Source organism: Streptomyces sp. ISL-99 (assembly GCF_018614005.1).
In the GTDB taxonomy this organism is placed as follows: Bacteria; Actinomycetota; Actinomycetes; order Streptomycetales; family Streptomycetaceae; genus Streptomyces; species Streptomyces flavidovirens.
This window is the reverse complement of the sequence record NZ_JAGGPC010000012.1, coordinates 115,344-170,219: the sequence shown is the minus strand read 5'-3', so window position 1 is coordinate 170,219 and position 54,876 is coordinate 115,344. Positions and strand designations below refer to the sequence as shown.

The following is a 54,876-nucleotide window of genomic DNA, read 5'->3' as shown; positions in this document are numbered from 1 at the left end:
CCCAAGATCGCGGTCTGGGCGCAGCCGAGGGAGCTGCGGGCGGGGTACGCGGAGGGCGGGCGGTGGACGCCGGAGCGCATCGCGGACTTCCTGCCGGGGACGGTCGGGACGGACCCGATGCCGATGCTGGCGCAGCTGGAGGCGATGGCCGAGGCGGCGGCGCGGAAGGCGCGGCCGAATGGTTGAGGACCGCTGTCTGGGCATATCCAGCCCGTCCGGCGTTTGAGGACACGCTCGTAGGGCGTCCGGCCCCGGCCACGTCCGACCCCCGACACCTGTCCGCACGTATGCGCAACGAACAGGAGACCCCGTGGACTTCGCCTTCGGCCCCGACGACGACGCGTTCAGGAGCGACGCGCGGGCCTGGCTCGGCGCGCATCAAGGGGGTACCCAGGGAAGGGCATGGGAGCGGGAACTCGGCAGCGGCGGGTGGATCGGGATCGGGTGGGAGGACGGCGGGGCGTACGGCGGCCGGCGGGCCGGTCTGACCCAGCAGGTCGTCTGGGCCGAGGAGTACGCCCGAGCCCGCGCCCCCGCCAGAGCCGGGCACATCGGGGAGAACCTGCTCGCGCCCACCCTCATCGCCTACGGGAGCGAGGCGCAGAAGCAGCGGTACCTGCCCGCGATCGCGCGCGGCGAGGAGTTCTGGTGCCAGGGGTACAGCGAGCCCGGCGCCGGTTCCGACCTGGCCGCGGTGCGCACCGTCGCCGTACGGGACGGGCGCGCGTACCGCGTCACCGGGCAGAAGATCTGGACCTCCCTCGCCCGGGACGCCGACTGGTGCTTCGTCCTGGCCAGGACCGGGCAGCCGCAGGCCGGCGCGCGGCGCCACCACGGGCTGTCGTTCCTGCTGGTGCCGATGGACCAGCCGGGGCGTATCGACGTACGGCCCATCCGGCAGCTCACCGGGACCAGCGAGTTCAACGAGGTGTTCTTCGACGGGGCCGTCGCCGAGGACGTCGTCGGCGGCGAAGGCAACGGCTGGCGCGTCGCCATGGGCCTGCTCGCCCTGGAGCGCGGCGTGTCCACTCTCGTGCAGCAGATCGGGTTCGCGGAGGAACTGAGGGAGATCGTGCGCGTCGCCGTCGAGGCGGGAGGCGGAGGCGGAGGGGAAGGGGGGAGTGGCGCGGGCGCGGGAGGCGCCGGGGATCCCGTCGTACGCGCCCGCCTCGTCCGGCTGTGGGCCGAGCTGCACACCATGCGCGCCAACGCCCTTCGGACCCTCGGCACTTCGGAAACCGGCCCCGGCGCCCCCAGCGTCGCCAAGCTCCTCTGGGGCGGCTGGCACCGGCGGCTCGGCGAGCTGGCCGTGCAGGTGCGGGGCGCGGCCGCGACGGTCGGACCGTACGACTGGGACCAGGAGCGGCCGTACGAACTCGATCCGCTCCAGCGGCTGTTCCTCTTCAGCCGGGCCGACACCATCTACGGCGGCTCCGACGAGATCCAGCGGAACATCATCGCCGAGCGCGTGCTCGGCCTACCCAGGGAGTCCGGATGAGAGGCGGCGGCATGCGGGGTGTGGTCTTCGACGGGAAGGCGGTCCAGGTCGTCGATGACCTTGAGATACGGGACCCGGGTCCCGGCGAGGTCATGGTGGCCGTCGGCGCGGCCGGGCTGTGCCACAGCGATCTGTCGGTCATCGACGGGACCATCTCCTTCCCGGCCCCCGTCGTCCTCGGGCACGAAGGCGCGGGTGTGGTCGAGGCCGTCGGCGTCGGGGTGACGCATGTCGCGCCCGGTGATCACGTGGCACTGTCGACCATCGCCAACTGCGGGGCGTGCGCGGAGTGCGGCCGCGGCCGGCCGACGATGTGCCGCCAGGCGATCGGGAAACCCGGGCAGCCCTTCTCGCGCCGCGGCGAACCGCTGTACCAGTTCGCGTCGAACTCCTCCTTCGCCGAGCGCACCCTCGTGAAAGCCGTCCAGGCCGTCCGGGTTCCGCACGATCTCCCGCTGACCTCGGCGGCGCTCATCGGCTGCGGTGTCGTCACGGGCGTAGGTGCCGCGCTGAACCGGGCGAAGGTCGGCCACGGCGACACCGTCCTCGTCATCGGGACAGGCGGAATCGGGCTGAACGTCATCCAGGGCGCCCGTATCGCCGGGGCGTCGACGATCGTCGCCGTCGATTCCAATCCGGCCAAGGAGGCGGTCGCGCGGCAGTTCGGTGCGACGCACTTCCTTCCGTCGGCCGACGGGGACGCGGTACGGGAGGTCCTGCCGACCGGCGCCGACCACGCCTTCGAGTGCGTCGGCAAGACCACGCTCGTCCGGCAGGCGATCGACCTGCTCGACCGGCACGGACAGGCGGTGCTGCTCGGCGTACCGGATGCCACGGCCGAGGCGTCGTTCCTCGTCTCGTCGATGTACCTGGACAAGTCGATCCTCGGCTGCCGGTACGGTTCTTCGCGCCCGCAGCGGGACATCGCGCTGTACGCCGAGCTGTACCGGGAGGGCCGGCTGCTGCTCGACGAGCTGGTGACGAAGACGTACCCGGTCGAGGACTTCGCGAAGGCGGCGGACGACGCGCACCACGGGCGGGTGGCGCGCGGAGTGCTCACCTTCTGATCGGTTGGGTGATACGGGCTACGGGCCTCACGTCACGGCCGGCGCCGTGTGCCGCCCGCGGCCGGCACGCTCCACGCGCTGCTGGGTCAGCCACTGTCCGGGGCTGATCCCGGCCTCCTCGCGGAACCGGCGCGTGAACGTCCGTACCGACATCGACTCCTGCTCGGCCATGTCGCGCAGCTGGATCGGCTCGTGGAGCCGGCCGAGTGCCCATGCCCGCGCGGTGGTCGTCGTCGCGAGCTGGGGCTCCGGGACCGGGCGGTGGACGTACTGGGCCTGGCCGCCGTCCCGGTGCGGCGGTACGACGCTGCGGCGGGCAACAGCGTTGGCGACCCCGCTGCCGTGGTCGCGCCGCACGATGTGCAGGCAGAGGTCGAGCCCGGCGGCGACCCCGGCGGAGGTCAGGACGTCGCCGTCGTCGATGAACAGGACGTCCGCGTCGACCTTGACCGACGGGAACAGCCGCTGGAAGTGCTCGGCCGCCGACCAGTGGGTGGTGGCGGGCCGGCCGTCGAGGTAGCCCGCCGCGGCCAGGACGTAGCCGCCGGTGCAGATGGAGACCATGCGGGTGCCGGGGCGTACGAAGGCGAAGGCGGCCTTGAGCTCCTCGGTCAGCACGCCCTCGTCGTAGACGCGTCCCAGCTCGTACGAGGCGGGGATCACGACCGTCTCGGCGGTGGCCAGCGCCTCGGGGCCGTGCTCGACGGCGATGGCGAAGTCCGCGTCGGTACGGACCGGGCCCGGCGGCCGGACGGAACACGTCACGATCTCGTAGAGCGGGCTGCCCGCGGCATCCGTCGCAAGGCCGAAGATGCGGTGCGCGATGCCGAGTTCGAAGGGGAGCAGTCCGTCGAGCGCGAGGACGACGACGCGGTGCGGCGCGGCGCAGTACTCCTTGTGCTCCTTCTCCACTGGCTCTCCTCGCCGTCTTATTCGCTGGCTGGTATAGACCTCCAGCTGGTACATGTCTCGGCTGTGACGGACAAGCGCGCAGCAGCCCAGGACATTCCCGAGACGGCACGAACGTCGCAAGCGGCGGCCTCCCCAGGCCTCTGGAACCGTAACTTCCGGCTCTTCTTCGTGGCCCGCACGGTCGCCGTCTTCGGCGACGGCATGGTCCCCGTCGCGCTCGCGGCGGGCCTGCTCGGCGCGGGCCGGCCCGGTTCGTCCGTCGGCTACGCCCTCGCCGCGTGGATCGGCCCCTTCGCGGTGCTGGTCCTCTTCGGCGGCGTACTCGCGGACCGCTTCACGCCCCGCCGGATGATGATCCTCGCGGACGGGCTGCGGCTGGCCGGCGCCTCGGTGCTCGCACTGTCCTTCGCGGCCGGTGCCCCGTCGGTGTGGGTGGTGTACGGGCTGAGCGCGGTCAGCGGCGTGGGCGCGGCGCTCTTCCAGCCCGGAGTCGCTTCGACCGTGCCGCGCATCGCTCAGGACGTACAGCGGGCGAACGCGGTCCTGCGCGTCTGCGAGGCGCTCATGACCATGGCCGGGCCGGCCTTCGCGGGGATCGTGGTCGGTCTTTCGGGCGGTGCGGGGGCGGTCTTCGCCGCGAACGCCGCGACCTTCGGGGTGAGCGGACTCTGCCTGTTCCTGCTGCGGCTGCCGCCCGCCGGAGACCCGGTCGAGCGCGGCTCGCTGCTGGCCGAACTGGTCGACGGGTGGCACGAGTTCACTTCACGCAGCTGGCTGTGGGGTGTGATCGCGATCTGGACGGTGTACGGGCTGACCGTGGCCGGTCCGATGCTGCCGCTGACGGCGGTCCTGGTGACCGAGGCGCACGGCTCGGGTACGTACGGCGCTCTGATGGCGGTCAACGGTGCGGGCAGCGTCGCGGGCGGCCTGCTGGCGCTGCGCCTGCGGCCGGTGCGTCCGCTGGCGGCGGGGGCGGTGGCGCTGCTGGGAGTCGTGGTGAACCTGCTGGTGCTGGGGCTGAACATGTCCGTACTCGCCCTGGCCGTCGGCCAGTTCGTCGGCGGTGCGGCTTTCGCGTTCTGGCTGGTGATGTGGTCCACGACGGTCCAGACGCACGTCCCGCCCGACGCGCTGAACCGGCTGCACGCGTACGACGTGTCCGGATCGCTGCTGATGATGGCGGCGGGGCGGGCGCTGGCGGGCCCGGTGGCGGAGACGGTGGGCGCGGAGAGGGTGCTGCTGGCGGGTGTGGTGGTGATGCTGGGGGCGGTCGGGGTGCTGTTGGGAGCCCGGCCGATACGAGAGCTGAGGCGGGTGGGGTGAGGGGCGTGGGGTGAGGTGCGTGCGGTGGGGCGGGTGGGGTGAAGCGCGTGGAGGACCTCGTGACCGACCGTCGCCCCCCTAGTCCCCCCTCGTCCCCTCGCGTCCACCTCGTGCCCCGATCCTTGCGAACCATGGCCCCCCGGCCACTCGTCCGTGATCTCGACCGGCCCGAAGCTGAGTGGCGTGACCCAGACAACCGAAGCCGCCGCGCACGCCGACCCCGAGGCCCCCGGCCCCCGCCCGCCGTGGAGCCGCAGGATGTCACCGCACCGGGCGTGGTTCGTGGCGGCGGTGGCCTTTGTGTCGCCGCCGGCGCCCTGCTGAGCGTCTGGATGACGGCGAGCTGGCAGCTGATGCTCTACTGGGGCCTGCTCGTCGGCCTCGGCACCGGCTCGATGGCGATGGCCTTCTCCGCGACGGTCACCAACCGCTGGTTCGTCGCCCGCCGGGGCCTGGTGACCGGTGTCCTGACGGCCGCGGGCGCGTCCGGTCAGCTGGTTTTCCTCCCGCTCTGCGCCTGGATCGTCGAGAACCACGGCTGGCGGCCCGCCTCCGTCACGGTCGCGCTCGCCGCACTGGTCGTCGTCCCGTTCGTGTGGCTGCTGCTGCGCGACCATCCGGCGGACGTGGGACTGGCCCCGTACGGCGGGAAGTTCGTCCCGAAGCCGGAGCCCCGGACGGGCGCGGCGAAGCGGACGGTCGCGGTCCTCTTCGCGGCGGCCAGGACCGGGCCCTTCTGGCTGCTGGCCGGCACCTTCGCCATCTGCGGCGCGTCGACGAACGGCCTCATCCGTACCCACTTCGTACCCTCGGCCCACGATCACGGCATGCCGATCACCGCGGCCGCGTCACTGCTCGCCGTCATAGGTATCTTCGACGTCGTCGGCACGATCGCCTCCGGCTGGCTGACCGACCGCTTCGAGGCGCGCCGCCTGCTGGCCGTGTACTACGCGCTGCGCGGCGTCTCGCTGCCCTTCCTGCCGATGCTGATGGCCCCGGCCGTCCACCCGCCGATGATCTTCTTCATCGTCTTCTACGGCCTGGACTGGGTGGCCACGGTTCCGCCGACCCTCGCCCTGTGCCGTGAGCAGTACGGCGACGACTCCGCGATCGTCTTCGGCTGGGTGCTCGCATCGCACCAGGTGGGCGCGGCGGTGGTCGCCTTCGCGGGCGGTGTGGCGCGGGATGTGTTCGGTTCGTACGACGTGGTCTGGTACGCGGCCGGAGCGCTGTGCGCGGCGGCGGCGCTGATGTCTCTGGTGATCCGCCGGAAGCCCGCGCCGGTCGGTGAACCTACGCGATGAACCGGCCGAACCTGCCCCGGTGGAACAGCAGGGGCTCCCCGTCGTCGGACCCGCCGAGCGCCTCCACCCGGCCGACGACGATCAGGTGGTCACCGCCCGTGTGCACGGCCTGGACGCGGCAGTCGATCCAGGCCGGTACGGAGTCGAGCAGCGGCGACCGGGTGACGGGCGCCGCCCGGTAACCGACGCCCGCGAACTTGTTCGCCCCGCTCACCGCGAAGCCCCGGCACAGCTCGCCCTGGTCCGCGCCGAGGATGTTGACGCAGAAGACGCCGGCGCGGGCTATGCGTGGCCAGGTTGTCGACGTACGGGCGACCATGAAGGTGACCAGGGGCGGGTCGAGGGAGAGGGAGGCGAAGGACTGGCAGGCGAAGCCGGCGGGGGCCGTCTCGTCGTCCTCGTCGGCGCCGCCGGGGGCGGTGACGACGGTTACTCCGCTGGCGAAGTGGCCGAGTACGGAACGGAATTCGGCCGGATCGACCGGTAGCCGCTCGTCCGCGCCGACGGCCCGCAGGTCGGGGCGCGGGAGCGCGTCGTAGGGTTCGGCGCCCGTGGGGGCGCCGACCGACCTGAGGTATCGGACGGCGGTGGCCGCCATCCCCGCGTGTCCCATCACACCAGCCATTGAACCTGACGATCCGTCAGGTTGGAAGGGCCTGCGGCCTCACAGGCCCCGGTACTTGGGGGTGCGCCGCTCCACGAAGCTGGCCACTCCCTCGGTCGCGTCCGCCGTCGTCATGTTGATCTCCTGGGCGGCGGCCTCGGCGGCGAAGGCGGTGGCCCGGTCGACGTCGAGGGAGGCGTTGACGAGCTGCTTGGCGAGGGTGATCGACCGGGTCGGGCCGCCTGCGAGCCGCTCGGCCCAGGCGCGGGCGGTCCCGGTCAGTTCGTCGTCCGACACGACGCGGTTGACCAGGCCGAGCCGCTCGGCCTCGGCGGCCGGGACCGAGTCCCCGAAGAACATCAGCTCCTTCGCGCGCTGGGGCCCGATGAGCCGGGGCAGGAGGTACGCTCCGCCGCCGTCGGGGACCAGTCCGCGCCGTACGAAGACTTCGATGAACTTGGCGGACTCGGCGGCCAGTACGAGATCACAGGCGAACGCGAGGTGGGCGCCGATCCCGGCGGCGGTGCCGTTGACGGCGGCGATCACGGGCTTCTCGCAGTCCAGTACCGCACTGATGAGCCGCTGCGCGCCGAGCCGGATCGTACGGGCGACATCGCCCGCCACCCGGTCCCCGCTGCTCGCCGGGGCCCCGCGCAGATCGGCTCCCGCGCAGAAGCCCTTGCCGGTGGCGGTGATGACGACGGCGCGGACGGTGGGGTCGGCGGAGGCGGCGGTGAGGAGCGAGATGAGGTGGTCGCGTTGGTGGGGGGTGAGGGCGTTCAGGGCGGCGGGGCGGTTGAGCGTGATCCAGGAGACGTTGTTGTCGGTGGCGTGCCGGATCGATGCGTCGGATGCGTCGGATGCGTCGAGGGGGGAATCGGTCGTCATGGGCTCGCTCCTGGTGGTGGGGGGGCGTGTGGCGGGTGCGGTGCGGGTTGCCTGCGGCGCTGTTCCCCTACCCGGGAAAGCCCCGCGCAGCGGCACCGCACCTCCGCCCGGCCCGCGCCCCCGCGCGGCCGTACCGCTCCCGCGTCGGGCCGCGCCCGCGCAGCGGCACCGTTTCGCCCGCGCCGGGGTTGCCGGGCCTCCCCCGACGGGGGCACCGGGCGCGCACCCAGCAGCCGCCCAGCACCACCCGCACCCCCGCCCCCCTCACCGGCACACCGCCAACGCATCCAGCGCCACCGCCCCCTGCCCGCGCGGCAGGACCATCAGGGGGTTGATGTCCAGCTCCGAGAGGTCGTCGCCCAGTTCCAGGGCCATCCGCTGGACCCGCAGCACGACCTCCACCAACGCGTCCACATCGGCCGGCGGCGCCCCCCGTACGCCCTCCAGCAGCACGTGCCCGCGCAGTTCGCCGAGCATGGCCCGCGCCTGGTCCTCGCCGAACGGGGGCACACGTACCGACGCGTCGCGGAGTACCTCCACCAGCACGCCTCCGAGCCCCACCGTCACCGTCGGCCCGAAGAGCGCGTCCTGTGTCACGCCGACCATCATCTCGACGCCCCGGTCCACCATCTGGCACACCAGGACGCCGTCCAGCCCGATCCCCTCGTACCGCGCGATGTCCGTCAGCTCGCGGTACGCGTCGCGGATCTGGCTGGCGGAGGTGAGTCCCACCTTCACCAGGCCCAGCTCGCTCTTGTGCGCGAGCTGCGGCCCGGACGCCTTCATCACCACCGGGTAGCCGACGAGCCCCGCCGCCCGGACGGCCGCCGCCGCGCTGGTCACCAGTTGCTCGCGCGGCACGCGGATGCCGTACGCCCGCAGCAGTTGCTTCGCCGCGTGTTCGCTCAGCTGCTCGCCGGGGCGCATCAGTGCCTGGGCCTTGCGGAAGGAGGGGGAGGGGGTGCGTGGCGCGTCGTCGAAGGGGGAGCGGTAGGAGGAGGTGAAGCGGTGGTGGGCCAGGTAGGCGCGTACCGCCGAGATGCAGTTGCCGAAGGTACGGAAGGTGGCGACGCGCGACGACCCGAGCAGCGTCTCGCGGTACGCCGCCTCCGTGCCGACCGGCGAGCCCCACACCACGCACACCAGCTTGTCCGTCGCCTCGGCCGCGTCGGCCAGGTCCTGGGCCAGCTTGTCGCTCATGGGAGGGAAGGGACCCGTGATCGGGCAGATCAGGACCCCCACCGCCGGGTCGGCCAGGATCGCGTCGATGATCTTGCGGCCGCGCCAGTCGCCGACCGGATGGCCGCCGTTGTCGACGGGGTTCGCCACGCTCAGATACTCCGGTATCCATTCGTGCAGCTCGGCCTGCTTGGCCGCCGAGAGCTCCGGCAGCCGCAGGCCCGCCGCCGTCGCCAGGTCCGCGAAGTGCGCGCCCGTACCGCCCGAGATCGAGTAGACGACGACACCGTCGGCCACCGGCTTCCGCGCCCGCGCCAAAAGGGCTGCCGTGTCCTGGAGTTCGTCGAGCCCGTCCACGCGGATCACGCCGAACTGCCGCATCGCCGCGTCCACCACCTCGTCCGCGCCGGTCAGCTTGCCGGTGTGCGAGGCGGCCGTACGGGCGCCTGCCTCCGTACGCCCCACCTTGACCGCGACGACCGGCACCCCCTCCCGCGCGGCCCGGTCGGCGGCGAGCAGGAAGGAGCGGCCGTCCTTGAGGCCCTCGACGTAGCAGGCGATCGCGCCGACCTCCGGCCGCTGGGCGAAGTACGAGATGAAGTCGGCGGTCTCCAGGTCCGCCTCGTTGCCGGTGGGCGCCCAGTGGGAGAGGCGTATGCCGAGCTCCTGGAGGGCGTGGACGGGGCGGCCCTGGTGGCCGGACTGGGTGATCAGAGCGATGGCGGGGCCTTCGAGGTCGTCGCGGAACCTCTCGAAGGCGTTGAGGTTGGTGTTCGGCCCGAGCAGCCGTACGCCGGACCGCTCGACCGCGGCCGCCAGCCGCGTCTGGGCGGCGGCGCCGGCCTCGCCCGTCTCGGCGAAGCCGGACGCGAAGGCGACGGCGAACTTCACCTTGGCCTCGGACAGTTCCCCGATCACCGGGACCGGGTCACCGACCAGCAGCACGGCCAGGTCGACCTGCTCGGGCAGGTCACGGACGGAGGAGACGCAGGGCAGTCCGAAGACGGACTCGCGTGTGGGATGGACGGGGTGCAGCCGGGCGCCGACCCGCTCGGCCCAGGCGATCAGCTGCCGGGTGATCCCGGCGTTCGGCCTGCCCTCGGCGTCGGACGCGCCGACGACGGCCACCGACTCGGGCCGGAAGAACCGGTCGAGGTCGGGGACGCAGGCGTACAGCGGCCGGCCGCTGACATCGAGGTCGCCGGCCGCGACGGCGGTGGGGCTCGCCGTGTCGTGGACGGCGGCGTGCGGACTCTCCCCGCAGGCCACAACGCGGGCGCGGAGATCGGTGGTGAGGGTGCCGTGGGTAGATCCAAGCATCGTTTCAGCCCGCTCCTGCTCGTCGGCCGACGTAACTGACGCCTTGTCAGGTTACGCAACTGACGGTCCGTCAGGAATACTGCGACGGGCAAAGCCTGGGGCCGGGCGCGCGCGATACGCGCCACCCGCCCGGCCGCTGTGGGCCCAAGACTGCCCTCCGTACCCGTCAGTCGTCGAGGGCCGGAAGGTCGAGCCGACTGAGGCGCGTGCTGTCGGCGAGGATGTTGATCTCGACGACCTTCCCGTCGGTGATGCTGATGGTGAAGGCCGCGACCGACACCGGCTTCCCGTCCACCGTCGCGACGAGCCCGAGCGCCCCGTTGACGAGGGCCGGGCGCGCGTACGGCGCGAACCGGGAGAACATGAGCGCACGCTCGACCACGGCCCGAGCGCCCTGAACGACCACCGACGCGCCCGGCGTCAGAGCGCCGGCATCGGCCCGCAGGACGACGTCCGGGTCGAGGAGAGCGAGGAGCGCGTCGAAGTCACCGCCGCGCGACGCGGCGAGGAAGGCGTCCACCACCTGCCGCTGCCGGCCGAGGTCTGCTTCCGGCGGCGGTGACCCCTGAACGCGTCGCCGGGCCCGGCTGGCGAGCTGCCGGGTCGCGGCCGGGGTGCGTTCGACGATGGGAGCGATGTCGTCGAAGGGCACGGCGAACATGTCGTGCAGTACGAACGCGAGCCGTTCGGCGGGCGGCAGCGTCTCCAGCACGACGAGGAGCGCGAGGCCCACGGCGTCGGTAAGCAGGGCCTGGTGCTCGGGGTCGGCGCTGTCCGCCCGGCTGACCACGGGATCCGGCACATGTGCGTGCTCGTGCCCGTCGAACGGGTCCAGGTCCTCGCGCCGTGACGTGCGCGAGCGCAGCATGTCCAGGCACACCCGCCCGACGACGGTCGTCAGCCAGCCGCCCAGGTTCTCGACCTCACTTGAGTCGGAGCGGCCGAGCTTCAGCCAGGCCTCCTGAACGGCGTCCTCCGCCTCGCTCAGCGAGCCCAGCATCCGGTAGGCGACGGCGCGCAGGTGCCCGCGGTGGGCCTCGAAGCGCTGCGCCAGAAATTCGTTGTCGTCCATCGGTCACATTCCCCCGGCCGGTTCCGTCAGTGCGGTAACGAACGAAATAGCGAACAGACATGAAGGAGAACAATCATGCAGGCACGGATGCCGAACCCCGCCGTGGTCATCCCCGAGGCCATGCCCGCCATCCTCAGCGTGCTCAAGGCCGCGAAGAAGGGCGGCGTACCGGAGAAGACGCTGGAGCTGGTGCACCTGCGCGCGAGCCAGATCAACGGCTGCGGGGTGTGCGTCGACGGCGGCGCGCGCAGCGCGAAGAAGGCGGGCGAGAGCGACGAACGCCTCCACGCGGTGGCGGCCTGGCGGGAGACGCCCCACTTCACCGACGCCGAACGCGCGGCGCTGGCCCTGTCCGAGGCCGCCACCCGGCTGAGCGACCGGGCCGAGCCGGTGCCGGACGACATCTGGGACGAGGCCGCCAAGCACTACGACGAGAAGCAGCTCGCCGGCCTCGTGCTGTACATCGGCATAACCAATTTCTTCAACCGCCTGAACGTCACCACGAAGCAGGTGGCGGGGGCGGGCTGGTAGAGGCAGCGGCATCCGGCCGCCTCTGAGCGCGCAAGCGCTCAGCAGGTGGCCCGGTGCGCAGCCGCGACCTTCTTGGCGACCTCCTTCGCGATCTTCGTCGCGTCGATGGCCAGTTCGCGGAACATGCCGCTGATGGGGTTGGTGAACCCCGTGAAGTACAGGCCCGGGGCCGTCGGTGGTGTGCGCGCGCCGTGCACCACCGGGCGGCCACGGTCGTCCAGTACGCCGAGGTGGCCCACCAGACCGTCCAGCGCCCGCCGGTAGCCGGTCGCCGCGATCACCGCCTGTGGCGAGATCCGGGTGCCGTCCGCCAGTACGACCTTGTCCCCGTTGAAGGACTCGACCGCCGCCACCGGCTTCACCGCCCCCCGCTTCACCGCGTCGACGAGCCCCACGTCCTGCACCGGAATGGCGCCCTCCTTGACCCGGGAGTAGAGCCCGGTGGCGGGCCGCGGCAGGCCGCGCGCCGAGAGGTCGGGGACCGAGAGCCGGCACATCAGGGCACCGGCCCGGTCCACCAGGGCGACCGGCAGGCGGCGTACGAGAATTCCGGTGGCCTGCGCCGGCCAGCCGGCCGTCGAGCGGCGCACGATGTGCGGGACGGTGCGCACGGCCAGGCGTACGCGCGCCGCTCCGCCCTCCACCAGGTCCACCGCGATCTCCGCCCCCGTGTTGCCCGTACCGACGACCAGAACGTCCTTGCCTTCGTACGGGCGCGGGTTGCGGTACTGCCGGGCGTGCGCCAGTTCGCCGGTGTACGTGTCGCGGCCGGGCCACTCGGGGACGTACGGCGTGTGGTTGTAGCCGGTGGCGATGACCACCGCCGAGCCGGTGAGCTCGCGGCCGCCGGTGGCGTGCAGCAGCCAGCCGCCGCCGTCGGGCGCGGGGTCGATACGGGAGACCTCGACCCCCGTGACGACCTCCAGTTCGTGGAAGTCGGCGTACCTCTCCAGGTACCGGACCACGTTGTCCCGCGACACCCACCGCCCGAACGAGCGCGGCATCGGCAGTCCCGGAAGGCCGGACAGGCGCCGCGTGGTGTGCAGGCGCAGCCGGTCGTAGTGGCCACGCCAGGACGCGCCGACGGAGCCGGACTTCTCCAGTACGACAGCTCGGACGCCCCGCTCGCGCAGGGCTGCGGCGGCGGCGAGTCCGCCCGGTCCGCCACCTATGACGTAGACGGGGTGGTCGTGAGTGGTATTGGCCATGATTCGGAGCGTAATCGCGCACATCGTTGATGGGTCTCGGTCAAGACCGAAATCGGTTGCGAATCGATCACGGTGAGTGCTCGCCGCCACTGCCCCTTGCGCGCAGCCCCCGCATGCGCTGAACTGACACACCGTCAGATCGGTGGGATGGGCGAAGGTGGGGGGAGCGGGTTGCAGACCATCGGGCTCGGCGGCGCGGAGTGGCTCGCCGTCTTCGCCATGTCCTGGCAGACGTGGTCCCTCGACCACGCGATCGGACTCTTCCGATGAGCGCGAGTGGGAGCGGCGCGGCGACGCCCGACATCGACGCGTTCACGCGCCCCTACTGGGACGCCGCCGCCGAAGGCCGCCTGCTGCTGCGCCGCTGCCGCGCCTGCGCCAGGCCGCACCACTACCCGCGCGAGTTCTGCCCGTACTGCTGGAGCGAGGACGTCGACTGGGAGCGGGCGAGCGGGCGCGCCACGCTCTACACCTGGTCGGTCGTCCACCGCAACGACCTCCCGCCCTTCGGGGCCCGCGTCCCGTACGTCGCCGCAGTCGTCGACCTCGCGGAAGGGCCGCGCATGATGACGGAGGTCGTCGACTGCGAGGAGTCCGGCCTCGGCGTCGGCATGGAGTTGCGGGTGGCCTTTCGGCGGGGCGAGGGGACGGAGATGGTTCCGGTGTTCCGCCCGGCCCGTCAGTCCTCGTCCGGGACCAGCTGAGCCATCACCACTCCGTACAGCAGCTCCGGGTCCACGAACTCCCCCTCCTGCGGCGCCCCGCACCGCCAGCTCAGCGGATACGTGTTGCCGTCCGGCGCCGGGATTCCCACGTACTGGTCCCTGGCGGCCGGGCCGAAGCACCTGGCCCCAGGCGGCCAGTCGTACTCCTTGCTCGATCCGGGTGGGATCAGGAAGTACGTCCACCGCCCGCCCGCGATCTCCCGCACGACCGGTCCGGGTTCGCCGTCGGTGAGGGTGTCGAGGTGCTGAAGCACCGCCTCGCCCCGTACGCCCCGCAGGCGGATGGCGTCGAAGTGGATGCCGGTGAGGTGGAGTTGATGCCCCGCGGAAGGTACCCAATCGGGGAGTTTCTCGATCGTCATGCCTACGAGCATCCTGGCGGTTGCGTAGCGTGACCAGGAGGATGCGGTCCACATCTACGCGATGTGGTGAGGGTGGTGGTGGCTGTGGGGACGAGTGGTGAGCCTTCGCAGGTGCGGAAGCTTGTGGGGGATCTGATTCGTATCCACCGGGTGCGGGCGGGGCTCACGCAGAAGGACTCGGCGGAGAAGCTGTTGATCTCGGAGTCGCTGATGGGAGCGATCGAGCGGGCGGAACGCATTCCGGCGCTGGACCTCCTGCGGGACGCGGATCAAGTCTTCGGTGCGGGCGGCGCGTTGAAGGCGTGCATGGAGCTGGTGGAGGAGGAGAAGTACCCGCCGAAGTTTCTGGACTGGGTACGGCTGGAACGGCAGGCGCGGGTCATCAGCGCGTACGAGACGATGCTGATCCCGGGGCTGCTCCAGACGGAGGGGTACGCGCGCTCGCTGTACGAGGCCCGAGTACCGGCGTACACCGAGGAGGAGATCCTCCGGCACGTCGAGGCGAGGCTGGAGCGGCAGGCGGTGCTGACGCGTACGCCTCCGCCGCGCGTCGGGTTCGTCATCGAGGAGTCGGTGCTGGAGCGGTCGCTCGGGGGTGCGGAGGTGCTCAAGGAGCAGCTCTGGCATCTGCTGGACTGCATGCGGACGATGAACCACCTGACCATGCAGGTGATGCCGACTCGGCAGCACACACACGCGGGACTGATGGGGCCGATGCAGTTGATGTGCACGGAAGAAGGCCGCAGTCTGGTGTACGTCGAGGCACAGGGCGGCGGTAGGTTGTTCTCCAAGCCCGAGCAGGTAGGCGATCTGTTCGACCTCTTCGGCATCCTGCGGGCCCAGGCGCTCAATCCCTGGAAGTCCGCAGAGCTCATCGAGACGAAGGCAGGGCAACTGTGAACACCGGACCCGAGCTGGCCTGGTTCAAGTCCAGCTACAGCGGCAACGAGGGCGAAGCCTGCGTAGAGGTCGCCACCTGCCCCCACACCGTCCACGTCCGCGACTCCAAGGTCACCGACGGTCCCACCTTCACCGTCACCCCCGCCGCCTGGACCGCGTTCCTCACCGGCGCCGTCACCGGCTGACCGTTCACAGCCCCGGCGCCCCCCACACCGGGAACCACCGAGCGAGGTCCTTCTCCACCCGGAGGTCGTCGCCCAGTGCCGCCCTGACCTGCAACTCCAGCTGGTTGTCGCGTTTCTCCTCGCCGCCCGGCAGCGGCGCGAACGGATAGAACGTGCCGCGCTTGTAGAGGTAGACCAGGGCCAGCGGTCGGTCCTCCGCGTCCCGGAAGCCGATCAGGGAGCACAGCAGGTGCGAGCCGAAGCCGCCGTCCTGGAGCAGGGTGTTGACCGCGTGCAGGTCGTTGACCAGGGCGGCCGTGTCGTCGGGGGTGTGGCGGGCGAGCAGCCAGGTGTATCCGTACGCGTCCCGGCTGAACTCCACCGGGACCCCGCCCCGGCCGGTGTCCGCGTCGAGGAGTTCCCGTACGTCCTGCTGGATACGGGCGAAGCTGCCGCCCTCCACGCCCGCGAAGCACACCGAGCCGCGACCGGTGGGGGCGAAGCCCACGCCCGCCTGGAGGGTGAGGGCGGCGGAGGGGACGGCGAAGAGCTGGTCGAGGTCGGGGCGGACCGGTTTGCTCCGGCCCAGGAGGGAGTCGAGGAGACCCATGAACGTTCCTTACGGCCGGGACAGGTCGGCGGAGATGCGGGCGAGCTGGTCGAGGCGCTGTTCGAGCGTCGGGTGCGAGGAGATCAGCCGGCCCAGGCTGTCCTTGGAGGCGAACGCGGGCACGAAGTAGAAGGCGTTGTACGGCTCCGCCTTCCGCAGGTCCTGCGTCGGGATCCGTGCCATCTGACTGTCGACCTTGGTGAGGGCGGAGGCGAGCGCCGACGGACGACCGGTGAGCAGCGCGGCGGCGCGGTCGGCGGACAGCTCGCGGTAGCGGGAGAGCAGCCGGGTCAGCAGGAAGCTCAGCGCGTACACCACCGCGCTGATCAGCGGGATCAGCATGATCGCGATGCCGACGGGGTCGCTGCTCCGGTTGTTGCGGGCGAAGCCACCCCACAAGGCGACACGGGTGATGACGCCCGCGAGCACCCCGAGGAACGAGGCGATCGTCATGACTGCGACATCGCGGTGGGCGACGTGCGACATCTCGTGGGCGAGGACGCCCTCCAGCTCCTCGGGTTCCAGTCTGCGCAGCAGGCCGGTGGTGGCGCAGACGAGCGCGGTGCGCTCGCCGCGGCCGGTGGCGAAGGCGTTCGGGACGTCGCTCTGGGCGATCGCCACCCGGGGTTTCGGCATGTCGGCCAGTGCGCAGATCCGGTCGATGGTGCCGTGCAGCTCCGGTGCCTCCTCGGGGGTGACTTCCCGGGCGCCCATGCCGTAGGCCGCGATGCGGTCGCTGAACCAGAACTGTGCGATGAACAGGCCGCCCGTGATGAGCAGGATGATCGGCCAGGACCCGCGCAGGGCCGCGAGAAGCACGCCGACGAAGACGACGTACAGCAGTCCGATCAAGAACATCGTGGTGACCATGCGCGTGGTCAGGCCGCTGTCCGGGGCGTATCGGGTGCGAGATCGTGCCACGGTGCCTCCCTTGGCTCACCTGCCTCCCATGATGCCCCTTTTATTGTTGAAATCGGATAAATGCGGCAGTCCGTTCCTCAAGGCCAGAGCAGCTCCCGCACCCACTGCCCGTCGCCGCCCCGCCGGTACCGCAGCCGCACGTGCCGGCGCTTGCCGTCTCCCTGGAAGAACTCCACCTCGGCAGGCTCGACGACGTACAGGGTCCAGGTCGGCGCGTCCGCCTCAGGCTCCGCCTGCGCACGCTCCCACGCGGCCTCCGACGCACGCACCAGATCCTCGTACCGCGGCAGTACTTCGCTCTGCCGCCCCACCAGCGCGGAGGCGAGCGCCCCCGTCGACCGCGCGTGCAGATCGGCCAGGCTCTCCTCCCGCTTCCCGGTGGTCACCGCGCCCCTGACCCGCACTTGCCGGCCCTGCGCCGCCCAGTAGAACCCGAGCGCCGCGTGCGGGTGGGCGGCCAGCTGGCGGCCCTTCGCGCTGGTGGAGTGGGACGCGAAGTGCCAGCCGCGGTCGTCCGCGTCGTGCAGCATCAGCGTCCGTACGTCGGGCAGGCCGTCCTCGTCGACGGTCGCCAGGCTCATGGTGTGCGGCTCGGGCTGCCCGGCGGCGACGGCCTCGGCGAACCAGGTATGGAAGAGCGCGACCGGCTCGGGCGGTGCGGCAGCGGTGTCGAAGGCGGCAAGCTCCGTGTCCCAGACGCGCTGGGAGCGGAGCAGGTCCCGAAAGGCATTCTGTGCGTCGCTCATGGCCCCATTGCACACCGCGCGTCGCAGCGGCCGTCCTGCCACCTTCGGGTGATGACAGTGCGGAACTTTCGAAGTACCTTCAAAGTTATGGGCATCGAAAGCACTGCGGTGAACTTCTCCGAGCTGGTGAACAAGAACAAGCAGACCCTTGCTCGGCTCAAGGAGTCGCCACGCCTGTTGTTGCACCGCAGAGACGGGGAGGACCTCGTCCTCACGACCGCGGCGCGGGCCGAGCAGGACCAGACCGTGGTGTCGGCCGCCACCCGGATGCTGGCCGCGATGGCACGGCGGGAACCCGGCAGCATGGAGCTGCTCCTGGACGTACTGCCGGACGCCTTTCCCTGGGTCCGCTACCTCCCCGAGCCCGACGTCCACGCGTTCGCCATGGAGCTGGTCGACACCATGCGTGCCGCTGACTCCATCGGCAACAGCGCCTCCCTCGCCCAGATGCTCACCGCCTGGCAGCACACCGCCGAGGTCTACTCCGACCCCGAGCTGTTGGCAGCGCTGACCAGGGACCACGGCGAGGACTATGGCCCGGTGCCCGCCCCGCGAGACGTCGCGTGACGGCGGGTCGCGGCGACCGCGCCGCACCCCCCGCACCCGAGGGGCACTGGGAAGTGCGCTTCGCCGACGCGGCCTCGGCCAAGGGCTGGGAGAGCCTCGCCCAGCAGGCCCGGGAGAACACCTTCCGCGCCTGGACGGTCATGCGAATGGATCCCAGGCCGACGGCTGAAACGCCCCGGCACCACCGGCTGAAGGGCAATCTGGCGCACGGTACCCATCGAGGGCAGACCTGCGAGCAGTGGCAGATCGAAGTGACCAGCGGGGGTCGTGTCTGGTACCTCGCGGACACCGCCCGCGACACCTGTGGATCACCTTCGCCGGCACTGGGCACCCGCGGGCCACCGACCGCCGGTGAGCCGGCACCAAAGGTAAGCCAGGGGCGGGCCGGCCTGGTGCTGGGGCCCGACGGCTAGCGTCCCAGCACCAGCGTCCCCGACGAGCAGAACCAGCCGCCCGTCCCCGACGCCACCGCCAGCTCCGGCAGCCCGCCGCCCGCCCTGTGCACCTGGCCTTCGCCCGCCTCGCCGCGCAGTTGCCGTACCGCCTCCACCAGCAGGAACAGGCCCCTCATCCCCGGATGGCAGGCGGACAGGCCGCCGCCGTCGGTGTTCACCGGGAGCCCGCCGTCGCGCAGCAGCCGGCCCTTCTCGACGAACGCGCCCCCGGCGCCCTTCTCGCAGAAGCCGAGATCCTCCAGCGTCACCAGCGTCATGTAGGTGAAGGCGTCGTAGATCTCGGCGAGGTCGATGTCCGACGGACGCACTCCGGCACGCTCGAAGGCGAGGCGCCCGGAGACGGCCGCCGGGGAGACCGTGAAGTCCTCCCACTCGGACATGGTGGTGTGCGATACGGCGGTCCCCGCGCCCAGCACCCAGACCGGTTCCTTCGCCGCGTCCGGTACGTACTCCTGCGCCACCATCAGCACCGCGCAGCCGCCGTCGCTGCGGACGCAGCAGTGCAGCTTGGTGAAGGGGTCGGCGATCAGCGGGCCGGAGAGTACGTCGTCCACCGTCACCGGGTCGCGGAACATCGCGGCGGGGTTCGTGGCCGCGTTCGCCCGCGCCTGGACGGCGACCTCGGCGAGCTGCTCCAGGGTCGTGCCGTACTCGTGCATGTGGCGGCGGGCGGCCATCGCGTACTTGGCGACGAGGGTGTGCCCGTACGGGACTTCGAACTGCAGCGGGCCGCGCGCGCCGAACGAGAGGTTCGCGGTGCGGCGCCGCGCCTTGATGTCGGCGCGGGCCGTCGAGCCGTACACCAGCAGTACGGCGTTGGCATGGCCGGCGGCGATCGCGTCCGCGGCGTGCGCGGCCATGACCTCCCAGGTGGAGCCGCCGACGCTGGTCGAGTCGACCCAGGTGGGGCGCAGCCCCAGGTACTCGGCGACCTCGGCCGGCGCGAGCGTGCCGAGGCCGGCCGACGCGAAGCCGTCGATGACCGACCGGTCGAGCCCGGAGTCGGCGAGGGCGCGGCGGGCGGCCTGGGCGTGCAGGGCGTAGGGGGTGGCGTCGTCGACACGTCCGCAGTCGGAGAGGGCTGTGCCGACGATGGCGGCCTTGCGGCGTGGGTGGACCGGCGGCGTTGACAGCATAAAGCTGACGGTACATCAGCTATAGAGTGCGGGGAGGTGGGAAAGCATCCCTCCCACACCCCTGTGCATCTCACCCCCTCACCCCTAATATGACGGCCCGTCAGTCAGGGGAGGGAGTTCCATGGACACCGCCTTCACCGTGGAGCAGGACGAGATCCGGCGCACGCTGCGCGAACTGCTGGCCAAGCGATGCGGTCCCGACGAGGTGAAGTCGGCCGTACGGACCACCGCCGGTTACGACGCCGACCTCTGGCGGCACCTCGCCGAACAGATCGGGCTGCCCGGCCTCGCCCTCCCCGCCGCCTACGGCGGAGTCGGCTGCGGGACCGTCGAACTCGCCCTCGCCTGCGAGGAAACGGGCCGCGCCCTGCTGCCGTCCCCACTGTTCGCCACGGCCGCGCTCGCCGCACCGCTGATCGCCGCACTGGGTACGGAAGCCCAGCGCGCCGCCCTGCTCCCACCCGTCGCCGACGGCACGCTGACCGCCACCCTCGCCGTCCCCGGCGCCAATCTCTCCGCCGCGCTCGCCCTCACCGGCGGCAACGCCGGCGGCGAGTGGGCGGGCGGCAGCCGGTCCGGCGGCGTACAGGCCCGGCGTACGGTGGCTGATGAACGAGACGGAACCTGGACCTTGTACGGGGAAGCCCCGCAGGTGCTCGACGGGCACAGCGCCGGCCTGCTGCTCGTCGCCGCCCACACCGGCGGCTTCGCCCGCAGCCGCACCCTGCTGTTCCTCGTACGGGCCGACGCTCCGGGGCTCGTCCGCGTACGGCAGACGGCCCTGGACGAGACCCGGCCCCAGGCGCGCATCCAATTGCGGGACACGGAAGGCGAGTTGCTCGGGGCCGATGACGCCGCCGACGTGCCGGGCGCGCTGGCGGAAGCCGGGCGTACCGCCGCTGTCGTGCTCGCCGCCGAGGCGGTCGGGGCCGCCTCGCAGGCCCTGGAGCGAACCGTCGATCACGTCAGGACACGTGAGCAGTTCGGGCGGGCCATCGGCTCCTTCCAGGCCGTCAAGCACCGGCTGGCCGACCTCTACGTACAGGTGCAGGCGGCGCGCTCGGCGGCGTACTACGCGGCCTGGGACCCGGCGACCGGGGGCCTCGCGCTCGCGCAGGCCGTCGAGGCGCTGCGTACGACCGCGGGGGAGGCCGTTCAGTTGCACGGCGGGACCGGCTTCACGTGGGAGCACGACGCGCACCTCTACTTCAAGCGGGCGGCGTCGGACGAGCTGCTGTTCGGCCCCGCCCACCGCCTGCGCGAGCGCGCGGCGCGGGTCGCGGGGCTCTTCGGCGGTACGGAGACGGAGGAGGAGGCGGTGGGAGTGGCGGAGCGAGGGGTGACGGCCTGATGCCGTCCGGAGTACACCTCATGCAGAAGGTGTCATCGACCCGCGCCTTCGCCAGGATCGCCCCGCACGTGATTCCCGCCATGGACCGCGCGGTCCACCGCCTGACCCGCGGGGCCGGCCGCGGGGCTGTGGGAGCAGCTTTCCGGCTGGCAGCAGGACCAGGTCGAGGCCGCCGCGAAGGCGGAGGTGAAGCGGCTGACGGCGAGCGCCGCCAGGTCCTCGAGGACCGGCTTCGCGAGCAGGCCGCGATCGAGGCGGAGGACTTTGAGTGTGGCGTCCACGAGTGCCTCCTACAACTCCAGTGGCTACGGTACGCCGCCCCGCCGGGCGGGCGGGACGCAACGCCACCTGGCAGCGCTTCGTCCCGCCGGAAGACTCCGACGGGACGAAGTGAGCAAAGCCCCGAATCCGCCAACACCATCCCGTAGGGAGCGGCGCCGTCCTCGAATCCTCGGTCGGCTGGGTCAGCGGTCGAAAACGATCTCGGTAGTGGTGACCGGTCCGGTGCTCTGCGACGCGGCCTTCTTCTTGTCGGGGTTGATGGCGTACTTGAAGGAGAAGCCCACCGTGGCCTTGCCGGGCTTACCAGCGACTTGGACCTTGAACACGCAGGTGCCGGAGAGGTTGTAGGTCTTCTTCTTCTTGTGCGGGTGCGCCTTGCTGCCCACCTTGGAGTGCCACTCGTAGCCGACCGGGATGGCGGCGTGGGTGTCGTGGTACTTGCCATTGAGGCCAATGGCCTTGCAATTCATCTTGCTGGTGGCGATGGCCTTCAGCTTCTTGTTGGTGATTTTGAACGACCAGGCCATCGGGTAGTACTTGGGGTACTTGCCCGTCAGCTTGACCTGGGCGTTGAGGATTCCGGCCTTCTGCTTCGCCTTGGGCGTCTTGTAGCTCTGCTTCTTCGGCGTGAAGACGGTCGTCTCCTGCGCCGTCGCCCCCGTCGGTGCGGCCTCCGCGGCACCGGCCACGCCGAGGGCCAGGGCCACGGCCGTTCCTGACACGACGGCCATGCGGCCGATCCTGTTCAGGCGTACGGTCATGGTTGGTGCGCCGGTCCCCCGCTGCGTCAGTTCTTTCTGCACGGCTTCCCCGTTTCGGAATTGAGTGAGCAATTGAGTGAGCACAGGCGGTGCCTGGGCATGCACAGCTCATCAAAGGGAGTGGATGTGGCGGTAGTGTCTTTAAGGGAGGTCTGAGTTCAACGTCAGCGGAGATGGGACCTGGCACCTTGACGATCTTGCCGATGTGTGCCGACAATGCGCATCGGAAATTTCACCAAATTCTGTCTGCAGGGGGAGCGATCAGCAGCCATCCGGTTCACGGCACCGTCCGATCGTGGGACGAAGAGTCCGGCTGGGGCGTATTGGCCTCACCTGAAGTACCAGGCGAGGTCTGGGCGCACTTCTCGGCCGTCCACACCACGGATCCGGGCGCGTTCGCGTCCCTGGAACCTGGCGAGGCCGTGCTCTTCACCTGGGAGGAAGCCGACCAGGACGGCTACTCCTATCGCGCGTTGCGGGTGCGCCGTCCCGGTGCCCCGGAGACCGACTGGGAGAGCGACGAGGACGAGAGCGATGGCAGCGACGCGATGTCCGACGTCCACATCGAACTCGACCCGGAGTGACCCCGTTTCCTGATTCGAGCGCGCCTGAGGGTACCTACTCGACGTGACTGTCACCCCGGCGAAGGCGGGCGAAGGCGTCCCGTTCCAGCCCCTCGTCCATACCCTCGCACCTTGGATCCCATCGGCGGTCTAGGCCGACGCACGGCCTGGCACTGGACGGACGACAGTCTCCGGTCGTCGGCCCACGGGACCGGGAAAAGGTCAGGATCTGACCCATACGACTCCAAGGCGCCGCCACCGGCCTGTGGACAGCCACGTCTCCACTCCTCGACGACCGCGGCGGGCTCTACCTCGAACACTGCGACGTCGCACGCGTCTCTGCCCCCGACGCGCCCATGGATGACGGCGGCGTCCGCGAGTACGCCATCGACCCCGGCGCGGCCGCACAGCTCTGGGGACTGTCCGTCACCGCGACCGGCGCACCCCGATCCCTCGATGAACCTGCGCTCGGCATGCGCCGAACTACGCGCCGACACGGTACGACAGCGGACCCGGACCAGCTCACCCCGCGATCCGCTGTCGCCGGAGGCGGAGGGGTCTAGGTATGTCGCACCGTGATGCACCTCTTACGGTCGAGGGCCGGCTTCGACTCATCGAACGCTGCCGCACCCGCCCGATCGCGCACGTCGCCGCCGAGATGGGAATCTCACGGGCGTGCGCCTCGAAGTGGGTCAACCGATGGCGGCGTCATGGTGACCTCGGCCTGCTCGACCGCCCCTCGCCCCCACCACAGCCCACATGCGACACCGGCGTGGGTGATCGAGAAGATCGAGTCCTAGCGGGGGCAGGAGAAGTGGTCCGCGCAGCGGATCACTCACGAGCTGGGTTACACGGTCAACGGCCGCACAGTCACGCGGCACTTGACCAAACTGGGACTGGGGCACCGCCGGTTACTCGATCCTTGCGGTGACAGTAATCGGGAGCCAGGAAAGATCACCGCTCGCTGGCCCGGCCGGCACATTTCTGCGGTGCGGCATGCTGGCTGAGGACCTGGCCGTCGAGCTCGCCTCGCTCCGGGCCCTATGCGACAGGGGTGGGTGCCAGGCGTACATGACGCCTGGCACCCACCCTTAGAGGGAACCTGTCGATAAGGTCAGGTCAGAACTTGCCGTAGGTGCCGGTCAGGTCGGCCTCGGGGCAGGTTATTGAACCGACCAGGCACGAGGCGCTGGCGTACTTGCGGGTGTACACGTTGGTGACCTTGCCGCCGTCGTAGATGTAGATGTGGTGGTTGGGCATCAGGCGGTGCTTGCCGGAGCGGATCGTGTAGTTCCCGCTCTTGGTCAGGTTGATGGTGAAAGCCCCGTTGATGGCTCCCTTGACGCTGCCCAGGCCCTTGCAGAAGGGGTTCGTGGCGTGCAGGGACATCCGCACGTCTACGTAGTTGCCGCCGGAACCCAGCTTCTTGGCCGACATGTGCTTGGTGGTGGCAGTCTTGGTAGCGACCTTCCTGCCGGTCTTCTTCACGTAGACGTTGGTGGGGTTGATGTCCTTATTGCCCGCCACCTTCTTGGACTTCCATGTGACCGTCGCGTGCAGCGCAGTGCGGTACTTGCTCGACTTCCAGTCGAACTTGGAACGTCCGTCGCCGCCGAACTGGAAGTTCTTGCCGTAGTCACAGCCCCCGACGGGAGCGTTGACCTTCTTCTGCGGGATGAAGGTGATCCAGGACAGGGTGGATGTCTTGGCAACGCCTGCGGCGGATGCACGGGAAACCGCTTCATCGCGCAGTGCCGTCAGTGATCCGGAGGCGGGGACGGACACCTTTATTCCCCACAGCCGCGCCTGCGGGTTTCCGCCCTCCGGCAGCACCGGTGCGACCTGGTAGTGGTAGTCGGCGCCCGGTGACACGTTTGTGTCGCGGAAGGATGTGACCCCCGCGTCGAGGCGCGCGACCTCCTTGCCTCCGCGGATGACCACGTAGCGGGCGTCCTTTGCGTACCCCTTCCACGACAGGTCCACGAACGACTTGCCGGCAGCAGCGGTGATCCCTTCGCGGGCCGAGGAACGGTCGACAACAGCCGTCTCTCCCGAAGCCGCCCGCATGACGCTGAACCCCTGTGCTGCCAGCGTCTTGCCCTCAGCGCTATTCGCGCCGACGCCTGACACGTCCTTCAGGTTGCTGGAGGACAGGGCGGATATGGAGAACGCCGAGGGGCTTGGCTGCGGGTCCTGGTCGGGGGCGGCAGACGCGTGGAACCCGGTCGCAATAAGTGTGAGCGGGGCCAACGACAGCGCTGCCACCTTGGCGGAACGAGAAAGCTGCATAGATCTTCCCTTTCATCCTCTTCGATGCCACTGCTGATCTGAGGGAGCGGGAGTCCCCCTTCTCCCTGCCAGGCCTCTGCAGGCAGCGCCACCCCCGGCGCAGACCGGTGACGACCGCTCCCGGCCGGAGCTCTCTTCGTCTGGTGAAGGTCGCAAGACGCGGAGATTCGGGCCGCAACGGTTTTTGCCGGAGTTGCCTGTTGGTCTGCTGGGCCGGACTGGAAACTGGCCATGGCTGCACCAGGCGCCGCTGATTCATCTGCAGAGCGCTGGCCTGTGGAGGGCAAGGACCGGCGAGCGACGCTTGATCCATCAGGGCCCTCAAGCGGGCGCTCGCACCTGTCTTCACTTCTGGCAGGAGATGTATCAACGACCCTAAGAAGGAGGGGGATTGTGGCGTAAGTGTCTCCTGGGGCAGTGCCCTGGTGGGCAGTGCCCAAAGGGACACCTTATTTACGTGCCCATGACATTTTCTGGTTTATGCGAGGGTCTGCCCCCGCTTTGGCGGGCCCTGCTGGGACACAGGGGCTCCGAGGAAGGGAATGCCGAGTACGGAGGCGCCTCTAGTGGCTCCCCAGAGCCTCACGAACGGAGACCCGGAGCGTGCGCATATCGGCTGAAGGGGAATCCGCCAGGCAAACAGGCAAGGCGAAGAGACCGGCTCAGGAGGGATCAGACCGGCTGTCGGCTGGCCACGGAAGCGAGAACGAAGGGCCCGCCGAGGCCCAGCGGAGTGTCCCGAAGGCGCTGAGCCTCGTCAGGCGCCCAGGGCAGCGGCGAGAAAGATCGGGTACAGCACGCTCAGAGATCCGGTCGTGAGACCGATGGCGCACAGGCCTCGGTTCAGCCTGCGTGCTAGGCCGAGGAACGCGAAGGTGACGGCGAGGCTGCCGAACAGAAACGGGATCGCGATCCCGATAAACCCCGCGAACACTGCGGCGATCAGAGCAACGGTTCCAAGGACGAGTGAGACAGGCCCGTAGAGGGTGGCGGGGCTGTCTGCGGATCCGGTGGCCATGTCTGGTTCCTCGCTGTTGGGTGTCGGCGTCATCGACACGCAGGTCTGAGAATCCTGCATGCCCCATCATGGCACTTTTCCGGCGAGCTCCCGGATCTGGCACCTCACGTAGGGGCACCTATGAGATCAAGGTCACGCATAGGCATGCTGCTGCTATCTTCCCGGGCGTTTCCGTCGCCGGCGGACGCCTCGAGGCCCAGTCGACCGGAGTGGCTGCCATTACCGAATACAGCACCACTGCCAACGGCAACGCCGCTGCGCCCCAGGCCGTCGCCGAACCGGTTCGAGACAGCCGTTCGGGACCTCACTCAAGATCATGAATCGAGCCATGAAGCTTCCCCGAGGCCTGCACGCGCCTGACAGCCGCACCTGCAGAAGGACTGCTTCAGGCAGCCGATACTTAGCCGACGAGGTCCGCTTGTCCTCCTTCAAGATCAGGTCAACGATGCTCCGCAGGTCTTCCTCGGACACTGCGCTGCGGATCATCCCTGCGATCTTCCCGGAGCGGTCGACGAACAGGCTGAAGGGGAGCACCTGGGCGTTCACGACACCGCGGGGCAGTTTGAGGAACTGCTTGCCGGCCGGGTCGTGCAGGCTCGGATAGGACAACTTGTAATCGCGCTGAAACGCCACACCCAGTACCTGCACTCCCTGATCCTTGAATTTTCCGCTGGGTGCGGTCCAGAGCGGGAGATTCGAGGCGGCAGGGGCCACACCAGGAAGCCCATGCGTTCACGATGACAATCTTGCCCCCGGTAATCAGACAAGCGGGTGAGCTCCCCGTCCAAAGACTTGGCGGAGAAGTCGGGAGCCTCAGGCTGTTCGGCGGCGGGGATGCGGTTGAACAGCGGCTGTTCCTTCAGCGGCTGTTCTGTTGGAAGGGTATCGGGGGAGGGCGCCCGGCCAGAGCAAGGGCGGTCACAGCCGCCCACAGGGCGCCGCGAAAAATCATCTTCATGATCGTCTAGTATCCCAGCGCTTCTGCGGCGGGCCGGAGTCGGATACCTGCCCTCACCGTCAACCGGGCCCTCCACCGGCGGCGCCCGCCGAGCACACGGCACGACGGGCACCTGAGATGCTTACTGGATTCTGCCAAAGGCCTTCTTGTTCTTCAGCTTGTAGTTGAAGACGACGTAGTAGTCGCCCTTCCCATACTTCTTCCAGTCGGCCATCCAGGACGCGCCGTTGTCCTTCCCCTTGATCGTCTGGATCAGCGGATCCTTGCCCTTGACGCGCTTGTAGGCCTTCGCCGTGAAAGCGGTCCGGCCGTTGCCATAGATCCCGAAGTGCAGGAAGTGCTTGCCCTTCTTGACGCTGTGCGCCTTGGTGATCTGGGTCTTACCCGTGGTCTTCCACGTGCTCTGCCACGCGAAGGCCTCACCGGACATCCCCAGGGTGACCGCTGCCGCCAGGGCCGTGCACGCTTCCCACGTGCAATTCTCAACTATTCCACTGTGAAGGCTGTTGCCAGGATGCCTCAGGTGCACATGCGCATCTGAGGGCGCGCCCGCTGGGAAACCTGAGAGCGAGGTGCACCCGACAGGCAGTGTCCACACAGGGCACCTTCCGGGAGGCCGCGCCCGGCCCCGGGTCAGGAGACGGGCGCGACCCGAACTTACGCGGCAAACGCATTCCGGATGCCAGGCGGCAGCGCGGAGTGCCGGCATGGGCAGGATGAATCGACGCAGAGCGCGCCGTGGGCGAGCACGGACAGCACTGCAACCTGCAGCCGAGTCTCCTGCCCGAGTTTCTCCACTATGCGAGCGATATGCGCCTTCACTGTCCGCTCCGCTATGCCAAGCTCACGCGCCAGCTGCCGATTGCCCAACCCCGTACCCAGCAGGAGAAGGACTTCCTTCTCCCGGCCCGTCAGCTCCTTGAGCCTCCCGATCCCACTCGCCGGAGTGATTCCGGTTCGCCGGTAGGCGCAAGCCACATCTGCCGCATCGGACCGTTTGGACATGCTGGTCCTTCCTGATGCCGCTGTTCCCAGCAGAGCCCCGTGCCCTGGGTGCGGCGGCGATCACGACCCAACCTATCCCGCACCACTGACAGGGGCACGCCGAAATCGCGGGGTCCCTCAAGGGCAGTGCCCCAAGAGACAATTTCGGCCAACCCGGCGTGCTCGTAGTGTCGTTCTGCGCAGTCGCGAACACCGCAACCACCGGGAGACACCATGCACAGCCGCATACTCACGCGCCGCCTCGCAGCCTCCGCCGTCGCCGGCACCGCCGCTCTCGCGGTCCTTGCCCCGACCGCGTCCGCCATGGAAGCCAACGCCCACCGCCCCCACGACACCCAGACCGTCGCTCAGGCCGAGGCGAAGCCGGCCGCCCGGCTCACCGTCAAGAGCTACACCACCTACCTCAAGCAGCAGAAGACGTCCGAAGCCAAGAAGACCCTCAACGCGTTCACCAAGCTCCCGGCCGGCAAGCAGGCCAAGTTCGTCAAGTACCTCCAGAACCGGGACATCTGCAAGGCCCTCATCGACCAGGCCAAGGGCAACCTCGACCGCAAGCTCAGGGTCGTCGACCCCTACAACGCTGACGTCAAGTTCGTCACCGAGGTCACCGCCAAGACCCTCAAGGGCAAGAGCACCAAGCAGATCTCCTTCACCGTGACCGAGACGATCTTCGGAATCCCGGTCACCAGCGAGACGCTCAGCCTGCGCTACCAGGTCTTCAAGGGCAAGGTCACCGGCACTCCGAACGCCAACAGCGAGATCAAGAACGTCAACGCCGCCATCGCCCTCCACAAAAGCAAGGTCCGCCGCACCGGCCACACCGGCGTGGCCACCGCCTCCACGGTCTGGAAGGCCGTCCCCCGAGTGAAGTCCTTCGGCAAGGGCGTGGACAAGGTCCAGGAGATCACCGCCGACGCCCGCACCTGGAAGGCCAAGCTCGCTAACCGCTGATCCGCCACCTGTCGCATGGATGGCGAACGGTCATCTGCGGAGGAGATGCTCGACCCTTCGTCAGCTCGGTGACTGCTTGAACTGCTCCGCGGGGTGGGGCCGGGACCGAGAGCCAGCCACATCCCAGCGCCCGGTCTGAGAGCCCGTCGACAGACATCCCTGAGGCGCTTTCAGGCGCGCAATCTCCTGGTCATACGACGACCTTGCCGGTCTTCTCTTGCGCGCGCCGTTGCCGGGTGCCTTTTCTCGCTTGCGGAAACGCCGATGCTCCGACATGAGACGCAAGTTCAGGACCACTTGCGGGAGGCGTCGCTCCAGCCCTTCGCGATCGATTGGTGGGCCACTGCCCTTTAGGCCGTCGCGGGCACGGCACCCTCGCACCTAAGTTCGAACATCAACAGTGCGGGCTTGGTGCCCGCGCAAGAGGTGGAGGTCACACGTCATCAGCGTTCAGGCATTTCGTGTACTTCTTGATCGGCTCAACCAGCTTGGACAGGTCGACCAGGACAGTGTCGATGGCGGTGACCTCGTCGGAGACCACGGCTTCCACAGCCGGCGTGCGGCCGTACGTGATGATCACTTTCTTGCCATCTTCGGAACGGCCTTCGCGGAAGACCCAGTCCACGCCGTTGACGGTAGCGCACGGATCGACGGTCGGGGCAGGCGGCGTGAGTCCGCATCGCAGCACGACCGCGTTGTCGCCCCACACCGCGACTCCAGGGCGTCCGGCGAAGCTCAGCTTCTGCCCGGCGAGGCGGTCGGGGTAGCGGGTAGCGGCCTGCTCGCACTCAGGCCGCTCTGCTCGCGGGGCTGACGCGATGCCGTATCCAGGCGCACTTATATGCCGCGCCACCAGCAAACCAACCAATAGGGCACCGATCGCCGTCGCGACAACAGCGATCCGCGTCCGGGACATACGCACCACAGAAGGGAACCTCTCGTGAAGAAGACAGCCCGTACGCTCGTTCTGGCCGCATCGGCCACCGCGATCCTCGGTGGCGGAGTAACTCCGGCCGTAGCCGCGGAGACAGGGACTACCGGAAGCTACACCAACGTCCGCCTGGCCAAGGTGTGGGGGACTCCTCCCGGCAAGGACGTGTGCATCTCCAACGATGGCAAGAAGAACAGTGGTGCCGTTCTGGTAATTCGGCGGTGTGGTAGCGGCGCGGAGCAGCGCTGGACACTGAAGGGCGACAGCAGGGGTCTCTACACGATCAAGAACAAGAAGTCCGCCAAGTGCATGGGCGTGACTTCCAAGGCGTCGGGCACACAGGTCAAGCAATACGGCTGCAGCTCTTCGTCTACGAAGCAGCGGTGGGCGCTGCAGGGCAGCAAGATCATCAATAAGTGGTCGGGAAAGGCCCTCACCGCCGAGACCAGTAGCAGCGGCAGGAAGCTGACCATCACCAAGTACAACGAGAGCAACAGCAAGCGCATCAAGCAGGAGTGGGGTCTGAAGTAGGCCCGAAGACGTCATAGGCTCCGGCGTGCTTGCTGCGAGCCTGCCACCCGCAAGCCCGCGCTGATACGTTCGGCCCGGCCCGGCCCGGCCCGCCCCGCAAGGCGGAGCCGGGCCGGTCGTTCTTTGCGCCGGAACCACGCTGACGAGGCCGAACAGAAGGCGACACAACCCAGCCGCCCTGGTGGTGACGCTAGATCATGAGGTCTCCTGTCAGGTGACCAAGCTTGATCACCCGGCATCAGGACCTGACCGTACAGCAGGGCGTCCCCATGCGCGCGCCCCCGTAGCTGCTGCGTTCACGCGATCGACCGGGTGCAGGCGCTGCGGGCGCTCGCCGACCGCATTACCCCGTGTCCGGTGTGCAATCCCGACCGGGACCTCGGCTGGCAGCCGGTCCGGCTCTGGTAGAGGATCGCGTTCACGATCTCCCGCATCGGGTAGGCGCCCTGGTGGCCGCTCACCGAGCGATGCCGGTCCTTCCACGCCGTGATCACCGGCTCGATCAACGACCACTGCTCGTCCGATAAGTCGCTCGGGTACGGCTTGCGTTCACTCACCCCGCCACCCCAACAGACCACCGGCTGCCGACCAGCGGATTCCGCCCGCACCCACACCATCAGACGACAGAATCACTCAAAGGCTCGTGAAACGCCCTCTCGGAGTGGTGCAGGCGGGTAGCGGGGCACATGGCACACGGGCCTCGCCAGTACCTGAGCACGCGTCAGGCCCCGACCGCTGCGAGAGTGCAGGTGGTGGGGGCCTGATATGCGTGACACCGGTGCTTTTCCCACGCCAACCGCAAACGATTGGCCGTTTCAGTCTACGATCCGCCTGAGTGGATTAGGTTCAGCACACGATTTCGCAGGTAGTGTTCCTGTCGCTACGCCGCAACAGTCATCGTGTCGGAGCACACCTGTCCACCGCTACCACCCATGCAGACCCAAAAGCGGTACTTCTTGCCCTCGGGCAGGTTTCCGGACTTACTGACTGTGTGCGGGGCATTGTGCCCGTAAGTGCTCGCTTCGCGCACAGGGCTGGTGCCCAGATAGGCAGCGAAGCCGTAGCCGTCCGGGCTGGGGTCTACCGCCTCGAGACGGTCACCATTGGCGTGCCAGTATCCTGAGCCGACAACCTTGTTACCGCTGTACCCGATTATGCTGTACATTCCGCCACCCAGGTTATTGTAGTAGAACTTGGCATTCGGCGGAGCGCTAGCTGCGGCGGCAGTGCCTGCACCTACCGTCATAGTGCCCCCCACCACAATGGCAGCAGTCGTAAGCACAGTTGCGGCACGCTTGCGCATGGAGATGCTCATTTTTCCCCCTGGTTTGTCACTTGCTGGTCGTTCAAGATCATAGCTGAACTCGAATGCGAGTGCGAGTCATTTTCGGACAACATCAGGTCAGTTCGATTGATCTGTTCTCTTCGCAAGGGGCGGTGCCACGAGAGGGAAGTGTCCGTCTGGTTCGCAGCAGCGCTTAGAGACTGAGATGGAGGGCTCTGGCGGAGTGTTGACGATATGGCAGTCTGATACTGCCCAGGGTCCGGCGAATGCAGCGCCACCGCGGTACGCATAACGAGCCGCCTGATAAGGCCGCCCTGACGGCCTTCCTTGTGCCGGTGTCCCGCCCCGGAGGAGGCCTGTTCAAAGTTTTGGGCCGCAGCGCCAGCCCGTCTGCGTAGATCGGATGCGGCCAAGCATCGGCGCATGCTGCTCCGTTGCAACCGTCGTCCAAAGCCCGGTCGGCGGACAAGGCTGGTAATTGCTGTCTGTGCCCAGCTCAGGCTCGCCCACCCGCAGACCGCTACATTCGCACGAGTTGGTCCACGGTCAGATTCCTACGGCGAAGCCCTGCGACCAGACCTGCATGTACTGGACCATGCTGCCCCAGACCCCGGTGAGCAACAGCAGACCAGTCAGGATCATCATGCCCCCTCCGATCCGCATCACCCACTCGTATCGCTGCTTAATCCAAGCGAACGCCCCGAGCGCCTTACGGAACGCCATCGCCGTCAAGACGAAGGGCACTCCGAGTCCTAGACAGTACGCCCCTGTCAGCAGCGCCCCGCGGCCGGCGCTGGCCTCGTTCGCTGCCAGGAACGTCACCGAGGAGAGCGTGGGGCCGAGGCAAGGTGTCCAGCCAATACCGAACAGAGCACCGAGTATTGGAGCCCCCATGAGGCCTGACACAGGTCGCTTGTGAATGCGAATCTCACGCTGCGTCAGCCACGGCATGAACCCCATGAAGAACACGCCCAGCAGGACCATCAGCACACCGAGGACCCTGGTCAGGATTTCCTGGTGTCCTTGAAGCGTGGAGCCAAAATACCCGAATAGCGCTCCCCCGGAGACGAAAACGGCGGTGAAACCAACTACAAAGAGGGAGGCGCCGACCATCATCCGACCGCGGCGAGCGTGTGCCAGGTCGGTGCCAGCTATCCCGGTTACGTATGAAAGATAACCCGGAACGAGAGGTAGAACGCACGGCGAGAAGAAGGACACAAGGCCAGCGAGAACGGAGATGGGCAAGGCGAGGGAGAGTGCTCCGCTAATCACCGTTTCGTTCTGCCCGAAGACTGAGGCAAGGACTTCCACCGCGTCACTTCTCCGTAATCAGCGGGTCGATCATCTTGCGCAGATCGCCGCCACTGAGCGGCCGTAGCGCGCGGGCCGCAATCCTCCCGTCCCGGTCAAGGGCTATCGTCGAGGGGATGGCTTGCGGGTTGAGGCTACCCTTAGGAAATCCGTTCAAGACTAGTTTTCCAATCGGGTCATACAGGCTGTCGTATTCTACGCCGTAGTCTTTCTCAAACGCGATGGCTGGTTCTCTGCTGTGGTCGCGGGTGTTAATCCCGACGAATACGGCTCCCTTGGCCTTGGTGTCCTTGGCGACTTTTGCGAAACTCGGAGCCTCGGCGCGGCAGGGGGGACACCACGAGCCCCAGACGTTTATCACCACGACTTTCCCTTTAAAGTCGGCGATATCAAGTTGCTTGCCGTCGAGAGTCTCGCCCTTGAGTTCGTTAGGGAGCTGCCGCTCACGCTTGGGAACAGGGGAGAGATCGCCTGCGACGGACCTCATCCGATCGCCGCCCTCGGACTTCGCGCCTTCTCCGTCACCGCAGGAGGCAAGGGAAAGCACTCCTGCGGTGACCAGCGTGGTCAGCAGGGCAACTTGGGGTGTACGGCTAAGACTCACGTGAAAAGCTTCGCATGGCCCACGCCTCGAGATCCCACCGCCCCTGGGTTCTCGAGGGACCGTTCCTCAAGGAGGTTGGCTTTGGCCGCTATCACATGGCAACGGGCATGACAGAAAGCCAACACCACAGGTCCCTCTGAGCATGGACCACAGCGACTTCGGCTGTCTCAGGTGGGAGTCCGGGCCCGGGCTGTGGCGTTCGATGCTGTGGGGGGCAGAGCATAGTTGCGTGGAAGTTCCGAACTGCCCTGCGGACCCGGGCTGGAGTGAGTCGGTCGCGTGAGGCTGATGTCAGGTGTTCTGGTGCCCCGCCCCCTACTGGATTTCGGTCTGGAGTCAGCCAGCAGGGGCACCGCCGTTCGCCTACAGGGCGGGTTCGCAGTGGACTTCGGTGGTTGGGCACTTCTCAGCAAGAATGAGCAGCTCCGCCTGTTCCTGTGGATCGACGGCCAGGTTCCAGCGGAGCTTGGTTGCGGTGCATTCTGCGGCGTACTGGCAGTGGACTTCGCCGGTGGACGGATCCACGTGCCCGGGTCCTGATCGGCTTTCCTGGGGCGTGTCCAGCTCCAGCAGCTCGACCAGACCAGGCGCTCGCTGCCCGCCGGCCCCGCGCCGCCTCCGGACTGGGTGATCCAGCTCGGCATCGGCGAGGGAAGACCGCCCCCATGCGGTGGTCATCCTGCCCTAACAGCGGGGGGTGCACCGGCAGTTGCTGTGGGGACGGGCAGGGTTGGCAAGGTGATGCTGAGCGCCCAGATGCTGCCGGGTGTGATCCTCACGGCGAAGGGGGCCAGGAGCGGCCTGCCCCGCACGACGCCCCTGGCGTGCATGCCGGAGTCGAGCGGCGGTGGGGGTGGTGGCGCTGGTAGCGGTGGCGGTGGCTGTGGTGGCGGTTGCCGGGAGTGCCGCAGCTGGATTGTGATCGGCAGCAACTTCGGCCGGCCCGGGCATCCCGCCTGGACGGCCAACCTCATGAAGCACCCGGACGCCCGTATCAGCTGGCGTGGCCGGGACATCGAGGTCGGGGCGCGGTTGCTGGAGGGCGTCGAGCGGGAGGCGGTGTGGCAGGCGGTGCTGAAGTTCTGGCCGCCGTACGCGACGTACCAGGCGAGGGTGGAGCGGGAGATCCGGCTCTTCCGGTTGGAGGAGCGGCGAAGCCGCTGAAAGTGCCGCAGCGGCGGACCGGCCCGGGGGCCGCCGCTGCGTAGACAGGACTGGGGCACTGGCTCCGGAGGGGCGCGGGTCGAGGGCCTGCGTCGTGGCCTGCGTTGCGGCCCGCTTCGTCGGCTGCTCGGTGGCTACTTCGTCGGCTTCTTGCCGGTGATGCCCAGGTGCACCAACAGGGCGAGGTTGGGCCGCAGTTCGCTCTGCTTCACACCCCAGGTCTGGAAGCCCTTCTGGTGCGAGGCGACCGCAGCGAGCATCGCGACGAGCGAACCGGCCATGGCGGCGGGGCTGATGTCCTTGTCGACCTTGCCCTTGGACTGGAGCTCTTTCACCGTGTCCGTAAGGGAGTTGGTGACCGAGTTCAGGATCTTCATGCGGATCTTGTAGAACCGCTTGTCGCCCTCCGCGGCGCCGAGGTCGACGACCCGGAGGATGGCGTCGTTTTTGCGCCAGAAGTCGAGGAAGCCCTCGACGAGTTCTTCGGAGGTCGCCCAGCCCGCCTTGCCGACCCAGGAGCGGCCGGAGACGAGTTCGGTCAACCCGGCACCCTCCTTGGCCATTTCTTCCGCGATTTCGAGGACAGCGCCCTCCACATCAGGGAAGTACTGGTAGAACGTCGCGGGTGAAGTCCCCGCCTTCCGGGCCACATCGATGACTTTGACGTCGCGGTAGGGCGAGGAGCTGAGCATCTCGCTGAGGCAGTCGAGCAGCTTCTGCCGCGTCGCCTGACCGCGTCGTCCGGCCACGCGGCCGTCGACGGTGCGTACTTGTCCTGTCATGCCGTCAGCTTACCGAGGGGTGATCGGAGCGCGATTCGGCCGACTGCAAATGGGGAACCGGCCAGCCGCCCCGGCCCGCCACTCGACCGTCGCCGGGCTGCCAGTCGCCTGCCAGTCGCCCGTCGGTGGCCCGCTGACCGCCTCCAGCCACCCCTGACCCGAATAGTCTTATCAACAGCCTGTGGACAACTTTGGTGGTCAACCCATGTGTGCCATGGCGTGATGCCCCGATAGTGGGCCACTTGTTCGATTTTCTCCCCTGCGTGAGGTGCGGCGGCCCGTTAACTTTGGATGTGACGGGCGCCACACATCGTTCTGCCCTGCGTGACGGAAGGACCCGGGCCCATGGCCGTATATGCGGAAGGCATCCCGTGCTGGGTCGATGTGACGCTGGACGACGTCGAAGCGGGCAAGCGTTTCTACGGTGGGCTCTTCGGCTGGACATTTGAGGACCCCGGCATCGACGAGCGGGCAAAAACGGGCTGGTCGGGCAGGGCAGGGCAGGCCGCGTTCGTCAATGCCCTCAGCGGCGGCAAGAAGGTCGCCGCCCTCGCCCCCAAGCGGGACGGGCGGATGCCCACCGCCTGGGGTGTCTACTTCGCCACCGACGACGCGGCGGCGCTCGCCCGGAGGATCCGGGAGGCGGGCGGCCAGATGGTGACGGACCCGCTGCCCGTATCTCCGCTCGGCACGATGGCTGTGGCCGCCGACCCGGGCGGCGCGGTCTTCGGGCTCTGGCAGGCGGGCAGCCATGCCGGTTTCGAGAAGCGGGACCAGTCGGGCTCCTTCTGCTGGACCGAGGTCTACGCGCGCGACAAGGGCCGGACCGATCCCTTCTACGAGACCGTCTTCGGCTTCCAGGGCGTCGACCTCGACGAAGAGGGCGAGGACTTCAGGACGTGGTCCCCGGCGGGCGCCGATCCCGGCCCCGACACGGCCATCGGTGGCCGCAGTCTCATGGGCGACGCCTTCCCGGTCGAGATGCCGGACCACTTCATGATCTATTTCGTGGTCGAAGACTGCGACGGGGCGGCGTCAAAGGCCGTCGAGCTCGGCGGGCGCGTCCAGGCGCAGCCGTTCGACACGCCGTACGGCCGGGTCGCGGTGCTCACCGACAATCAGGGGGCCACTTTCGCCGTACTGGCGGAACTGGCGGAACTGGCTGAGCCGACTGAGGCGGCTGGACCGGCTGAGGCGGCTGGACCGGCTGAGGCGGCGGCCCCGGCTGAAGAGGCTGGACCTGCCGAGTCGGCCGAACAGGCTGCCCCTGCCGAACGCGCTGAGCCTTCGGAACCTTCCGAACCAGCCGGCCCCGCCGAACCTGCCGAGTCGGCCGAACCGTCCGAATCTGCGAAGCCCGCAAGCCTGGCCGAAAGTGACGAGGTCGACGAACGCCTCGGACCTGACGGGCCCCGGAAAAACGAGACGTAGCAGACCATCACCGACATTTTTCTCCCGCGCGCCCTGTCCGAATCCGGGTGAGACACCCCGGTCCGCCCCCGGGTTCGCCACCACCGCCTCAGACAGGAAGAATCAGGGTTGCGCACCGCTGGGTGGTGCCCAGTGGTGAGACGCTTCACGGGGCTGTGTTTGCGGCCTCGTACGGGGAGGTGGCAGGCAAGTTATGGAGCAGCTGACGCAGCATGACCCGCGGCGGATCGGCCCGTTCGAGGTACTGGCCCGGCTTGGGGCCGGCGGCATGGGGCTGGTCTATCTCGCGCGGTCGGCGTCCGGCCGGCGCGTGGCGATCAAGACGGTAAGGACCGAGCTCGCCGAGGACCAGCTGTTCCGCGTCCGCTTCACGCGCGAGGTGGAGGCGGCGCGGGCCGTCAGCGGCTTCTACACGGCCGCCGTCGTGGACGCCGATCCGCGGGCGGCGGTGCCGTGGCTGGCCACGGCGTACGTACCCGCGCCCTCCCTCGAAGAAATAGTGAATGAATGCGGGCCGATGCCGGCCCAGGCGGTGCGCTGGCTGGCGGCGGGTATCGCCGAGGCGCTCCAGTCCATCCACGGGGCGGGCCTGGTCCACCGCGACCTCAAGCCGTCGAACGTCCTGGTGGTGGAGGACGGACCGCGCGTCATCGACTTCGGCATCGCCTCCGGCGTCTCCAACACGCGGCTGACCATGACCAACGTCGCCGTCGGTACGCCCGCCTACATGTCACCCGAGCAGGCGCGCGACTCGCGCAGCGTGACGGGTGCCAGCGACATCTTCTCGCTCGGCTCGACGCTGGTCTTCGCGGCGACCGGGCACGCCCCGTTCCACGGCGTGAACCCGGTCGAGACGGTCTTCATGCTGCTGCGCGAGGGCCCGGACGTCGAGGGTCTGCCCGACGAGCTGCGCCCGCTGATCGAGTCGTGCATGCAGATGGAAGCGGTACGGCGGCCCAGCCCGGCCGACCTCCAGGCGCAGCTCTCGCCGCACCTCTTCGCCTCCGGCGAGGACGACAGCGGTACGGCGTCCGCGTGGCTGCCCGCAAGGGCGACCGCGATGATCGAACAGCGGCGGGGCGGGCGTCCCGCACTGCCGAGCGCGCCGAGTACGCCGCCGTCCCGGGCGCACTCCACACCGCCGAGACCGCCGGGCCCGCCGCCGTTCGCCCCGGTGGCGTCCCGGTCCGAGGCGCCGGCTTCGGCCTCCGCTCCCGCCGCTGCGTCGTACGTGGACGGGCGCGCGCCGCAGGGCGCGCACGCCGGCCCCGCGGCGCAAGAGGCGCAGGGGCCGCACGGTGCCCAGGGTGCGCATGCCGCTGCCCACGCCCCCCACGCCCCGCAGCATGCCGCTGTACGGCTGCCCGGCTCCAAAGTGCCGATCGGCCCGGGCCCCCGCGCGGCCGACGGCCGCGCCGGGGCGGGTCCCGCGCCGGGCGAGCACGCCACGGGCTGGATCAGGCCCCCGGCCGGGGTGACCGCCTCCCCGAACCGTGCGGACGCCGCCACCGGCGTCGTACCTCCGCCCGTTTCCGCCCCGCCGCCCCCGGCCATTTTGCCGCCCGCGCAGTCGGCCGACGGCGCGGGGCCTTCCGGGGGATGGCGGCCGTGGCGGTTCCGCATGTCCAACGACGTGTGGGGCACACCGGCCGTCGCGGGCGACCTGGTCTACGTCACCTCCTTCGAGGTGCACGCCCTCGATGTGGCGAGCGGCCGGCGAAAGTTCAAGACGCGGGACGTCGCCTGGGCGATGGCGGTCGCGGGCGGCCGTATCCACGCCTCCGACGGCCCGACGCTGTACGCCCTCGACGCCGCCGACGGCCAGGAGCGGTGGCGGCTCCAGACCGACGCGTGGGTGTACTCCCTCAAGGCCGACCGCGGCACGGTGGTGACCGGCACGCGTGGCGGCGGCGTCCAGGCCTGGGAGGCGTCCAACGGCCAGAAGCTGTGGGAACTCACCGGCGCCCAGAGTGACTTCGAGACCCCGGAGGCGGGTCCCGCCGTACACGACGACACGGTGTACGTGTGGCAGGACGCGAGGCTGCGCGCCCTTGACTCCCGTACCGGCATCGAGCGCTGGTCGTACCCGATCGGCGACGCGGCGTCCTGCGGCGGAGTCCCGCTGCGGCTGACGTCGGCGCCGGACGGCTATGTGTACGTCGCCGCCGGCCCGCGCGTCCTCGCCATCGAGGCCCTCAGCGGCCATGTGCGGTGGCACTTCGAGGCCCCCGCGGTCTTCCTCAGCCCGCCCGCCTTCGCGCCGGGTCCGGCGGTCACGGGCGGTGGCGTCTACCTGGCCGACTACCTCGGCACGGTGTACGCCCTGGACGCCTCCACCGGCAAGGACCGGTGGCGTATCGCCACGGAGTCCCGCCAGTCCATCGAGCCGGTGCTGGTCGCGGCGGGCAACATCCATGTGGGCAGCGGCAGCGCGCTCTACACCCTGGACGCGGTGACCGGCACCCCGAAGTGGCGCTTCGCGGCGGGCGGCGACGTCATCGGCGCGCCCGTGGTCTCCGACGGCCGCGTCCACTTCGGTTCGGCCGACCACTGCCTCTACACGCTGGACGCGAGCGGCGGCCAGCTGCGCTGGAAGCTCGCGACCGGCGGTGAGATCACCGGGTCACCGGTGGCACGGGGTGGTGTGGTGTACGCGTGCAGCAAGGACCGGTGCGTGTACGCGCTGGACGCGGTGAAGGGCACGGCGACGGGCCGGGCGTCGGGGACGCGCGCCTGAGGCGGGGTGGCCGGCGGTAGGGGCGACCGCTGCCGCTACCGGTAGCGGTGATCCGGCGGGGGTGGCCGGTCGTCGGGTCCACCCGGTCCGCCCGGTCCGCCGGGTCCGCCGCGCCCCGGACGCCAGGGGAAGGGCTGCTCGGCCCCTTCCTCCGGTGCGCGCTCGTGCGGCGGGTAGTCGCGGTCGTAGCCGTGCTCGTGTTCGTAGTCGTGCTCGGGCTCGCGGCGCCGGTGTTTGTCGCCGTCCACGCGCCGACGCCGTTGCCCGCGTCCGAGCATCACGGCAGCGGCCAGCAGGAGGAGTACGCCGCCGCCGAACGCGAGCGCGACGCCGATGTCCAGGCCGGTGCCCTCACTGTCGACCGTGAGGCCGCCTCGCGCCTGGCCGACGCGGACCATCCACAGCACGGTGAAGCCGAGCACGACGACCCCGGCGAGGACGACCATCAGCCGGGACCGCAGCAGCAGCCCGGCCAGGGTCAGCAGGGCGGCGAAGGCGAACGGCAGCAGGATCGATCCTGCGATCCCGGCCTCACTGTCCGTAATGCCGCCGAACAGGTCGCCGATGCGGTAGTCGCGCCCGAGACGACCGTCGTACCAGGTACGGAAGGGGCTGAGCACGGCGGCCGTCGCTCCGACGAGAGCGAGGATCCAGCCGAGGACGCTGCGGAACATCGCCGCCTCCTTTTGGTGGCTCTCGGTGACGACGCTACGCCCACGCGGCGGCGGCTGCCAGTCGCGGGACGGGTCGCCGCAAGCGCACCGGCGCCCCGCCGACACGCGTTTGCAGGCGCGTCCGGCGCCCCACTAGGGTGACGTGCGCGCGTCAATCAAGAGCGCCGTAGCAGCAGCGGCGGTTCGAGCTACGACGACGGCTACACGTCGGGCGGCTACACCAGCGGCGACACCACGACCGGCAGCAGCACCACCAGTGGCAGCACGAGCAGCACCGGCAGCAGCACGACCAGTGGTTACACCACCGGCTCGTCCACCACCACGGGATCGACCTCCGGCAGCCGCGGCAACACGAACATCACGGACGTACGGATCGACTCCTGCCTGTACGACCCCTCCCGCGGCATCGTCGCCGCTGTCAGCGCCACCAACAGCAGCTCGTCGGAGAACTACACCTACACCTTCACGGTCAGGTTCACCGACCCGAGCGGTGCGACCATCGCGACGCGCCACCCCAGCACGTCCATGGTGCTCGCGGGCCAGACCGACAGGCTCGATGTCGCCACCCCGTACGTCGCCCAGGCGGGCGAGACCTCCGGCGGCAAGTGCACGCTCAGCAACGTGCGGCGCATCTCCGGCTGACGCGGCACGCCTAGGTCCTGTCCGGTCCTAGCGCGTACGGAATCCGGACCGGCGGGCGGTGAAGAGTTCCGCCTGCCGGTCCGACGGCAGATTGCCGAGCGCCACCAGGTGCGGCGCCTGCGCGAGAGCCTGACCGCGCGCCCCCTCCGTCGCCGCCCACACCGCCCGCACCGTGCCCTGCACAGCCTCCGTCGGGTACGACGCGATCACCTCGGCCGCGCGCACGGCCGCCGCCACTTCCTCCCCGCTCGGGACGACTTCCGACACCAGCCCCGTCTCGTACGCGCGCCGCGCGGACACCCGTTCGCCCGTCCCCATCAGCGCCATCCGGGCGACCTCCCCGAACGGCATCCGCTGCGCCATGTGGATCGTCTCGTACGCGCTGACCATCCCGTACGTCGTGTGCGGATCGAAGAAGGCCGCGTCCTCGGCGGCGACGATGAACTCGGCCTCCCCCAGCAGATAGAACGCCCCGCCGCACGCCATCCCCCGCACCGCCGCGATCACCGGCTTCCACAGGTCGTTCGCCTTCGGCCCGATGGAGAGGAGCGGATCGTCGATGGAGTACGGCGACGGGGGCTGAGGGACGTCCACCCCCCGGTCGATTCCGCTGCAGAAGGCCGTGCCTCCCGCTCCGGTGAGCACGACGGCCCGTACGCTCTCGTCGAACCGGAACTCGCGCCAAATCGCTCCCAGTTGACGGGCGGCGGCCAGGTCAATGGCGTTGTGCCGCTCCGGCCGGTCGAGAGTGACGACCGCGACGCCCGTGTCCTTGTCCCGCTCGACGCGGACGCCGCTCACGACCGTTCCAGCAGCCACTGAGGTACCGTCACGCCGCTCGCACCCGCGCCCTTCGTGAACGCGACCTGCACTTTCGCGCCGATGCGCAGCCGCGCCGGATCGACGGAGTCGAGTGCGGCGCCGGGCTCGGCGACCACATTTCCCACGAGCCGGATGTGCGTGGCGTCGGCCAGTTCCACGACGACCGCGTTGTACGGGGCCTGGGCGGCGTACGCGGGCAGAAGTGGCGGATGAGGCATGACGTACGACCAGATCCTTCCCCTGCCGCTCATCCGCCGCCATTCGCTCTCGAACGACTGGCAGTGCGGGCAGCAGGGCCGGGGCGGAAAGCGCAGCTCGCCGCAGCCGTTGGCGGCGCAGGCCTGGACGCGGAGCTCGCCCTGGGCGGCGTACTCCCAGAAGGGGGCGCCGTCGTCGTCGACAACGGGAACCAGCAGGCTGTCACGGTCACGGTCACGGTAACTGTCACTGTCGCTCTCACTGCGACTGTCGCGCATCTCTCAACTCCTCAGCAGCAGGGCCGACGTCGGGACACCCTCGCCCGCCGTGACCAGGCAGGTGGCGGCGTCCGGTACCTGGGCGGTGCTGGTGCCGCGCAGTTGCTTGACGCCTTCGGTGATGAGGTTGAAGCCATGGACGTACGCCTCGCTGAGCCCGCCACCCCCGGTGTTGATCGGCAGCCGCCCGCCGCTCTCCAGGGCGCCGCCTTCGGTGAACGCCGCTCCTTCTCCCCGCCCGCAGAAGCCGTAGCCCTCCAGGGACAGCGGAATCAGCGGTGTGAAGGCGTCGTAGATCTGGGCGACGTCGACATCGTCCGGGCCGAAGTCGGCCTGCTTCCAGAGCTGGCGGGCGGCGGTCCAGGCCGGGCCGGTGAGGGGGTCGTCGTTCCAGTAGTTGACCATGCCGTGGTGCTGGGCGGGCAGGCCCTGGGCGGCGGAGTGGACGTACACGGGCTTCTGCCGGCAGTCGCGGGCGCGCTCGGCGCTGACGATCACGCACGCCAGTGCCCCGTCCGTCTCCAGGCAGTTGTCGAAGAGGCAGAGCGGCTCGCTGATCCAGCGCGAGTTCATGTACATGTCGCGGGTCAGGGGTCGTTCGTACATGATCGCGGCCGGGTTCTGATTCGCCCGGTTCCGGCAGGCCAGGGCGACGTTGAAGAGGTGGTCGCGGGTGGCGCCGTACTCGTGCATGTACCGGCGGGCGAGCATGCCGATCTCGTCGGCGGGGCGCAGGAGGCCGAAGGGGCGGGTCCACTGGGCGGGCGTGGGGAGCTGCGCGGTGGTGTTCCTCCAGGGCCGCGGCCCCGACCCGCGCTTGCGCGAGCGCCACGCGACGCCGACGCTCGCCTGGCCGGTGGCGATGGCGGCGGCGAGGTGGGCGACGGTGGCGCAGGACCCGCCGCCGCCGAACCCGACCTTGGAGAAGAAGGTGATGTCGCCGGCGCCGATGGACTTCGCCACCTCGACTTCGTCGGTCTCCTCCATGGTGTACGAGGCGAGTCCGTCGACCTCGGACGGGGCGATACCCGCGTCGTCGAGGGCGGCGAGGACGGCGCGGCAGGCCAAGGTCTTCTCGGATTCGGGGAGTTGCTTGGCGAAGGGGGTCTGTCCCGTACCGACTATCGCTGTCGCGTCCTTGAGCGTCGCCACGTCGGGGCACCTCCGCGATGGTCGTGACTGCCGTCTCCTACTGCTGACAGCGCGTCAGGCTACCGCTAATCTGACGGTTAGTCAGCTAGTGGTGTGGGAGGGCTTGCCATGAGCGCAGCGGGCGGCGGGTTCGTCGGGGACGGCGGCGATGGCGGGGACGTCGGGGATTTCGGGGACGTCGGGGATGTAGCGAACGTCGAGTGGAGCAGCATCCCGGAGCTGGTGCGGAGTGCGGCGGAGCGGTACGGCGAGCGGGAGGCCGTGGTCGAGGGCCGGACCCGTGTCTCGTACGCCGGACTGGGCGAGCGCGTCGAGCGGGCGGCGGCGGCCTGCATGGCCTCCGGAGTCGAGCCCGGTGACCGGGTGGCGGTCTGGGCGCCCAACACCCTCGACTGGATCGTGTCCGCGCTCGGCGCGGTGACGGCGGGCGCGGTCCTGGTCCCGCTGAACACGCGCTTCAAGGGCACCGAGGCGGCGTACGTCCTCTCCCGCAGCCGGGCGAAGCTCCTCTTCATCACCGGCACGTTCCTCGGTACGTCGTACGTGGCGTCCCTGCGCCGGGCGGACGTGGACCTCCCGCACCTGGAGCGGGTGGTGGTGCTGGCCGACGCGGCGCCCGACGAGTACCCCACGTACCGCACGTGGAAGGACTTCCTGGCGTCCGGCGAGGTGGTGTCCTCGGCGGACGTCCGCGCTCGTGCGGCGTCGGTCACGGGGTCTTCGCCTTCGGACATCATCTTCACGTCGGGGACGACCGGCCGCCCCAAGGGCGCGGTGATCACGCACGCGCAGACGCTGCGGGGCTACGCCATCTGGTCCGAGCTGGCCGGCCTGCGCGAGGGCGACCGCTATCTGATCGTGAACCCCTTCTTCCACACCTTCGGCTACAAGGCGGGCATCATCGCCTGCCTGATGCGCGGCGTGACGATGGTCCCGCAGCCGGTCTTCAACGTGGACACGGTCCTGGCGAACATCGCGGCCGAACGCATCTCGGTCCTGCCGGGCCCGCCCACGCTCCACCAGTCACTCCTGGACCACCCGTCCCGAGACGCTCACGACCTCTCCGCCCTGCGCCTGGTGGTGACGGGCGCGGCGGTGGTCCCCCTCCGGCTGGTGGAACGCCTGCGCAGCGAACTCCACATCTCCACGGTCCTCACGGCGTACGGCCTCTCCGAGGCGTCCGGCATCGTGACGATGTGCCGCCGGGGCGACCCGCCGCAGACGATCGCGTCGACATCGGGACGCGCGATCCCCGGCACGGAGGTCCGCGTCCTGGCGGCCGAGCCCGGCACGCCGGGCGAGATCCTGGTCCGGGGCTTCAACGTCATGCGCGGCTACTACGAGGACCCGGCCGGGACGGCTGCGGCCATCACGCCGGACGGCTGGCTGCATACGGGCGATGTGGGCGTACTGGACGAGGCCGGCAACCTCCGCATCACGGACCGGGTCAAGGACATGTTCATAGTCGGCGGCTTCAACGCCTATCCGGCGGAAATCGAGCAGCTGCTGGGCCTGCACCCGGACGTGGCGGACGTGGCGGTGATCGGCGTTCCGGACGCGAGGCTGGGCGAGGTGGGCAAGGCGTACACGGTCCGCCGCCCCGGCTCCACGCTCACCTCGGACGACCTGATCGCCTGGTCGCGCCGCGAAATGGCGAACTACAAGGTCCCGAGGCAGGTCGAGTTCGTCGGCGAGCTGCCCAGGAATGCGAGCGGCAAGGTCCTGAAGAGCGAGCTGCGGGCCCGGCGACTGTAGCGGCGCCGGAGGGCACGCGGCGGGGGGTGGGGTTGCCGAAGCCCCACCCCCGCCCCCGCCCCCGGACATGCGGCGGCCGCGGTGGCTCCCCCTCCGGGCCACCGCGGCCGCGTTCCCCGTCAGTAAGGTCTCAGTCGGTCAGGCAGGCTCTGTCGTGGCGTGCTGGTCCTGGGTCGTTGCGTCGCCGCCCGTGGCGTGCTGGTCCTGCGTCGTCGCTGTGCCGGTCTCAGTGCCCGTGGCGTGCTGGTCCTGCGGCTTGAGGATCGGCTCGTTGCTCTTCGCGTCGCCCATGATCGTGAATTCCCCTGTCTGGCTGTCTCAGCCTGCATTGATCGGCGATGCCCGCCCGGCTGTTCCCCCGTGGACTGCCGGACGGGCGTCTCAGGGCCGTTCACCTTAGTGCCCGGCCTTTGCCGTTGATCCGCTAGCCCCCCGACGCGGCGGATCGACAGGCATGAGCATGCCGGGCAGCGATAAACGTTCAATGAACGCCCTGCGTGGGGTACTACGCGGCCGCTACCGGCGCCAGCAGAGCCCGTACTTCGTTTGCTTCAGCCGAACCCATTTCCTCGTATATGGCCACGGCTTCGCGCCAGCAGACCTGCGCCCGGCCGAGCTGGCCGATCCCGTGCAGGGCGTGGCCGAGAACGGTGAGGACGTTGCCGCGCCGCCATTCGCCCCCGATGCCCCGGAGCACGGTCAAGGCCTGCTCGGCCTTGGACGCCGCCAGCGCGGGCCGGCGGTCGGCGAGGTCGACCTCCGCGAGCCGGAAGAGCGTCATGCCTTCCCAGAGGCGCTGGCGACTGTCCCGGAAGATGTCCAGCGCTTCCCGCAGGCTCTCCGCCGCGGCATCGAGCTGCCTGCTCTGCGTGAGCGCCAGCCCCAGGGCGTACCGGCCGTTCGCACCCCGCAGGGAGTGCCCCATGTCGTCGTAGATGGTGATGCCCTGCTGCGCCAGAGTGACCGCGCTCGCAGTGCGCCCCATCGCGAGCCGGACACGGGAGAGGTTGCACAGGGCGCTTGCCTCCCCCGGGCGGTTCCCGTCGGCGCGGAAGTCCTCGATGGCCCGGGTCAGGTGCCCCTCGCCGTCCGCGTGGCGGTTCTGGTAGATCGCGATGATGCCGCGGGCATTGCGAGCCCAGCACATCGGCAGCAAGTCCTGCGAAGCCTCGGCGAACCGCATGGCCTCTTCGGCCTCGCGGTCGGCCTGGTCGAAGCGACCGGCCACCTGATGAACGTTGGCCAGTGACATGAGCCCACGGCCCTCGGCGCGCGTGTCACCGCACTCCCGTGCCGCGTCGCGCATCGTGATGGCCGTCGCTTCGTACTGCTTGGAATTGGCCCCCGACTCCGCCAGGTCGTGGACGGCCCACAACAGATCGATCGCCCGGCGCAGGCTGTCCGGCCCGGACGATTGGCGTACGCAGGCCAGCAGGGCGTCCGCCTCCGCGTAGAGCCAGTCCTGGGCGTCATGGCGGTCGGTGAACCGCAGACCCGGGTACCGCGCGGGCTCCAAGTGGTCCACCAGCCGGTCCCCCGGCCGCTCCAGTGCGTACACCGCCGCCGCCGTGGCCAGGTAGAAGTCCAGCAGTCGCGACAGAGCCCGCTCCCGTTCCACCGGCGGTTGTTCGTCGCGTTCCGCGCAGGCGCGGGCGTAGAGGCGGACCAGGTCGTGGTAGCGGTAGCGGCCGGGGGCCGCCGATTCGAGGAGGGAGGCGTCGACCAGGGATTCCAGGAGGTCTTCGGTGTCCTGGACGGGCTGGTTCAGTACGGCCGCTGCCGCCGCCAGGGAGATGTCCGGGCCGTCCGCCAGGCCGAGGAGACGGAAGGCGCGGGCCTGTTGCGGCTCCAGCTGGCCGTAGCCGAGCTCGAACGTGGCCTTGACCGCCAGGTCGCCGGCCTGGAGTTCGTCGAGGCGGCGGCGTTCGTCCGCCAGCTTCGCCGCCAGGACCGAGACCGTCCACGTGCGGCGGGCCGCCAGGCGGGAGGCCGCGATGCGGATGGCCAGGGGGAGGAAGCCGCACGCGCCCACGACGTCCAGCGCCGCCTCGCGTTCGGAACCGACCCGCTCGGCGCCCACGATCTTCGTGAAGAACTGGAGAGCCTCCTCGGGGGACATGACGTCCAGGTCCACCAGGTGCGCCCCCGCCAGGTCCACCATCCGCGCCCGGCTCGTCACCAGCGCCGCGCAGCCCGTCGTGCCGGGGAGCAGCGGGCGGATCTGCGACGCGTCCCGGGCGTTGTCCAGCAGGACCAGGATGCGGCGGCCGTCGAGGGTCGAGCGGTAGAGGGCCGCCCGCTCGTCCAGCGTGTCGGGGATGGCGGTGTCGGGAGTGCCCAGGGCTCGCAGGAACGCCCCCAGGACCGTCTCCGGTTCCGCCGCGCGCGAGCCCGCGCCCTGCAGGTCCACGTACAGCTGGCCGTCCGGGAAGTGGGAGCGGGCCGCGTGCGCCACGTGCACCGCGAGGGTCGTCTTGCCCACGCCCCCGATGCCCGCCAGCGCCGAGACGGCCATGACACCGGCCTCCGCCGTGGCCAGGCGGTCACCCAGTTCGCGTACGAAAGACGCGCGGCCCGTGAAGTCGGGGACTGTGGCCGGAAGTTGGGCGGGCCGTACGACCGCCGGGGCCGCCGACGGCGCCGGTTCCACCGGGCGGGCCAGGTCCGCGTCGGCCTCCAGGATGCGCTGCTGGAGGTGCGAGAGCTCGGGGCGTGGGTCCACGCCCAGCTCGTCGGCCAGGAGGCGGCGCGTATCGGCGTACACGGCGAGGGCTTCGGCCTGGCGGCCGCTGCGGTAGAGGGCGAGCATGAGGAGTTCGCGCAGGCGTTCGCGCAGGGGGTGGGCGGCCGTCAGGGCCGTCAGCTCCGCGATCGCCTCCGCGTGGCAGCCGACCTCCAGGTCCAGGTCGAGGCGGGTCTCGGTGAGCTGGAGCCGCCATTCCTCCAGCCGCGTCCGCTGGTTCTCGGCGTACGGGCCGGGAACCGACGCCAGCGGTTCGCCGTCCCACAGGCCGAGCGCCTCGTTGATCAGGGTGCGGGCCTGGCAGCGGTCGCCGGAGGCGCGGGCCTTTTCGGCGTGGGCGGCCAGGTCCTGCGCGACGGTGAGGTCCAGGGTGTCGGCGCCCGCCCTTATCGCGTACCCGCCGGACTCGCTGACCAGCACCCCCGGGTTCAGTGCCTTGCGCAGCCGGGAGGCGTACGTCCGTACCGCCGCCAGCGCCTGCGACGGCGGCTCCTCGCCCCAGATCGCGTCGATCAGCTCGGACGCGGTCGCGGTGCGGCCGTCGCGGAGGAGGAGGGCGGCCAGCAGGGCACGTTGCTGCGGCGACCCGGTGTTGAGGGACTCCCCGCCGCGCCAGGCGCGGACGGGCCCGAGCACGGTGAAGCGCACGGCCTCGGGCTCGGGTGCGGGCTCGGGTGCGGTCTGGGGCTCCGGTGCGGCCTCCGGTTCGTGGTGCCGGTGCTGCCGGCTCTTTCCCTGCTGGTTGTCGTGCCGGGTGTCCCCGTCGGGCTGCGGACCGGAAGCCGGAGTCCGCTGCTCCGGTACCCGAGGTACGCCGTCCATCGCACTCCCCCTACTGCCTCTGCTGCCGTGTGCGGTCAGCCCTACCGCCCAGTCGCCCAGTCGCAGGAGCCAGTTTGCCTTGTCCATGGCGAATGCGTCAGCACCGGAAGGCGCCTCCCCATTTCCCACCCACCTCCGCACAGCTGACGGATCGTCAGATCGGCGCTACCTTGGATGGCATGGAGACCTTCCCGAAGATCATCTCGGTGGACGACCACACGGTTGAGCCCCCCAACGTCTGGCGGGACCGGCTCCCGTCCAAGTACCGGGACTCCGGTCCCCGCGTCGTCCGCGCCCCCCTGAAGGAAATGAGCTTCCTGGGAGGGAAGTTCGCTCCGGTGATGGGTGCGAAGGGTGACGACGGGCCGGTCGGCGACTGGTGGGTGTACGAGGACCTGCACCGCCCCCTGACCAGGCTGGACACGGCGGTCGGTTACGACAGGGACGAGATCAGACTCGAAGTCATCACGTACGAGCAGATGCGGCCCGGGTCGTACTCCGTGCCCGACCGCCTCGCCGACATGGACGTCAACCACGTCCAGTCTGCCCTCTGCTTCCCCACCTTCCCGCGCTTCTGCGGCCAGACGTTCACCGAGGCCAAGGACCGCGAGCTGGGGCTGCTCGGCGTCCGGGCGTACAACGACTGGATGGTGGAGGAGTGGTGCGGTCCCGATGCCCACGGCCGCCTCATACCCCTCACGCTCATCCCGCTCTGGGACGCCGGACTCGCCGCCGCCGAAGTCCGCAGGAACGCGGACCGCGGCGTGCGCGCGGTCGCGTTCTCCGAAATACCCCCGCATCTGGGCCTGCCGTCCATCCACACCGACGAGTGGGACCCGTTCCTGCGCGCGTGCGACGAGACCGGAACGGTCGTCGCGATGCACATCGGCTCCTCCAGCAAGATGCCGTCGACCTCGGCCGACGCCCCGCCGGCGGTGGGCTCGACCATCACCTTCGCCAACTGCTGCTTCTCGATGGTCGACTGGCTGATGAGCGGCAAGTTCGAGCGCTTCCCGAACCTGAAGGTCATGTACGCCGAGGGGCAGATCGGATGGATCCCGTACATCCTGGAGCGCGCGGACGTGGTCTGGGAGGAGAACCGGGGCTGGGGCGGGGTGGCGGAGAAGGTGCTCCGGCCGCCGTCGGAGCTCTTCACCGAGCACGTCTACGGCTGCTTCTTCGACGACGCCTTCGGGCTGCGGAACCTCGACGCGATCGGCGTGGGCAACGTCCTGTACGAGACCGACTACCCGCACTCCGACTCCACCTGGCCCAAGTCGCGGGAGGTCGGCGAGCAGCAGATGGGCCACCTGGACGCGGACGTGGTGGACCGGATCGTACGGCGCAACGCGATCGAGCTGCTGGGGCTGACGGGAGAGGGGCTGTGGGCGGGCTGACCGGTCCCGGCCGGCGTGGGCTGTTCATCCTGCGTGCTCGTCGGATCACCGTGCGTGCGCTGGCCTCCGGTCGGCGGCGGGCGCACGATGGTGGGAGGAGGGCTTCGGCGCCAGGCCACGGCCCATGCCCGGTCACCTGTGCCGAAGCCATGAGCCGACGAAAAAACCGGAGGTGGCGGGCGATGACCACATTCATGGATGTCCACCACGACATGAAGGGCATCACGGCCGAGCAACTCTCGGCGGCACACCGGGCAGATCTGGCGATCGAGGCGGAGGAGGGAGTGCGCTTCGAGCGGGCGTGGGCCGACCCCGACGCGGGCGTCGTGTACTGCCTCTCCGAAGCGCCCTCCGCGGATGCGGTGAAGCGTGTCCACGAGCGAACCGGTCACCCGGCCGCCGAGATCCACCCCGTACCGCTCTCTGTCTAGTGCCGCATCAGGCAACGTTCGCCCCGTTGTGAGGTCCTGCCTGTCGACGGATTCGGCCGCTGGCGATAATCGACCGACGGCCATCATCGAACGCCCTATGCCGCCCCTGAACGCCGACGAGCGCACCACGCTCGAAAGCTGGCTCGACTTTCATCGCACCACCCTCGCCATGAAGTGCGAGGGCCTGGACGATGAGAAGGCCGCCGTCGCATCCGTGCCGCCGTCCGGCTTCACACTGACCGGCCTCGTCCAGCACATGGCGGAGGTGGAGCGGAACTGGTTCCGCCGAGTGTTCGCCGGAGAACAGGCCCCGCCCATCTACGACCCGCAGGCCGACCCCGATGGCCCCGACGGCGGCTTCGAGCTGGCCGAGGGCGCCACCCTGCGCGACGCTCTGGCCACCTGGCACGCGGAGATCGCCCGCGCCCGCGAGCACTGCGCCGACCGCGCTCTGACCGACACCGGCCGCTTCATGGAGCAGGACGTCAGCCTCCGCTGGATCTACGTCCACATGATCGAGGAGTACGCCCGCCACAACGGCCATGCCGACCTGCTCCGGGAACGCATCGACGGCACCACCGGCGTATAGCGCTTCCGGATCAGGCAGTGTTGGCCCGGTCGACGACGGCGCGTAGGCGCCGGTCGTCGGCGTGGCGGTTTCGCCAGATGACGTAGCGGCGGATCATGCTGCCCTGTTCCTTGTGGTCAGCGTGGTCCGTGCCGTCGAGCGTGAAGTAGCGCAGGGCCGTGAACTGGGCCTCGATCCGGTTCAACCAGGAGGAGTTCGTCGGGGTGTAGGCGACTTCGACGTTGTTCGCCGCCGCCCAGGTGCCGACCCGCTGGCACTTCTTCGTGGTCAGGTGCGGGGAGAAATTGTCACAGACGATGGCGATCCGCACCGCCGTTGGGTAAAGCGTGCGCAGGTAGCGGCAGAACTCCAGGAATTGAGTGCGCTTCTTGACCGGCTTGATGTGGCCGTAGAGCTTGTCCTTGGCCAGGCCCAGGGCGGCGAACAGGTGCCGTACTCCGCCGTATCGGTGGTAGGTCGCCCTGCGCCGTCTGCGTGGGTCACGGTCGGGGTCCTTGTGCCTGCCGCCGCGGTCGGCCCACTGCCGCCCGGGGTGGGGGATTAGGTTGAGCGGCCCGAACTCGTCCAGGCAGAAGATGATTTCGGGCTCGCCCTGCTCGGGTATGACCTCGCCGTCAGCGATCGCATAGAGGTGCTCGATGCGGGCCTTCTTGGTCGCGTAGTCCGGATCACGGGAGGTTTTCCAGGTCTTCAGGCGTTGAAAGGAGACGCCCTCCTCGCGGAGCAGGATGCGCAGGCCCTCGTGGCTGATGTCGTCGACCACCCCCTCTGCGACCAGGAAGTCCGCCAGCTTGGTCAGGCTCCAGGTGGAGAACGGCAAGTCGTGCTCGGTCGGCTTGGACTTCGCGATCTTCTTGATCTCGCGGCGCTCGGGTAGCGTGAAAGTCCTGGGCCGGCCGCCCTTGTACTTCGGGTACAGCGAGTCGAAGCCGTCGACATTGAAGTTGTGGATCACGTCCCGTACCCGGTCGGCGCTGGTGAACGAAACCTCAGCGATCTTCGCTACCGGCATGCCCTGTGCGGACAGCAGCACCATCTGGGCCCGCCGCCAGGTCACCACCGATCCGGTGCCCCTGCGGATGATCCGCAGCAGTCGTTTGCCCTCGGCATCGTCGATTTCACGCACACGTACTCGTTCTGCCACCTACACAGAATGACGGTCACGCGTCGCTCAGAACGGAATCGAGCGGCGCGTCACATCACGACAGGGCGAACGTTGCCTGATGCGGCACTAGCAACAATCGGGATGGCAGCAATCGGGCCGGCAACAATCGGGCTGGTCCTGCGGCCCGCCCCGCAGCCGTTCGTGCGGCGCTCCGCCAGCGGCGGAAGCCGTTCGGGCGGCTGTCGGGCTGAGGCGGCGCCACTGCCGGGCGGTACCTCGTACGTGAGCCGACCCACGTGAGCCGACCCACCTCCACCCCTTGTCTGATGGATCGTCAGGAACGACGATGGCCACCCCGGTCAGTGACGATCCGTCAGATGAGGCGGTGTTCCCATGGTGATGTACGGGATGCAGCTCCCGGTCCAGTCGCAGAGCACCCTCTACGCCGAGACCTGGGAGGCCGAAGCCGGCCCCGAGGGACTCGTCGAGGTGGCCAGGGCCGCCGACCGCTCCGGTTTCGCCTACATCGCGAGCTGCGACCACGTTGCGATCCCGCGCCGCCTCGCCGACGCGATGAGCACCGTCTGGTACGACCCCGTCGCCACCCTCTCCTTCCTCGCCGCCGCCACCGAGCGCGTCCGGCTGCTGAGCCACGTCGCCGTGGTCGGCCTGCGCCATCCGCTCGTGTCCGCCAAGCAGTACGCGACGCTCGACCACCTCTCCGGCGGCCGGCTGGTCCTCGGTGTCGGCGCCGGGCACGTACGGGAGGAGTTCGACGCGCTCGGGGCGGACTTCGACGGGCGTGGGGGCGTACTCGACGAGACGATCGACGCGCTCAGGGCGGCACTGGGGCCGGACGAGTACCCCGAGTTCGCGGGGGAGCGGTACGCCTTCAGCGGGCTCGGGCAGCGGCCTCGCCCCGCGCAGGAGCGCGTGCCCGTGTGGGTCGGGGGATCGTCGCCCGCCGCCGTGCGCAGGGCTGCCCTGCGCGGCGACGGCTGGCTGCCGCAGGGCGATCCGCGCGACCGGCTGCCGCGGCAGATCACCCGGCTGAGGGCGCTCCGTGAGGAGGCGGGGATCGTGGCCCCCCTCACCGTCGGCGCCATCACCGAGCCGCTGTACGTCGGCGACGCGGCCTGGAACGTCGGGCGGCGCACGGTGGCAGGCAAGCCGGAGGCGATCGCCGAGTCGCTGCGCGCGTACGGCGCGATGGGTGTGGACCAGATCCAGGTGCGCTTCCGCAGCCGCGGCCGCACGGAGCTGACCGACCAGATGGCGGCGTTCGCCGCCGAAGTGGCCCCGCACCTCGACAGCTAGATCCGGATCCAGTCTGGGAGTACGGCATGGGAAAGCTGGACGGGCGTGTCGTCGTCATTACGGGCGCGGCGCGCGGGCAGGGCGAGCAGGAGGCGCGGCTCTTCGTGGCGGAAGGCGCGAAGGTGGTCCTCGCCGACGTGCTGGACGAGCAGGGCAAGGCGCTCGCCGGGGAACTGGGGGAGAGCGCAGCGGCGTACGTCCATCTCGATGTGAGCCAGGAGGCCGACTGGGTCGCGGCGGTGACCGCCGCGAAGGAGGCCTTCGGGAAGATCGACGGGCTGGTCAACAACGCGGGGATCCTGAGGTTCAACGAGCTGGTGAACACGCCGCTGGAGGAGTTCCAGCAGGTGGTGCAAGTCAACCAGATCGGCACGTTCCTGGGGATCAGGAACGTGGCGCCCGAGATCGAGGCGGCGGGCGGCGGGACGATCGTCAACACGGCGTCGTACACGGCTCTGACGGGCATGGCCTTCGTGGGCGCGTACGCCGCCACCAAACACGCCGTCCTCGGGCTGACGCGGGTCGCGGCCGTGGAACTGGCGGCGAAGAAGATCCGGGTCAACGCCGTGTGTCCGGGGGCTGTGGACACGCCGATGACGAACCCGGCGGCGCTCGATCCGGCGGCCGACCCGGTGGAGTCCAGGGCCGCCGTGGACGAGCTCTACCGGAAGCTCGTGCCGATGGGGCGGATGGGGCAGCCGGAGGAGGTGGCGGCGCTGGCGCTGTTCCTGACCGGCGACGACTCGTCGTACATCACGGGGCAGCCGTTCGTCATCGACGGCGGGTGGCTGGCGGGCGTCAGCCTTTTCTGACGGTGCATCGGGGATTGACGGCCCGTAGTGGCGGTGGAACAGTCGTGGGCATCCATAACTGACGGTGTGTCAGTTTCTCCGAAGGAGAAGTACCTTGGAATTCGGGCTCTTTGTACAGGGGTACGTGCCGGCCGCGCGTGCCAAGGCCGACCCCGAGGCGGAGCACAAGGCGCTGATCGAGGAGACCGAGTACGTCATCCAGGCGGACAAGTCCGGCTTCAAGTACGCCTGGGCCTCCGAGCACCACTTCCTGGAGGAGTACTCGCACCTCTCCGCGAACGACGTCTTCCTCGGATACCTCGCGCACGCCACGGACCGGATCCACCTCGGGTCGGGCATCTTCAACCCGCTGGTGCCGGTGAACCATCCGGTGAAGGTCGCGGAGAAGGTCGCGATGCTGGACCACTTGTCGGAGGGGCGCTTCGAGTTCGGCTCGGGGCGCGGGGCCGGCAGCCACGAGATCCTCGGCTTCATGCCGGGCATCACCGACATGAACCACACCAAGGAGATCTGGGAAGAGACGATCTCCGAGTTCCCGAAGATGTGGCTCCAGGACGAGTACGCCGGCTTTCAGGGCAAGCACTGGTCGCTGCCGCCGCGCAAGATCCTTCCCAAGCCGTACGGGAAGTCCCACCCGGCCATGTGGTACGCCGCCGGGTCGCCCTCGTCGTACGCCATGGCCGGGAAGAAGGG

At 69.5% G+C, this 54,876-nt stretch carries 56 protein-coding genes and 6 pseudogenes (2 of these 62 running past the window's edge); 30 read left to right on the top strand and 32 right to left on the bottom strand.

From position 1 onward, the window contains the following. The 3 genes from J7E91_RS07770 to J7E91_RS07760 all read left to right on the top strand — a co-directional run. Positions 1-186, top strand: the 3' portion of a protein-coding gene (locus J7E91_RS07770) for an SDR family oxidoreductase (protein ID WP_214900196.1). 729 nt of this gene lie to the left of the window's left edge; 186 of the gene's 915 nt are visible here — the last part of the coding sequence; its start codon lies off the left edge, out of view; it ends in the stop codon at positions 184-186. Between the two features lie 124 nt (positions 187-310). Continuing rightward, entirely contained in the window at positions 311-1,498 is a 1,188-nt protein-coding gene (locus J7E91_RS07765; RefSeq protein ID WP_214900195.1) for an acyl-CoA dehydrogenase family protein, read from the top strand. An 11-nt stretch (positions 1,499-1,509) separates the two neighbouring features. Beyond that, positions 1,510-2,565 (top strand): Zn-dependent alcohol dehydrogenase, encoded by a 1,056-nt coding sequence (locus J7E91_RS07760; RefSeq protein ID WP_214900194.1) that lies wholly within the window; start codon positions 1,510-1,512, stop codon positions 2,563-2,565. A gap of 27 nt (positions 2,566-2,592) precedes the next feature. On the opposite strand, the gene J7E91_RS07755 is transcribed toward J7E91_RS07760, so the two are convergent. Further along, on the bottom strand, positions 2,593-3,477 hold the full coding sequence (locus J7E91_RS07755) for a DJ-1/PfpI family protein (RefSeq protein ID WP_308376169.1): 885 nt from the start codon (positions 3,475-3,477) through the stop codon (positions 2,593-2,595). A gap of 93 nt (positions 3,478-3,570) precedes the next feature. Here J7E91_RS07755 and J7E91_RS07750 point away from each other — a divergent pair, with 93 nt between their 5' ends. From J7E91_RS07750 to J7E91_RS07745, 3 genes and pseudogenes are all read left to right on the top strand, one after another. Next, positions 3,571-4,800: an MFS transporter gene (locus J7E91_RS07750; protein ID WP_308376211.1), complete on the top strand. Its 1,230-nt coding sequence runs from the start codon at positions 3,571-3,573 to the stop codon at positions 4,798-4,800. 183 nt (positions 4,801-4,983) lie between these two features. Next, a complete protein-coding gene (locus J7E91_RS35775) occupies positions 4,984-5,124 on the top strand; it encodes a hypothetical protein (protein WP_251015369.1) in 141 nt (46 codons plus the stop codon). Next, a pseudogene (locus tag J7E91_RS07745) lies at positions 5,103-6,104 on the top strand (MFS transporter); the annotation flags it as partial. The gene J7E91_RS35775 and the pseudogene J7E91_RS07745, both read left to right, overlap by 22 nt. Here J7E91_RS07745 and J7E91_RS07740 read toward each other — a convergent pair. From J7E91_RS07740 to J7E91_RS07725, 4 genes are all read right to left on the bottom strand, one after another. Further along, positions 6,094-6,702 (bottom strand): flavin reductase family protein, encoded by a 609-nt coding sequence (locus J7E91_RS07740; protein WP_214900443.1) that lies wholly within the window; start codon positions 6,700-6,702, stop codon positions 6,094-6,096. The pseudogene J7E91_RS07745 and the gene J7E91_RS07740 overlap by 11 nt on opposite strands. A gap of 66 nt (positions 6,703-6,768) precedes the next feature. Beyond that, entirely contained in the window at positions 6,769-7,596 is an 828-nt protein-coding gene (locus J7E91_RS07735) for an enoyl-CoA hydratase/isomerase family protein (protein WP_214900191.1), read from the bottom strand. A gap of 264 nt (positions 7,597-7,860) precedes the next feature. Next, on the bottom strand, positions 7,861-10,095 hold the full coding sequence (locus J7E91_RS07730; RefSeq protein WP_214900189.1) for an acetate--CoA ligase family protein: 2,235 nt from the start codon (positions 10,093-10,095) through the stop codon (positions 7,861-7,863). Between the two features lie 166 nt (positions 10,096-10,261). Continuing rightward, positions 10,262-11,167: a sigma-70 family RNA polymerase sigma factor gene (locus J7E91_RS07725; RefSeq protein ID WP_214900187.1), complete on the bottom strand. Its 906-nt coding sequence runs from the start codon at positions 11,165-11,167 to the stop codon at positions 10,262-10,264. Positions 11,168-11,242: 75 nt separating this feature from the next. On the opposite strand from J7E91_RS07725, the gene J7E91_RS07720 reads away from it, so the two are divergent. After that, positions 11,243-11,698, top strand: a complete 456-nt coding sequence (locus J7E91_RS07720; protein WP_214900185.1) for a carboxymuconolactone decarboxylase family protein — start codon at positions 11,243-11,245, stop codon at positions 11,696-11,698. Between the two features lie 38 nt (positions 11,699-11,736). On the opposite strand, the gene J7E91_RS07715 is transcribed toward J7E91_RS07720, so the two are convergent. Continuing rightward, positions 11,737-12,906 carry an NAD(P)/FAD-dependent oxidoreductase gene (locus J7E91_RS07715; RefSeq protein ID WP_251015308.1) on the bottom strand — a complete coding sequence of 390 codons (1,170 nt, stop codon included), beginning with the start codon at positions 12,904-12,906 and terminating at the stop codon, positions 11,737-11,739. A 266-nt stretch (positions 12,907-13,172) separates the two neighbouring features. Here J7E91_RS07715 and J7E91_RS07710 point away from each other — a divergent pair, with 266 nt between their 5' ends. Then, complete coding sequence (locus J7E91_RS07710) at positions 13,173-13,610, top strand: Zn-ribbon domain-containing OB-fold protein (protein WP_214900182.1); 438 nt, start codon at positions 13,173-13,175, stop codon at positions 13,608-13,610. Here J7E91_RS07710 and J7E91_RS07705 read toward each other — a convergent pair. Next, on the bottom strand, positions 13,586-13,993 hold the full coding sequence (locus J7E91_RS07705) for a hypothetical protein (RefSeq protein WP_214900180.1): 408 nt from the start codon (positions 13,991-13,993) through the stop codon (positions 13,586-13,588). The genes J7E91_RS07710 and J7E91_RS07705 overlap by 25 nt on opposite strands. 111 nt (positions 13,994-14,104) lie before the next feature. On the opposite strand from J7E91_RS07705, the gene J7E91_RS07700 reads away from it, so the two are divergent. Next, positions 14,105-14,893: a helix-turn-helix transcriptional regulator gene (locus J7E91_RS07700; protein WP_308376167.1), complete on the top strand. Its 789-nt coding sequence runs from the start codon at positions 14,105-14,107 to the stop codon at positions 14,891-14,893. Beyond that, positions 14,890-15,078: a DUF397 domain-containing protein gene (locus J7E91_RS07695; RefSeq protein WP_214900178.1), complete on the top strand. Its 189-nt coding sequence runs from the start codon at positions 14,890-14,892 to the stop codon at positions 15,076-15,078. Before J7E91_RS07700 ends, J7E91_RS07695 begins: the two co-directional genes overlap by 4 nt. A 4-nt stretch (positions 15,079-15,082) precedes the next feature. Here the strand turns inward: J7E91_RS07695 and J7E91_RS07690 are convergent, their stop codons facing one another. From J7E91_RS07690 to J7E91_RS07680, 3 genes are all read right to left on the bottom strand, one after another. Next, a complete protein-coding gene (locus J7E91_RS07690) occupies positions 15,083-15,667 on the bottom strand; it encodes a hypothetical protein (RefSeq protein WP_214900176.1) in 585 nt (194 codons plus the stop codon). Positions 15,668-15,676: 9 nt separating this feature from the next. After that, on the bottom strand, positions 15,677-16,588 hold the full coding sequence (gene htpX / locus J7E91_RS07685; protein ID WP_214900174.1) for a zinc metalloprotease HtpX: 912 nt from the start codon (positions 16,586-16,588) through the stop codon (positions 15,677-15,679). A gap of 77 nt (positions 16,589-16,665) precedes the next feature. After that, positions 16,666-17,334 carry a pyridoxal 5'-phosphate synthase gene (locus tag J7E91_RS07680; RefSeq protein ID WP_214900172.1) on the bottom strand — a complete coding sequence of 223 codons (669 nt, stop codon included), beginning with the start codon at positions 17,332-17,334 and terminating at the stop codon, positions 16,666-16,668. 87 nt (positions 17,335-17,421) lie between these two features. Between J7E91_RS07680 and J7E91_RS07675 the strand changes: the two genes are divergently transcribed. Beyond that, positions 17,422-17,901: a hypothetical protein gene (locus J7E91_RS07675; protein WP_214900170.1), complete on the top strand. Its 480-nt coding sequence runs from the start codon at positions 17,422-17,424 to the stop codon at positions 17,899-17,901. Beyond that, complete coding sequence (locus J7E91_RS07670; protein ID WP_251015307.1) at positions 17,898-18,314, top strand: hypothetical protein; 417 nt, start codon at positions 17,898-17,900, stop codon at positions 18,312-18,314. The genes J7E91_RS07675 and J7E91_RS07670 overlap by 4 nt, the downstream gene beginning before the upstream one ends. Here the strand turns inward: J7E91_RS07670 and J7E91_RS07665 are convergent. Next, on the bottom strand, positions 18,311-19,492 hold the full coding sequence (locus J7E91_RS07665; protein WP_214900168.1) for an acetyl-CoA acetyltransferase: 1,182 nt from the start codon (positions 19,490-19,492) through the stop codon (positions 18,311-18,313). The genes J7E91_RS07670 and J7E91_RS07665 overlap by 4 nt on opposite strands. A gap of 121 nt (positions 19,493-19,613) precedes the next feature. On the opposite strand from J7E91_RS07665, the gene J7E91_RS07660 reads away from it, so the two are divergent. Further along, on the top strand, positions 19,614-20,843 hold the full coding sequence (locus tag J7E91_RS07660; RefSeq protein ID WP_214900166.1) for an acyl-CoA dehydrogenase family protein: 1,230 nt from the start codon (positions 19,614-19,616) through the stop codon (positions 20,841-20,843). Next, positions 20,843-20,956: pseudogene (locus J7E91_RS35770) on the top strand (nitroreductase family deazaflavin-dependent oxidoreductase); the annotation flags it as partial. The gene J7E91_RS07660 and the pseudogene J7E91_RS35770, both read left to right, overlap by 1 nt. A gap of 351 nt (positions 20,957-21,307) precedes the next feature. On the opposite strand, the gene J7E91_RS07650 reads toward J7E91_RS35770, so the two are convergent. Continuing rightward, a complete protein-coding gene (locus tag J7E91_RS07650; protein WP_214900163.1) occupies positions 21,308-21,856 on the bottom strand; it encodes a hypothetical protein in 549 nt (182 codons plus the stop codon). Positions 21,857-22,209: 353 nt separating this feature from the next. On the opposite strand from J7E91_RS07650, the gene J7E91_RS36965 reads away from it, so the two are divergent. The 3 genes and pseudogenes from J7E91_RS36965 to J7E91_RS37245 form a co-directional block, all read left to right on the top strand. Continuing rightward, positions 22,210-22,470: a hypothetical protein gene (locus tag J7E91_RS36965; protein ID WP_308376163.1), complete on the top strand. Its 261-nt coding sequence runs from the start codon at positions 22,210-22,212 to the stop codon at positions 22,468-22,470. Between the two features lie 224 nt (positions 22,471-22,694). Then, positions 22,695-22,892: pseudogene (locus J7E91_RS35765) on the top strand (oxidoreductase); the annotation flags it as partial. A 122-nt stretch (positions 22,893-23,014) separates the two neighbouring features. Further along, a pseudogene (locus J7E91_RS37245) lies at positions 23,015-23,432 on the top strand (helix-turn-helix domain-containing protein); the annotation flags it as partial. Positions 23,433-23,568: 136 nt separating this feature from the next. On the opposite strand, the gene J7E91_RS07635 reads toward J7E91_RS37245, so the two are convergent. From J7E91_RS07635 to J7E91_RS07615, 5 genes are all read right to left on the bottom strand, one after another. Then, positions 23,569-24,738 carry a hypothetical protein gene (locus J7E91_RS07635; protein ID WP_214900158.1) on the bottom strand — a complete coding sequence of 390 codons (1,170 nt, stop codon included), beginning with the start codon at positions 24,736-24,738 and terminating at the stop codon, positions 23,569-23,571. Positions 24,739-25,495: 757 nt separating this feature from the next. After that, positions 25,496-25,816 (bottom strand): hypothetical protein, encoded by a 321-nt coding sequence (locus J7E91_RS07630; protein WP_251015306.1) that lies wholly within the window; start codon positions 25,814-25,816, stop codon positions 25,496-25,498. Positions 25,817-25,975: 159 nt separating this feature from the next. After that, complete coding sequence (locus J7E91_RS07625; RefSeq protein WP_214900157.1) at positions 25,976-26,404, bottom strand: hypothetical protein; 429 nt, start codon at positions 26,402-26,404, stop codon at positions 25,976-25,978. A gap of 431 nt (positions 26,405-26,835) precedes the next feature. Next, on the bottom strand, positions 26,836-27,144 hold the full coding sequence (locus J7E91_RS07620; protein WP_214900156.1) for a hypothetical protein: 309 nt from the start codon (positions 27,142-27,144) through the stop codon (positions 26,836-26,838). A gap of 227 nt (positions 27,145-27,371) precedes the next feature. Beyond that, positions 27,372-27,719, bottom strand: coding sequence for a helix-turn-helix transcriptional regulator (locus tag J7E91_RS07615; RefSeq protein ID WP_214900155.1), 348 nt, complete (start codon positions 27,717-27,719; stop codon positions 27,372-27,374). A 213-nt stretch (positions 27,720-27,932) separates the two neighbouring features. Here J7E91_RS07615 and J7E91_RS07610 point away from each other — a divergent pair, with 213 nt between their 5' ends. Continuing rightward, entirely contained in the window at positions 27,933-28,670 is a 738-nt protein-coding gene (locus tag J7E91_RS07610; protein ID WP_214900153.1) for a hypothetical protein, read from the top strand. Positions 28,671-29,103: 433 nt separating this feature from the next. On the opposite strand, the gene J7E91_RS07605 is transcribed toward J7E91_RS07610, so the two are convergent. Next, positions 29,104-29,586, bottom strand: coding sequence for a DUF3515 family protein (locus J7E91_RS07605; protein WP_251015342.1), 483 nt, complete (start codon positions 29,584-29,586; stop codon positions 29,104-29,106). A gap of 24 nt (positions 29,587-29,610) precedes the next feature. Between J7E91_RS07605 and J7E91_RS35755 the strand changes: the two genes are divergently transcribed. Next, entirely contained in the window at positions 29,611-30,132 is a 522-nt protein-coding gene (locus J7E91_RS35755; RefSeq protein ID WP_214900151.1) for an RICIN domain-containing protein, read from the top strand. A 312-nt stretch (positions 30,133-30,444) separates the two neighbouring features. Next, positions 30,445-30,540 carry a DUF6233 domain-containing protein gene (locus tag J7E91_RS37240; protein WP_374224650.1) on the top strand — a complete coding sequence of 32 codons (96 nt, stop codon included), beginning with the start codon at positions 30,445-30,447 and terminating at the stop codon, positions 30,538-30,540. Here the strand turns inward: J7E91_RS37240 and J7E91_RS36685 are convergent. The 4 genes and pseudogenes from J7E91_RS36685 to J7E91_RS07580 form a co-directional block, all read right to left on the bottom strand. Next, positions 30,516-30,689: pseudogene (locus J7E91_RS36685) on the bottom strand (transposase); the annotation flags it as partial. The gene J7E91_RS37240 and the pseudogene J7E91_RS36685 sit on opposite strands and share 25 nt — an antisense overlap. A gap of 323 nt (positions 30,690-31,012) precedes the next feature. Then, positions 31,013-31,447 carry a hypothetical protein gene (locus tag J7E91_RS07590; RefSeq protein ID WP_214900150.1) on the bottom strand — a complete coding sequence of 145 codons (435 nt, stop codon included), beginning with the start codon at positions 31,445-31,447 and terminating at the stop codon, positions 31,013-31,015. Positions 31,448-31,963: 516 nt separating this feature from the next. Beyond that, entirely contained in the window at positions 31,964-32,728 is a 765-nt protein-coding gene (locus J7E91_RS07585; RefSeq protein WP_214900149.1) for a cytochrome c biogenesis CcdA family protein, read from the bottom strand. Between the two features lie 4 nt (positions 32,729-32,732). Next, positions 32,733-33,332: a TlpA disulfide reductase family protein gene (locus J7E91_RS07580; RefSeq protein WP_308376162.1), complete on the bottom strand. Its 600-nt coding sequence runs from the start codon at positions 33,330-33,332 to the stop codon at positions 32,733-32,735. 741 nt (positions 33,333-34,073) lie between these two features. Here J7E91_RS07580 and J7E91_RS07575 point away from each other — a divergent pair. Then, a complete protein-coding gene (locus J7E91_RS07575; protein ID WP_214900435.1) occupies positions 34,074-34,496 on the top strand; it encodes a nitroreductase family deazaflavin-dependent oxidoreductase in 423 nt (140 codons plus the stop codon). Between the two features lie 134 nt (positions 34,497-34,630). Here the strand turns inward: J7E91_RS07575 and J7E91_RS07570 are convergent, their stop codons facing one another. Continuing rightward, positions 34,631-35,278 carry a TetR family transcriptional regulator gene (locus tag J7E91_RS07570; protein WP_037647617.1) on the bottom strand — a complete coding sequence of 216 codons (648 nt, stop codon included), beginning with the start codon at positions 35,276-35,278 and terminating at the stop codon, positions 34,631-34,633. 345 nt (positions 35,279-35,623) lie between these two features. Here J7E91_RS07570 and J7E91_RS07565 point away from each other — a divergent pair. Further along, a pseudogene (locus tag J7E91_RS07565) lies at positions 35,624-36,421 on the top strand (VOC family protein); the annotation flags it as partial. Between the two features lie 481 nt (positions 36,422-36,902). Beyond that, positions 36,903-39,446 carry a PQQ-binding-like beta-propeller repeat protein gene (locus J7E91_RS07560; protein WP_214900147.1) on the top strand — a complete coding sequence of 848 codons (2,544 nt, stop codon included), beginning with the start codon at positions 36,903-36,905 and terminating at the stop codon, positions 39,444-39,446. A 35-nt stretch (positions 39,447-39,481) separates the two neighbouring features. Here J7E91_RS07560 and J7E91_RS07555 read toward each other — a convergent pair whose 3' ends face one another. The 6 genes from J7E91_RS07555 to J7E91_RS07535 form a co-directional block, all read right to left on the bottom strand. Further along, positions 39,482-40,120 (bottom strand): hypothetical protein, encoded by a 639-nt coding sequence (locus J7E91_RS07555; RefSeq protein WP_214900145.1) that lies wholly within the window; start codon positions 40,118-40,120, stop codon positions 39,482-39,484. Between the two features lie 296 nt (positions 40,121-40,416). After that, positions 40,417-40,548: a hypothetical protein gene (locus J7E91_RS36680; protein ID WP_285439038.1), complete on the bottom strand. Its 132-nt coding sequence runs from the start codon at positions 40,546-40,548 to the stop codon at positions 40,417-40,419. Positions 40,549-40,575: 27 nt separating this feature from the next. Then, a complete protein-coding gene (locus J7E91_RS07550; protein WP_214900143.1) occupies positions 40,576-40,770 on the bottom strand; it encodes a hypothetical protein in 195 nt (64 codons plus the stop codon). 19 nt (positions 40,771-40,789) lie between these two features. Then, positions 40,790-41,581 carry an enoyl-CoA hydratase/isomerase family protein gene (locus J7E91_RS07545; RefSeq protein ID WP_214900142.1) on the bottom strand — a complete coding sequence of 264 codons (792 nt, stop codon included), beginning with the start codon at positions 41,579-41,581 and terminating at the stop codon, positions 40,790-40,792. Next, positions 41,560-42,060, bottom strand: coding sequence for a Zn-ribbon domain-containing OB-fold protein (locus tag J7E91_RS07540; protein WP_214900141.1), 501 nt, complete (start codon positions 42,058-42,060; stop codon positions 41,560-41,562). The genes J7E91_RS07545 and J7E91_RS07540 overlap by 22 nt, the downstream gene beginning before the upstream one ends. A 3-nt stretch (positions 42,061-42,063) precedes the next feature. Continuing rightward, on the bottom strand, positions 42,064-43,212 hold the full coding sequence (locus tag J7E91_RS07535) for a lipid-transfer protein (RefSeq protein WP_214900140.1): 1,149 nt from the start codon (positions 43,210-43,212) through the stop codon (positions 42,064-42,066). A 108-nt stretch (positions 43,213-43,320) separates the two neighbouring features. Between J7E91_RS07535 and J7E91_RS07530 the strand changes: the two genes are divergently transcribed. Continuing rightward, positions 43,321-44,967, top strand: a complete 1,647-nt coding sequence (locus tag J7E91_RS07530; RefSeq protein ID WP_214900139.1) for a FadD3 family acyl-CoA ligase — start codon at positions 43,321-43,323, stop codon at positions 44,965-44,967. Between the two features lie 138 nt (positions 44,968-45,105). Here the strand turns inward: J7E91_RS07530 and J7E91_RS07525 are convergent, their stop codons facing one another. Together J7E91_RS07525 and J7E91_RS07520 are read right to left on the bottom strand one after the other, a co-directional pair. Then, the gene (locus J7E91_RS07525; RefSeq protein WP_214900138.1) at positions 45,106-45,258 is read right to left on the bottom strand and encodes a sigma-like protein; all 153 of its coding nucleotides are present in this window, start codon (positions 45,256-45,258) and stop codon (positions 45,106-45,108) included. Between the two features lie 214 nt (positions 45,259-45,472). Next, a complete protein-coding gene (locus J7E91_RS07520; RefSeq protein ID WP_214900136.1) occupies positions 45,473-48,532 on the bottom strand; it encodes a BTAD domain-containing putative transcriptional regulator in 3,060 nt (1,019 codons plus the stop codon). A gap of 179 nt (positions 48,533-48,711) precedes the next feature. Between J7E91_RS07520 and J7E91_RS07515 the strand changes: the two genes are divergently transcribed. The 3 genes from J7E91_RS07515 (at position 48,712) to J7E91_RS07505 (ending at position 50,949) form a co-directional block, all read left to right on the top strand. Continuing rightward, entirely contained in the window at positions 48,712-49,929 is a 1,218-nt protein-coding gene (locus J7E91_RS07515; RefSeq protein ID WP_214900134.1) for an amidohydrolase family protein, read from the top strand. Between the two features lie 182 nt (positions 49,930-50,111). After that, positions 50,112-50,360 (top strand): SCO4226 family nickel-binding protein, encoded by a 249-nt coding sequence (locus J7E91_RS07510; RefSeq protein ID WP_214900132.1) that lies wholly within the window; start codon positions 50,112-50,114, stop codon positions 50,358-50,360. Positions 50,361-50,457: 97 nt separating this feature from the next. Then, positions 50,458-50,949, top strand: coding sequence for a DinB family protein (locus J7E91_RS07505; protein ID WP_214900130.1), 492 nt, complete (start codon positions 50,458-50,460; stop codon positions 50,947-50,949). Positions 50,950-50,959: 10 nt separating this feature from the next. On the opposite strand, the gene J7E91_RS07500 is transcribed toward J7E91_RS07505, so the two are convergent. Further along, positions 50,960-52,093 (bottom strand): IS630 family transposase, encoded by a 1,134-nt coding sequence (locus J7E91_RS07500; protein WP_214900128.1) that lies wholly within the window; start codon positions 52,091-52,093, stop codon positions 50,960-50,962. 354 nt (positions 52,094-52,447) lie between these two features. Here J7E91_RS07500 and J7E91_RS07495 point away from each other — a divergent pair, with 354 nt between their 5' ends. The 3 genes from J7E91_RS07495 to J7E91_RS07485 all read left to right on the top strand — a co-directional run. Then, positions 52,448-53,371: an LLM class F420-dependent oxidoreductase gene (locus J7E91_RS07495; RefSeq protein ID WP_214900126.1), complete on the top strand. Its 924-nt coding sequence runs from the start codon at positions 52,448-52,450 to the stop codon at positions 53,369-53,371. Between the two features lie 26 nt (positions 53,372-53,397). After that, positions 53,398-54,183: an SDR family NAD(P)-dependent oxidoreductase gene (locus J7E91_RS07490; protein ID WP_214900124.1), complete on the top strand. Its 786-nt coding sequence runs from the start codon at positions 53,398-53,400 to the stop codon at positions 54,181-54,183. Between the two features lie 94 nt (positions 54,184-54,277). Then, positions 54,278-54,876, top strand: partial view of an LLM class flavin-dependent oxidoreductase gene (locus tag J7E91_RS07485; protein WP_214900122.1) — the 5' portion only. It continues 529 nt past the right edge of the window; only the first 599 of its 1,128 coding nucleotides appear in the window; the start codon lies at positions 54,278-54,280; the stop codon falls past the right edge of the window.

Bases quoted from the DNA above. Each gene is read 5' to 3' on its own strand.
- J7E91_RS07760 (WP_214900194.1), top strand. From the start codon at position 1,510: ATGCGGGGTGTGGTCTTCGACGGGAAGGCGGTCCAGGTCGTCGATGAC.
- J7E91_RS07740 (WP_214900443.1), bottom strand. From the start codon at position 6,702: ATGGCGGCCACCGCCGTCCGATACCTCAGGTCGGTCGGCGCCCCCACG.
- J7E91_RS07735 (WP_214900191.1), bottom strand. From the start codon at position 7,596: ATGACGACCGATTCCCCCCTCGACGCATCCGACGCATCCGACGCATCG.
- J7E91_RS07730 (WP_214900189.1), bottom strand. From the start codon at position 10,095: ATGCTTGGATCTACCCACGGCACCCTCACCACCGATCTCCGCGCCCGC.
- J7E91_RS07725 (WP_214900187.1), bottom strand. From the start codon at position 11,167: ATGGACGACAACGAATTTCTGGCGCAGCGCTTCGAGGCCCACCGCGGG.
- J7E91_RS07720 (WP_214900185.1), top strand. From the start codon at position 11,243: ATGCAGGCACGGATGCCGAACCCCGCCGTGGTCATCCCCGAGGCCATG.
- J7E91_RS07715 (WP_251015308.1), bottom strand. From the start codon at position 12,906: ATGGCCAATACCACTCACGACCACCCCGTCTACGTCATAGGTGGCGGA.
- J7E91_RS07710 (WP_214900182.1), top strand. From the start codon at position 13,173: ATGAGCGCGAGTGGGAGCGGCGCGGCGACGCCCGACATCGACGCGTTC.
- J7E91_RS07705 (WP_214900180.1), bottom strand. From the start codon at position 13,993: ATGACGATCGAGAAACTCCCCGATTGGGTACCTTCCGCGGGGCATCAA.
- J7E91_RS07690 (WP_214900176.1), bottom strand. From the start codon at position 15,667: ATGGGTCTCCTCGACTCCCTCCTGGGCCGGAGCAAACCGGTCCGCCCC.
- J7E91_RS07680 (WP_214900172.1), bottom strand. From the start codon at position 17,334: ATGAGCGACGCACAGAATGCCTTTCGGGACCTGCTCCGCTCCCAGCGC.
- J7E91_RS07675 (WP_214900170.1), top strand. From the start codon at position 17,422: ATGGGCATCGAAAGCACTGCGGTGAACTTCTCCGAGCTGGTGAACAAG.
- J7E91_RS07665 (WP_214900168.1), bottom strand. From the start codon at position 19,492: ATGCTGTCAACGCCGCCGGTCCACCCACGCCGCAAGGCCGCCATCGTC.
- J7E91_RS07660 (WP_214900166.1), top strand. From the start codon at position 19,614: ATGGACACCGCCTTCACCGTGGAGCAGGACGAGATCCGGCGCACGCTG.
- J7E91_RS07650 (WP_214900163.1), bottom strand. From the start codon at position 21,856: ATGGCCGTCGTGTCAGGAACGGCCGTGGCCCTGGCCCTCGGCGTGGCC.
- J7E91_RS07635 (WP_214900158.1), bottom strand. From the start codon at position 24,738: ATGCAGCTTTCTCGTTCCGCCAAGGTGGCAGCGCTGTCGTTGGCCCCG.
- J7E91_RS07630 (WP_251015306.1), bottom strand. From the start codon at position 25,816: ATGCAGGATTCTCAGACCTGCGTGTCGATGACGCCGACACCCAACAGC.
- J7E91_RS07620 (WP_214900156.1), bottom strand. From the start codon at position 27,144: ATGTCCGGTGAGGCCTTCGCGTGGCAGAGCACGTGGAAGACCACGGGT.
- J7E91_RS07615 (WP_214900155.1), bottom strand. From the start codon at position 27,719: ATGTCCAAACGGTCCGATGCGGCAGATGTGGCTTGCGCCTACCGGCGA.
- J7E91_RS07610 (WP_214900153.1), top strand. From the start codon at position 27,933: ATGCACAGCCGCATACTCACGCGCCGCCTCGCAGCCTCCGCCGTCGCC.
- J7E91_RS07605 (WP_251015342.1), bottom strand. From the start codon at position 29,586: ATGTCCCGGACGCGGATCGCTGTTGTCGCGACGGCGATCGGTGCCCTA.
- J7E91_RS07590 (WP_214900150.1), bottom strand. From the start codon at position 31,447: ATGAGCATCTCCATGCGCAAGCGTGCCGCAACTGTGCTTACGACTGCT.
- J7E91_RS07575 (WP_214900435.1), top strand. From the start codon at position 34,074: ATGCTGAGCGCCCAGATGCTGCCGGGTGTGATCCTCACGGCGAAGGGG.
- J7E91_RS07570 (WP_037647617.1), bottom strand. From the start codon at position 35,278: ATGACAGGACAAGTACGCACCGTCGACGGCCGCGTGGCCGGACGACGC.
- J7E91_RS07560 (WP_214900147.1), top strand. From the start codon at position 36,903: ATGGAGCAGCTGACGCAGCATGACCCGCGGCGGATCGGCCCGTTCGAG.
- J7E91_RS07555 (WP_214900145.1), bottom strand. From the start codon at position 40,120: ATGTTCCGCAGCGTCCTCGGCTGGATCCTCGCTCTCGTCGGAGCGACG.
- J7E91_RS07540 (WP_214900141.1), bottom strand. From the start codon at position 42,060: ATGCGCGACAGTCGCAGTGAGAGCGACAGTGACAGTTACCGTGACCGT.
- J7E91_RS07530 (WP_214900139.1), top strand. From the start codon at position 43,321: ATGAGCGCAGCGGGCGGCGGGTTCGTCGGGGACGGCGGCGATGGCGGG.
- J7E91_RS07525 (WP_214900138.1), bottom strand. From the start codon at position 45,258: ATGGGCGACGCGAAGAGCAACGAGCCGATCCTCAAGCCGCAGGACCAG.
- J7E91_RS07520 (WP_214900136.1), bottom strand. From the start codon at position 48,532: ATGGACGGCGTACCTCGGGTACCGGAGCAGCGGACTCCGGCTTCCGGT.
- J7E91_RS07515 (WP_214900134.1), top strand. From the start codon at position 48,712: ATGGAGACCTTCCCGAAGATCATCTCGGTGGACGACCACACGGTTGAG.
- J7E91_RS07510 (WP_214900132.1), top strand. From the start codon at position 50,112: ATGACCACATTCATGGATGTCCACCACGACATGAAGGGCATCACGGCC.
- J7E91_RS07505 (WP_214900130.1), top strand. From the start codon at position 50,458: ATGCCGCCCCTGAACGCCGACGAGCGCACCACGCTCGAAAGCTGGCTC.
- J7E91_RS07495 (WP_214900126.1), top strand. From the start codon at position 52,448: ATGGTGATGTACGGGATGCAGCTCCCGGTCCAGTCGCAGAGCACCCTC.
- J7E91_RS07490 (WP_214900124.1), top strand. From the start codon at position 53,398: ATGGGAAAGCTGGACGGGCGTGTCGTCGTCATTACGGGCGCGGCGCGC.